This is a genomic window from Nonomuraea sp. NPDC049714 (genome assembly GCF_044465295.1).
GTDB lineage: Bacteria > Actinomycetota > Actinomycetes > Streptosporangiales > Streptosporangiaceae > Nonomuraea.
Genome location: NZ_JBITLM010000018.1, coordinates 10,450 through 68,120, shown reverse-complemented (window position 1 = coordinate 68,120; position 57,671 = coordinate 10,450). Strand labels below are relative to the sequence as shown.

At 71.8% G+C, this 57,671-nt stretch carries 43 protein-coding genes and 2 pseudogenes (1 of these 45 running past the window's edge); 25 read left to right on the top strand and 20 right to left on the bottom strand.

All coding sequences use genetic code 11. The features are described 5' to 3' along the window. A protein-coding gene (locus ACIBQX_RS45470) for an MMPL family transporter (RefSeq protein ID WP_397016080.1) crosses the window boundary here: on the top strand, window positions 1-1,588 show its 3' portion. It extends 656 nt beyond the left edge of the window; the window shows 1,588 of its 2,244 coding nt (coding positions 657-2,244); its start codon lies off the left edge, out of view; the stop codon is at window positions 1,586-1,588. Here the strand turns inward: ACIBQX_RS45470 and ACIBQX_RS45465 are convergent. From ACIBQX_RS45465 to ACIBQX_RS45450, 4 genes are all read right to left on the bottom strand, one after another. Then, window positions 1,558-3,855: a polyprenyl synthetase family protein gene (locus tag ACIBQX_RS45465; RefSeq protein WP_397016078.1), complete on the bottom strand. Its 2,298-nt coding sequence runs from the start codon at window positions 3,853-3,855 to the stop codon at window positions 1,558-1,560. The genes ACIBQX_RS45470 and ACIBQX_RS45465 overlap by 31 nt on opposite strands. 179 nt (window positions 3,856-4,034) lie before the next feature. Beyond that, a complete protein-coding gene (locus ACIBQX_RS45460) occupies window positions 4,035-4,328 on the bottom strand; it encodes a hypothetical protein (RefSeq protein ID WP_397016076.1) in 294 nt (97 codons plus the stop codon). 53 nt (window positions 4,329-4,381) lie between these two features. Continuing rightward, window positions 4,382-4,639 (bottom strand): hypothetical protein, encoded by a 258-nt coding sequence (locus tag ACIBQX_RS45455; protein ID WP_397016075.1) that lies wholly within the window; start codon window positions 4,637-4,639, stop codon window positions 4,382-4,384. Between the two features lie 32 nt (window positions 4,640-4,671). After that, complete coding sequence (locus tag ACIBQX_RS45450; RefSeq protein WP_397016073.1) at window positions 4,672-5,004, bottom strand: DUF6355 family natural product biosynthesis protein; 333 nt, start codon at window positions 5,002-5,004, stop codon at window positions 4,672-4,674. Window positions 5,005-5,192: 188 nt separating this feature from the next. Here ACIBQX_RS45450 and ACIBQX_RS45445 point away from each other — a divergent pair, with 188 nt between their 5' ends. Next, window positions 5,193-8,840 carry a hypothetical protein gene (locus ACIBQX_RS45445; protein ID WP_397016071.1) on the top strand — a complete coding sequence of 1,216 codons (3,648 nt, stop codon included), beginning with the start codon at window positions 5,193-5,195 and terminating at the stop codon, window positions 8,838-8,840. Window positions 8,841-8,871: 31 nt separating this feature from the next. On the opposite strand, the gene ACIBQX_RS45440 is transcribed toward ACIBQX_RS45445, so the two are convergent. Continuing rightward, window positions 8,872-11,106 carry an Orn/Lys/Arg decarboxylase N-terminal domain-containing protein gene (locus ACIBQX_RS45440; protein ID WP_397016069.1) on the bottom strand — a complete coding sequence of 745 codons (2,235 nt, stop codon included), beginning with the start codon at window positions 11,104-11,106 and terminating at the stop codon, window positions 8,872-8,874. A gap of 62 nt (window positions 11,107-11,168) precedes the next feature. Then, window positions 11,169-12,257, bottom strand: a complete 1,089-nt coding sequence (locus ACIBQX_RS45435) for a LacI family DNA-binding transcriptional regulator (protein WP_397016067.1) — start codon at window positions 12,255-12,257, stop codon at window positions 11,169-11,171. Between the two features lie 192 nt (window positions 12,258-12,449). Between ACIBQX_RS45435 and ACIBQX_RS45430 the strand changes: the two genes are divergently transcribed. From ACIBQX_RS45430 to ACIBQX_RS45405, 6 genes are all read left to right on the top strand, one after another. Beyond that, the gene (locus ACIBQX_RS45430) at window positions 12,450-13,334 is read left to right on the top strand and encodes a carbohydrate ABC transporter permease (RefSeq protein ID WP_397016065.1); all 885 of its coding nucleotides are present in this window, start codon (window positions 12,450-12,452) and stop codon (window positions 13,332-13,334) included. Between the two features lie 3 nt (window positions 13,335-13,337). Beyond that, window positions 13,338-14,207, top strand: a complete 870-nt coding sequence (locus ACIBQX_RS45425) for a carbohydrate ABC transporter permease (protein WP_397016063.1) — start codon at window positions 13,338-13,340, stop codon at window positions 14,205-14,207. Window positions 14,208-14,239: 32 nt separating this feature from the next. Beyond that, window positions 14,240-15,601: an ABC transporter substrate-binding protein gene (locus ACIBQX_RS45420; protein ID WP_397016061.1), complete on the top strand. Its 1,362-nt coding sequence runs from the start codon at window positions 14,240-14,242 to the stop codon at window positions 15,599-15,601. A 57-nt stretch (window positions 15,602-15,658) separates the two neighbouring features. Then, window positions 15,659-17,707, top strand: a complete 2,049-nt coding sequence (locus ACIBQX_RS45415) for a beta-galactosidase (RefSeq protein ID WP_397016059.1) — start codon at window positions 15,659-15,661, stop codon at window positions 17,705-17,707. A 60-nt stretch (window positions 17,708-17,767) separates the two neighbouring features. Further along, the gene (locus ACIBQX_RS45410) at window positions 17,768-18,319 is read left to right on the top strand and encodes a hypothetical protein (RefSeq protein WP_397016057.1); all 552 of its coding nucleotides are present in this window, start codon (window positions 17,768-17,770) and stop codon (window positions 18,317-18,319) included. Between the two features lie 277 nt (window positions 18,320-18,596). Continuing rightward, a complete protein-coding gene (locus ACIBQX_RS45405) occupies window positions 18,597-20,312 on the top strand; it encodes a DEAD/DEAH box helicase (RefSeq protein WP_397016055.1) in 1,716 nt (571 codons plus the stop codon). A gap of 16 nt (window positions 20,313-20,328) precedes the next feature. Here ACIBQX_RS45405 and ACIBQX_RS45400 read toward each other — a convergent pair whose 3' ends face one another. The 7 genes and pseudogenes from ACIBQX_RS45400 to ACIBQX_RS45370 all read right to left on the bottom strand — a co-directional run bounded on the left by ACIBQX_RS45400 (window position 20,329) and on the right by ACIBQX_RS45370 (window position 28,273). Then, window positions 20,329-21,519, bottom strand: coding sequence for an alpha/beta hydrolase (locus tag ACIBQX_RS45400; RefSeq protein ID WP_397016053.1), 1,191 nt, complete (start codon window positions 21,517-21,519; stop codon window positions 20,329-20,331). 48 nt (window positions 21,520-21,567) lie between these two features. Continuing rightward, window positions 21,568-23,001, bottom strand: a complete 1,434-nt coding sequence (locus ACIBQX_RS45395; protein WP_397016051.1) for a S41 family peptidase — start codon at window positions 22,999-23,001, stop codon at window positions 21,568-21,570. Further along, window positions 22,998-24,059, bottom strand: coding sequence for an ABC transporter permease (locus ACIBQX_RS45390; RefSeq protein ID WP_397016049.1), 1,062 nt, complete (start codon window positions 24,057-24,059; stop codon window positions 22,998-23,000). Before ACIBQX_RS45390 ends, ACIBQX_RS45395 begins: the two co-directional genes overlap by 4 nt. Next, window positions 24,059-24,340, bottom strand: a complete 282-nt coding sequence (locus tag ACIBQX_RS45385) for a hypothetical protein (protein ID WP_397016047.1) — start codon at window positions 24,338-24,340, stop codon at window positions 24,059-24,061. The genes ACIBQX_RS45390 and ACIBQX_RS45385 overlap by 1 nt, the downstream gene beginning before the upstream one ends. Window positions 24,341-24,450: 110 nt before the next feature. After that, a pseudogene (locus tag ACIBQX_RS45380) lies at window positions 24,451-24,942 on the bottom strand (ATP-binding cassette domain-containing protein); the annotation flags it as partial. Further along, window positions 24,939-25,331 (bottom strand): GntR family transcriptional regulator, encoded by a 393-nt coding sequence (locus ACIBQX_RS45375; RefSeq protein WP_397016045.1) that lies wholly within the window; start codon window positions 25,329-25,331, stop codon window positions 24,939-24,941. The gene ACIBQX_RS45375 and the pseudogene ACIBQX_RS45380, both read right to left, overlap by 4 nt. A gap of 428 nt (window positions 25,332-25,759) precedes the next feature. Further along, window positions 25,760-28,273 (bottom strand): beta-glucosidase, encoded by a 2,514-nt coding sequence (locus tag ACIBQX_RS45370; protein ID WP_397016043.1) that lies wholly within the window; start codon window positions 28,271-28,273, stop codon window positions 25,760-25,762. A gap of 222 nt (window positions 28,274-28,495) precedes the next feature. Here ACIBQX_RS45370 and ACIBQX_RS45365 point away from each other — a divergent pair, with 222 nt between their 5' ends. The 8 genes from ACIBQX_RS45365 to ACIBQX_RS45330 all read left to right on the top strand — a co-directional run bounded on the left by ACIBQX_RS45365 (window position 28,496) and on the right by ACIBQX_RS45330 (window position 38,189). Then, window positions 28,496-30,136, top strand: a complete 1,641-nt coding sequence (locus ACIBQX_RS45365; protein ID WP_397016041.1) for an ABC transporter substrate-binding protein — start codon at window positions 28,496-28,498, stop codon at window positions 30,134-30,136. Beyond that, window positions 30,133-31,134 (top strand): ABC transporter permease, encoded by a 1,002-nt coding sequence (locus ACIBQX_RS45360; protein WP_397016039.1) that lies wholly within the window; start codon window positions 30,133-30,135, stop codon window positions 31,132-31,134. The genes ACIBQX_RS45365 and ACIBQX_RS45360 overlap by 4 nt, the downstream gene beginning before the upstream one ends. Then, window positions 31,131-31,991 carry an ABC transporter permease gene (locus ACIBQX_RS45355; RefSeq protein WP_397016037.1) on the top strand — a complete coding sequence of 287 codons (861 nt, stop codon included), beginning with the start codon at window positions 31,131-31,133 and terminating at the stop codon, window positions 31,989-31,991. Before ACIBQX_RS45360 ends, ACIBQX_RS45355 begins: the two co-directional genes overlap by 4 nt. Continuing rightward, entirely contained in the window at window positions 31,988-33,022 is a 1,035-nt protein-coding gene (locus ACIBQX_RS45350) for an ABC transporter ATP-binding protein (protein WP_397016035.1), read from the top strand. Before ACIBQX_RS45355 ends, ACIBQX_RS45350 begins: the two co-directional genes overlap by 4 nt. Continuing rightward, window positions 33,019-34,095 (top strand): ABC transporter ATP-binding protein, encoded by a 1,077-nt coding sequence (locus tag ACIBQX_RS45345; protein WP_397016033.1) that lies wholly within the window; start codon window positions 33,019-33,021, stop codon window positions 34,093-34,095. The genes ACIBQX_RS45350 and ACIBQX_RS45345 overlap by 4 nt, the downstream gene beginning before the upstream one ends. Continuing rightward, entirely contained in the window at window positions 34,092-35,126 is a 1,035-nt protein-coding gene (locus ACIBQX_RS45340; protein ID WP_397016031.1) for a LacI family DNA-binding transcriptional regulator, read from the top strand. Before ACIBQX_RS45345 ends, ACIBQX_RS45340 begins: the two co-directional genes overlap by 4 nt. An 83-nt stretch (window positions 35,127-35,209) precedes the next feature. Next, complete coding sequence (locus tag ACIBQX_RS45335) at window positions 35,210-36,751, top strand: FAD-dependent oxidoreductase (RefSeq protein WP_397016029.1); 1,542 nt, start codon at window positions 35,210-35,212, stop codon at window positions 36,749-36,751. Window positions 36,752-36,758: 7 nt separating this feature from the next. Beyond that, window positions 36,759-38,189: a family 16 glycosylhydrolase gene (locus tag ACIBQX_RS45330; RefSeq protein WP_397016027.1), complete on the top strand. Its 1,431-nt coding sequence runs from the start codon at window positions 36,759-36,761 to the stop codon at window positions 38,187-38,189. Between the two features lie 75 nt (window positions 38,190-38,264). Here the strand turns inward: ACIBQX_RS45330 and ACIBQX_RS45325 are convergent, their stop codons facing one another. The 4 genes from ACIBQX_RS45325 to ACIBQX_RS45310 form a co-directional block, all read right to left on the bottom strand. Continuing rightward, complete coding sequence (locus tag ACIBQX_RS45325; protein ID WP_397016025.1) at window positions 38,265-39,548, bottom strand: sensor histidine kinase; 1,284 nt, start codon at window positions 39,546-39,548, stop codon at window positions 38,265-38,267. Between the two features lie 124 nt (window positions 39,549-39,672). After that, window positions 39,673-40,350 (bottom strand): response regulator, encoded by a 678-nt coding sequence (locus ACIBQX_RS45320; protein WP_397016023.1) that lies wholly within the window; start codon window positions 40,348-40,350, stop codon window positions 39,673-39,675. Between the two features lie 81 nt (window positions 40,351-40,431). Then, window positions 40,432-40,926 (bottom strand): hypothetical protein, encoded by a 495-nt coding sequence (locus ACIBQX_RS45315; RefSeq protein ID WP_397016021.1) that lies wholly within the window; start codon window positions 40,924-40,926, stop codon window positions 40,432-40,434. A gap of 123 nt (window positions 40,927-41,049) precedes the next feature. Then, window positions 41,050-42,555, bottom strand: a complete 1,506-nt coding sequence (locus tag ACIBQX_RS45310; protein ID WP_397016019.1) for a hypothetical protein — start codon at window positions 42,553-42,555, stop codon at window positions 41,050-41,052. A gap of 153 nt (window positions 42,556-42,708) precedes the next feature. Here ACIBQX_RS45310 and ACIBQX_RS45305 point away from each other — a divergent pair, with 153 nt between their 5' ends. From ACIBQX_RS45305 to ACIBQX_RS45295, 3 genes are all read left to right on the top strand, one after another. Then, the gene (locus ACIBQX_RS45305; protein WP_397016017.1) at window positions 42,709-43,050 is read left to right on the top strand and encodes a winged helix-turn-helix transcriptional regulator; all 342 of its coding nucleotides are present in this window, start codon (window positions 42,709-42,711) and stop codon (window positions 43,048-43,050) included. Window positions 43,051-43,097: 47 nt separating this feature from the next. Next, window positions 43,098-43,727, top strand: a complete 630-nt coding sequence (locus ACIBQX_RS45300; RefSeq protein WP_397016015.1) for an NADPH-dependent F420 reductase — start codon at window positions 43,098-43,100, stop codon at window positions 43,725-43,727. A gap of 388 nt (window positions 43,728-44,115) precedes the next feature. After that, window positions 44,116-44,748 carry a hypothetical protein gene (locus tag ACIBQX_RS45295; RefSeq protein WP_397016013.1) on the top strand — a complete coding sequence of 211 codons (633 nt, stop codon included), beginning with the start codon at window positions 44,116-44,118 and terminating at the stop codon, window positions 44,746-44,748. On the opposite strand, the gene ACIBQX_RS45290 is transcribed toward ACIBQX_RS45295, so the two are convergent. The 3 genes from ACIBQX_RS45290 to ACIBQX_RS45280 all read right to left on the bottom strand — a co-directional run bounded on the left by ACIBQX_RS45290 (window position 44,733) and on the right by ACIBQX_RS45280 (window position 52,235). Then, a complete protein-coding gene (locus ACIBQX_RS45290; protein WP_397016011.1) occupies window positions 44,733-50,234 on the bottom strand; it encodes a carboxyl transferase domain-containing protein in 5,502 nt (1,833 codons plus the stop codon). The genes ACIBQX_RS45295 and ACIBQX_RS45290 overlap by 16 nt on opposite strands. A 360-nt stretch (window positions 50,235-50,594) precedes the next feature. Next, window positions 50,595-51,626, bottom strand: coding sequence for a hypothetical protein (locus ACIBQX_RS45285; protein WP_397016009.1), 1,032 nt, complete (start codon window positions 51,624-51,626; stop codon window positions 50,595-50,597). A gap of 90 nt (window positions 51,627-51,716) precedes the next feature. Beyond that, entirely contained in the window at window positions 51,717-52,235 is a 519-nt protein-coding gene (locus ACIBQX_RS45280; RefSeq protein WP_397016008.1) for a TetR/AcrR family transcriptional regulator, read from the bottom strand. Between ACIBQX_RS45280 and ACIBQX_RS45275 the strand changes: the two genes are divergently transcribed. The 6 genes and pseudogenes from ACIBQX_RS45275 to ACIBQX_RS45250 all read left to right on the top strand — a co-directional run. Then, a complete protein-coding gene (locus tag ACIBQX_RS45275; RefSeq protein WP_397016007.1) occupies window positions 52,234-52,497 on the top strand; it encodes a hypothetical protein in 264 nt (87 codons plus the stop codon). The two genes, ACIBQX_RS45280 and ACIBQX_RS45275, sit on opposite strands and share 2 nt — an antisense overlap. Window positions 52,498-52,690: 193 nt before the next feature. Beyond that, window positions 52,691-52,780: a K(+)-transporting ATPase subunit F gene (locus tag ACIBQX_RS45270; RefSeq protein WP_397016005.1), complete on the top strand. Its 90-nt coding sequence runs from the start codon at window positions 52,691-52,693 to the stop codon at window positions 52,778-52,780. After that, window positions 52,780-54,441, top strand: a complete 1,662-nt coding sequence (gene kdpA, locus ACIBQX_RS45265) for a potassium-transporting ATPase subunit KdpA (protein WP_397016003.1) — start codon at window positions 52,780-52,782, stop codon at window positions 54,439-54,441. The genes ACIBQX_RS45270 and kdpA overlap by 1 nt, the downstream gene beginning before the upstream one ends. A 2-nt stretch (window positions 54,442-54,443) precedes the next feature. Further along, window positions 54,444-56,639, top strand: a complete 2,196-nt coding sequence (kdpB, locus tag ACIBQX_RS45260; protein WP_397016001.1) for a potassium-transporting ATPase subunit KdpB — start codon at window positions 54,444-54,446, stop codon at window positions 56,637-56,639. Then, a complete protein-coding gene (locus tag ACIBQX_RS45255; RefSeq protein ID WP_397015999.1) occupies window positions 56,640-57,464 on the top strand; it encodes a potassium-transporting ATPase subunit C in 825 nt (274 codons plus the stop codon). A gap of 1 nt (window position 57,465) precedes the next feature. Then, window positions 57,466-57,597, top strand: a pseudogene (locus ACIBQX_RS45250) (hypothetical protein); the annotation flags it as partial. Window positions 57,598-57,671: the final 74 nt, after the last annotated feature.

Here is a 57,671-nt window from a genome sequence, read left to right as displayed (position 1 = left end):
ATCGGCCGGGGCCGCCCTGGCCGTCATGGGCGTGGCCGGGACGGTCACCGTGACCACCCTCGGCGTGCTGGCGCTGGGGAGCCTGCTCGGCACGCCGGCCGACACGTTCATGCTGGCCGTGGCGGCCACCGTCGGGCTGGCGCTGGGCCTGGACTACGCCCTGCTGACCCTCTTCCGCTACCGCCACTCCCGGACCGCCGGGCATGCCCCGCACCAGGCCGCCGCCATCGCCGTGAGCACGGCCGGACGGACCGCGAGCTGGTGCGCCGTGGGCGTCGCGCTGACGGCGGCGACGTTGCTGGTGGTGCGCACCCCCATGATCCGCGCCATGGGCGCGGCGGCGAGCCTGTCGGCCGTGGTCGCCGCGGCGGCGGCCGTCACGCTGCTCCCGGCCGTCCTCGTCGCCGCCGACCGCTGGCTCCTCCGCCGGGGCCCCCACCTGCGCGCCGAAGCCAGGCCCTCCCGCTTGCGCGCGGAAGCCCGGCGATCACGTCCGCGCCCCTGGGCCCGGCGCCGGGGGCAGGCCGGGGGGTGGGGCCGGTGGGCGCGGCACCTCATGCGGCATCCCATCGCCTACACGCTGGCCTGCGCAGGGGCGCTGCTCGTCGCCGCCGCGCCGGTGACCGAGCTACGGCTGGGCTTCGACCTGGACCGCGCCTCGATCGCCGAGACCGACTTCGGCCGGGGCCTGGCGTACATGGAGGCCGACCAGATCTCCTCGGCCCTGGGCGTGGTGCTGCCCCACCCGGCGGGCGCGCCGCCCGCCGACACCACCGACCTGGTCGCCGCCCTCGAAGGGGACGCCAGGGTGGCCTTCACGACCTCGGTCGACAACGGCAGGGACCTGACCATCGTCGTCGTCATCATCCGTACGCACATCGACGAGCCCGCCACCACGGCGCTGGCCAGGCAGATCACCCGGGAGCTCGTCCCGGCGGCGCTGCCCCCCGGCCAGGACGCCTTCGTGACCGGACCGAACGTGATCTTCTCCGACCTCATGGAGGAGACCACCACCCAGCTCGGCACGGTGGTCCTGCTGGTGCTGGGCTGCTCGCTGATCTTCCTCCTGGTGACCTTCCGCAGCATCCTGCTGCCGATCAAGGCCGTGCTGATGAACGTGCTGGCCGTCACCGCCGCGTTCGGCCTGCTGACCCTGGCCACCCGCCACCTGCCGCACCTGGTCGGCAGCCAGGTCAACACGCTGATCCCGCTGCTGGCGTTCACCCTGGTCTTCGGCCTGTCGATCGACTACGAGATCTTCCTCATCCACCGCATCGGCGAGCACTACCACGCCATCGGGGACAACACCGCCGCCGTCGTCCACGGCCTGCGGCACACCGCTCGCCCCATCACCATGGCCGCCGCCGTCATGGTCGTCACGTTCGCCGCGTTGCTCACCGCGCACCGCTACCACCTGGTGCAGCTCGGCCTCGCCGTCGCCATCGCGATCACCCTGGACGCGACGGTCATCAGGCTCGCGCTCGTCCCGGCGCTGATGCGCCTGCTCGGCGCCCGCAACTGGTGGCTTCCCAAGCCGCTGGCCCGCCTGCTGCGGGGTCATTCGTCCAGATGGCGCTGGGCGGCGTAAAGGCCGAGGGCACGGACCATGACCGTGTGCCGGTTGACGGGCAGGAGCTCCTGCAGGGGCCGCCATGCCCGGTCGATGGCCTGGCGGGCGTCCGCCAGCGAGGCCGCGGTGGCGCCGCAGTCCTCCAGGGCGCCGACGACCTCCCGCGCGGCGGCCGGGGCGGCGTTTCCCGCGCGGACGACGTCCCAGACCTCCCGCAGCCGGGCTCGCGGCAGGAGCGGGACGGCGTGCGCCAGGGGGTAGGTGACCTTGCCCTCGCGGATGTCCTCGCCGGGCAGTTTGGCGACGCGGGAGCCGGGATCTCCGGGACGGGCCAGCAGGGCGCGCAGGTCGGCGACGTCGTCACTGATCTGGTACGCCAGCCCCACGGTCTCGTAGTAGGCGCTGATCGCGGCCAGCAGCTCGCCGTTGGCGCCGGCGAGTATCGCCCCGAACTCGCCGATTCCGCGCACCACGCCGCCGGTCTTGAGCCGGTGCGTGGTGCGCACCCGCTCCAGCACGGCGGCGGCGTCGCCCGAGACCACGGCGGCCTCCATGGCCTCGTGGTGGCCGAGGATGTCGAGCGCCTGGCCGGCGTGATTGCGGCGCATGCCGTCCAGATACGCCTGGTAGAGGCGTAGCCGCCGCTCCGGGTCGTCGGGCAGCAGGTGTCGTACGACCTGGTCGAAGACGAGGTAGGCGTGCGTGCCGGTGTTGATGGCGGTGGCCTGGCCGAACACCTGGTGGACGGCGGGCCGTCCCCGGCGCGTCGGCGCGTTGTCCTCGACGTCGTCGACGATGAGGCTGGCCGTGTGCAGCAGCTCGGCCAGCGCCGTCAGCGCCCGGTACGGGCGGCTGCTGACGCCCTGTATCTCCATCGCGGCGATCGCGGCGTAGCTGCGCCAGCCCCTGCCCATGGCGTCGGCCAGGTGCCGGACCGGCGCCACCAGCGAACGGTGCAACGGCTCCGCGACGAGGTCGACCGGCCAGCGGGTGCCGGGGGCGAGTCCGGCGAGCACGGTGATGGCCTCAGGCTCGGGGGCGTCGGGATAGAGGCGTACGACCTCGGCGTGGGTGATCGCGCGCAAGCCCTCCAGATGGCCCTCGAAGTCGAGGATCCGGTTGACCGGCAGCACCTCCAACAGGCCGTCGCCGTGAACCGGCCGGTCGTGCAGCTCTCCCTCGGCGGTGGCGGCGGCCGCCAGCAGGGCACCCGGCCCGATGACCGTGGGCCGCTCCTGCTCGGCGAAGCGAGCGGCCACCCGCAGGGACAGACCCGCTTCGGGTGCGTCGACGCGCCAGACCGTGGGGTAGGAGGCGAGCGTGACGATGGACGTCCAGGACTCGCCGGGGTCGAGCCGGGCCGGGGCTTCCTGGCGGGTGCCGTCCGGTGCGACCAGCACCACGGACGCGGGCCGCCTGGCCGTCCTTCCGCCCGCGACGTCGACGGAGCCGGACTGGCAGGCCACCACGTCCCAGCCGTTGTCCAGGTGCAGCGCGATCCAGGTTCGTTCGCGGTCGACCGGTGGCCGGCCGCCGTCCTGCGGCAGCTCGGCGGCGCCGAAGGCCCGCTGGTAGAGCGCCAGGCCGCTCATCCGGACCGGCGGGTGACCCGGCCTGCTCCAGGTGGCGTCGGCCGCCAGGCGGGGCACGAGGAAGGCGCGGCGCGACTCGTCGACGCCGAGCGGCGCCCCCTGGTACAGCGACTCCCGCACGGCGGGTTTCAGCGCCCGCAGCCGTAGCTCCCAGGTCTCGTCGTCGCCGCGCAGCACGACGTGGTAGGCGCCCTCGGCGGGCGCGGACAGCTCCGCGACGCCGCCGAAGTCGAGGCACAGCCGATCGGCCGCCAAGGCGACAGGTCCGGGCAGCAGCCGGTCGGGACCGATCGGCCTCCCGCTCGCGCACGCCTCCCGCACCGCCTCACCGACCGACGGGTCCCACCCTCTGGAGGTGTCGAGACAGATCAGCTCCACCGCGCCGGTGTCGCGCCACGTCTGCTCCCGGTACGTCGAGCTCTCCGGCACGCTGTACGTCCAGCCGCAGCCATGGGAGACCAGCCGGCCGCCGTCCGGCCTGGTGGTGCGGTGGGCGACGAACTCGATCATCAGCTGACGCTCCACCCCACCCCCGTCGCACAGCCCGGCGACGAACCGCCACGCGTCATGACCGCAGTCCAGCCGCGGCAGATCGTACGCCCCCCGACCGTCCTGATCTGGCAGGTCGTCCATGCGTGCGTCGGGGGACGCGTCCGGCCGGCTTTCATGCTTGACGGTCGGCTCAAGCGCCACGCGCCACTCCCTCTCGTCCATGACGATCCGCGATCGGGTGATCGCCGACTGTCATGATGGTGGATGGGAGGCGCTACGGCCACCCGGACATTTCGCCGGGTGGGTGGGGCCACTACCTGAGGCAGTCCTGCCTGTTGCGCCGGGGTCCGGATCGAAGGACCCGGGCCCCAGGACGCGCGTTACTTCACGTACATCCTCGCGTATCCGAGGGGAGCGTAGTACTCACACCAGAATTGTGAGATTTGCCCCTTCGCCCGCATATAAAGCCCCATTTCACGGCACTTGTTGCAGGCCACCGATCGCGTGCCCGCGAACCTGTCGCCGGGCACCGAGCCGGCTCCCGGTGGGTTCCCGCCGCAGTAGTCGGCCAGCACGGCGGGCGACGCCGACGCCTGGGCGGGGGTGGCGGCGATGCCGGACAGGCCGATGAGGCCTGCCGTCAGGAGGCCGGTCAAGATGTACTTCCTGCTCATGACTTCTCATCCTCGCTTCCTCGATGAAGTCGGCGACCGGGAGCTCGCCGCCGCTACCGTCCCGCCCGATCGCAGGCTTCCGAGGCCACCCCCGATGGGATCCCCGTGTCCATGAGACCGTCCCAGCAGAGGAACCAGCCTCCGGCCTGAGAGCTGTCGCCGGCGATGCAGGCATCCCTCCGCAGGCCGTTCATGCCGTATCCCGCGCCTTCGAGATAGGCGACGCACTCGGAGTAGCCGGCCTGCGCCGGAGGGGCGAGGGCGAATCCGGCCACCGAGGCCATCACCGTCGCCGCGATCACCGTTCCCATGGCCCGTATCATTCGATTCCGTCCTTTCGTGCTCACCCGGCCGAGCACAGCCGGCCGGTGTAGGTCGCGTCCCAGACCGAGGGGTATGTCCCGAGCCGGGTCACGCCGGGTTTCACGCACATGTCGTAGTTGCCGTCGTCCCCGCCCCAGCCGAGTTCGACGTTGATGACGATGTCCGTCCGAGGGGGTGCGTCGCAGTGCCCGTAAAGAGCATTGAGGTTTCCGTCTACGTGGAAGCCGCACTTGAACTGTGCCTTCGGCTCCGGGTCGGCCGCCGCCGACGCTGGTAGTGCGCTCAATGTCAGGGCGGCGGCTGAAAGGACCGCGATCGCCGAGCTGGAAATGACGGACCTGCCGATGCGCATGATTCCTCCTGCTGATGGCGTGCTCGGCAGCCTGTCTATCTCACGTTCGCTTGTTCGCTGTCGGAGAGCGGCAGTGAACAAACAGATGGCGAACATACGTTCGCCGGGGCAAAATAGTGATACCGGCAACTATGGGGGTGCGGGCAGTGTCAAGACGGGAGTTACCACTGCCTCCCGGTGATGACCCGTTGACCAGGTTCGCCGCGGACCTCCGGGAGTTGCGGCGGGGCGCGGGCAGCCCGACCTATCGGGAAATGGTGAAACGGGCCCACTACTCCCTGGCGACGCTGTCAGGGGCGGCGAGCGGGCAGAAGCTGCCCAGCCTCGCGGTCACCCTGGCGTACGTGAAGGTGTGCGGCGGTGACATCGAGGAGTGGGAGAAGCGCTGGCACGCCGTCGCGGCCGAGCTCGCCGCCGGCGGTGACCCCGAACCGGACGGGCGGGCGCCGTACGTCGGCCTGTCGGCGTTCCGGCAGGAGGACGCCGACCTGTTCTTCGGCCGCGAACGCCTGGCCGACGAGCTGGTCGAACGGCTGGCGGCCGACCGGCTCGTCGCGGTCTTCGGCGCCTCGGGCGCGGGCAAGTCCTCGCTGCTGCGGGCCGGACTGCTCGCGCGCTGGCCGTACCCGGCCCTGATCTTCACGCCGGGCGCGCATCCGCTGGAGGAGTGCGGTGTCCAGCTCGCCCGCCTGACCGGCATGCCGCCGGGGCGGGTCCGGGCCGAGCTGGCCGCCGACCCGCGCTCGCTGCACCTGTTCGCGCGCCAGGTGGCCGGGGACGCGCCGGGCGGCCTGCTGGTCGTGGTGGACCAGTTCGAGGAGGTCTTCGCGCTGTGCCGCGACGACGCCGAGCGCAGCCGGTTCGCCGAGGCGCTGGTCACGGCGGCGCGGGCGGAGAACTCCCGGTGCCACGTCGTGCTGGGCGTCCGCTCCGACTTCTACGCCCACTGCGCCGGGCACCCGCAGCTGCGCGACGAGCTGACCGACCGGCTCGTGGTCGGCCCGATGACCACCGACGAGCTGCGGCGCGCCATCGGCGCACCCGCCGCGCGCGCCGGCTGCGCGGTCGAGCAGGCGCTGCTGGTCGAGCTGGTGGCCCACGCCGGCGGCCGGGCTGGCGTCCTGCCGCTGCTGTCGCACGCGCTGCTGGAGACGTGGCGGCGCAGACGCGGCAACACCCTCACGCTGACCGGCTTCCAGGCGGCGGGCGGGATCGACGGCGCGCTCGCGCACACCGCCGAACGGGTCCACGCCGACCTCGGGCCGGCGCGGCAGCGGCTGGCCAGGGACCTGTTCCAGCGGCTCACCGCGCTCGGTGAGGGCACCGAGGACACCAAGCGCCGCATCTCCCGCGCCGAGCTGGACACCGCCGACCCCGACACCGAGGTGGTGCTCGAACGCCTCGCCGCGCGACGGCTGATCACCGTCGACGGCGACACCGTACAGCTCACTCATGAGGCGTTGATCCGCTCCTGGCCCCGCCTGCACGGGTGGCTGACCGAGGACCGCGAGGCGTTGCGCACCCACCGCCGGCTCACCGAGGCCGCGCAGGCGTGGCAGGAGCTGGAGCGGGACGACAGCGCTCTCTACCGGGGCGTCCGGCTGGTGATGGCGCGCGAGCTGACCGGCAGGCTGAGCAGTCTGGAACGGGAGTTCCTGGCCGCCAGTGAGGCCGCCGAGGCCGCCGAGGAGGAGGCGGCGCGGCGCGGCACCCGGCGCCTGCGCCGGTTGGTCGCGCTGCTGAGCGTGCTGCTGGCGCTGGCCGTCGCCGCGAGCGCCGTCGCGGTGCACGCCGAGCGCCAGGCGACCCGGGCGCGCAACACCGCCACCTCGCAGCGCGTCGCCGAACGCGCGACAGCGTTACGGGTCACCGACCCCGCCCTCGCCGCCCGGCTCAGCCTGGCCGCTTACCGGCTGTCCGGCAACGAGGTGGCCCGGGGCGGTCTGCTCAGCGCGTTCGGCACGCCGTACGCCACCCGCCTGGCTGGCCACCGCGACGACGTGGTCGCCGCGGCGCTCAGCCGCGACGGACGGCTGCTCGCCACGGCGAGCGCGGACGGCACGGTCGCGCTGACCGGCGTCGCCGACCCGCACCACCCGCGTGCGCTGGGGACGGTGACGGCGGACGCCCGCTCGGCGGCGCTGAGCCCGGACGGCCGCACGCTGGCGGCCGGCGCAGACGGAGACGGCGCGGATGGCTCGGATGGTGCGGATGGCTCAGATGGTGCGGTGCTGCTGTGGGACGTCGCCGACCCCGCCCATCCCGTACGGCTGCCGCGCCGCGCCGGGCACACGGGCGTGGTCGACGCGGTCGCCTTCAGCCCCGACGGCCGCACGCTGGCAAGCGCGGGCGCGGACCACACGATCCGGCTCTGGGACCTGGACGGTGAGGGGTCCATCCTGCTCACCGGGCACACCGGCGGAGTGAGGTCGGTGGCGTTCAGCGCGGACGGGCGCTCCCTGGTGTCCGCGAGCGCCGACGGCACGGCCAGGCTGTGGGACCTCACGAGCCGGACGTCGAAGGTGCTGGCCGGGCACACCGGCGCGGTGAACGCGGCGGTGTTCGGCAGGTCGGTGCTCGCCACCGCGGGGGAGGACCGTACCGTCCGGCTCTGGGATCTGGAGGGTGACCGGTTGTCGGTGGGGGAGGGCCACACCGACGCCGTGCGCGCGCTGACGTTCATGGGTGGCGCGCTCGTCTCCGGCGGCGCCGACGCGTCGGTGCGGGTGTGGGACGTGGACGACGCGCAAGAGCTCCACGAGCTGGCCGCGTTCGCCGGGCACACCGGCACGGTCAACGCCGCCGTGTCCGCCGGGCGCACGCTGGCCACGGCCGGCGCCGACCACACGACCCGGTTGTGGGACGTGCCGGGCGACACGCTCATCGGCCATCGCAGCTCCATCTACGGGGCGGAGTTCAGCCCGGACGGCCGATCACTGGCGACGTCCGGCTACGACCGCGACATCCGGCTGTGGAACCTGGCGGATCACACCTCGACGGTCCTGGACGGGCACGCCGGCCCGGTCAACGCGGTGGCCTTCAGCGCCGACGGCGCCACGCTGGCCAGCGCGAGCGCGGACGGGACGGCCCGGCTGTGGAACGTCAGGGACCGCACCTCGACCGTCCTCGCCGAGCACGGTGACACGGTCGAGTCGGTGGCGTTCAACGGCGACACCCTGGCCACCGCGAGCGCCGACCGGACCGCCGTCCTGTGGGACGTGCCGACCCGCACCAGGCTGGTCACGCTGCGCGGGCACACCGGGCCGATCAATGACGTGGCGCTGACCGGCCGCGTCGTCGCCACGGCGAGCGCCGACCACACCGTGCGGCTGTGGGACGCGAGCGGTCGGCCGCTCGCGGTCGCCGCCGGTCACACCGACGCGGTGAAGTCCGTGGCCTTCAGCCCTGACGGCCGCCTGCTGGCCAGCGCGGGCTCCGACCGCAGCGTCGTCCTGTGGGACGTCTCCGAACCGGCCGAACCCGCCCGCGTCGCGGTGTTCGACGGCTACACCGACGCGGTGAAGTCGGTCGCGTTCAGCCCGGACGGCCGTACGCTCGCCACCGCGAGCTCGGACAAGACCGCCGTGCTGTGGGACGTGGCCGGCCGGAGCAGGCTGGCGACGCTGACCGGCCACGGCAAGCCGGTCGACGCCGTCGCCTACGCCCCTGACGGTCACACGCTGGCCACGGCGGGGGAGGACTGGACGGCCAAGCTGTGGGAGACGGGCCCGGAGCGGGTGGCGGCCCGGATCTGCGCGCTCGCCGGGCCGCCGGTCAGCGACGAGGAGTGGTCACAGTACTTCCCCGGGACGCCCGCCGAGCCGGCGTGCCGCTAGCCGCCCGGCGCGGTCAGAGTGCCGATGCTCCTCAGCGTTCGACCTCGACGTGGTAGCCGCCGTCGGCGTCGCGGTGGGCGCCGTGGATGTCGGTGGCCAGGTCGGGGAAGGTCCGGTCGAAGTCCTCCAGGCCGTGCAGGTACGTCATCAGCGGGCCGTCGGCGGGGCCCGTCGCCTCCCCCGGCATGAGCATCGGGATCCCCGGCGGGGTGACGACGACGGTGGCGGCGGAGATGCGGCCGGGCAGGTCGGCGAGCGGGACGCGTTCGGTGCGGGAGCGGATCAGGGCCTGGTAGGTGTCGGCGGGGGTGTGGACGGGCTCGGGCAGGGTGGTGAAGATCTCGTCGAGGAGCGCGCCCAGACCCAGGGCGTGGAGCTTGTCGTGCACGTCGGTGCAGAAGCGGCGCAGCGTGGTGGCCGGCGGGCCGAAGCCCGGCAGCACCTCGGCCAGGGGCAGGTCGTCGTCGTAGGCGCGCTTGAAGTCGGTGAGCGCGTCGATCAGCGTTCCCCACTTGCCCTTGGTGATGCCCATGGAGAACAGCACCAGCAGCGTGTGGTCGCCGGTCTTCTCCACGGCGATGCCGCGCCGCCGCAGGTAGGCGGCGACGATGCGGGCGGGGATGCCCCACTCCAGCGTGCCTTCGGTGGCGTCGGCGCCGGGGCAGGTGATCGTCACCTTGATCGGGTCGAGCAGGCAGTAGCCGTCGGCCAGACCATGGAAGCCGTGCCAGGCGGCGCCGGGCTCCAGGGTCCAGCAGGCCGGGTCGGTGCTCAGCAGCGCCGGGTCGGCGTCGGCGAAGGGGATGGGCAGGCCGGTGGCGGGGTCCGGGACGTGCGTGGGCTGCCAGACGCCGAAGTACCAGTCGGGCCGCCGGTCGTCCTCCCGGATGCGGGCGGCCAGCCTGACCATGGCCTGGCGGAACCGTACGGCCTCGATGACCGCCTCGCCCGTCAGGTGGGGCCCGGACGGGCCGTCCATCATCCCGGCCGCCACGTCCAGCGAGGCGATCATCGGGTAGAGGGGCGAGGTGGAGCAGTGCATCAGGTAGGTCTCGTTGAGCCGCTCGTAGTCCACCGGAGCGCGCTCGGCCGACCGGACGTGCAGCATCGCCGCCTGCGACAACGCCGCCAGGAGCTTGTGCGTGGACTGGGTGGCGAACACGGTGGGGCGCTCCGGCCCCGGCAGCGTCCGCTCGTCCACGGCCATGCCGTAGCGGCGGGCGTAGAGCGGGTTGAAGCGGGCGTAGGCGAACCACGCCTCGTCGAAGTGCACCCGGGGGACGCTCTCGCTGAGCAGCTCGGCGACGCGTACGGCGTCGTAGCAGAGCCCGTCGTAGGTGGAGTTGGTGATCACGGCGTAGGTCGGCGCGGTCTCCGCCAGGGGGTGGCCGGACAGGCGGGCGCGCAGGGTGTCGGCCCGCAGCGCGGCTGGTGGGATGGGGCCCGCCAGGCCGAGGCCGTTGCGCTCGGGCACCAGGTAGACGGGGCGTGCGCCGCTGATGGTCACCGCGTGCTGGAGCGACTTGTGGCAGTTGCGGTCCACCAGGGCGGTCTCGTCGCGGGCGATGGCGTGGTGGCCGACGATGCGGTTGGCGGTGGCGTTGCCGTTCATCACGAAGAAGGTGCGGTCGGCGCCGAAGACGCGGGCGGCGTTGCGTTCGGCGTCGCCGATGGGGCCGGTGTGGTCCAGCGGCGAGCCGAGCTCGGGGACGGAGATGGACAGGTCGGTGCGGAGCAGGCGCTCGCCGTAGAAGTCGAAGAACGCCCGCCCGACCGGCGACTTGAGGAACGCGACGCCGCCGGCGTGCGCGGGGGTGTGCCAGGAGTACTGGTGGTGGTCCTGCAGCTTGCGCAGCGCGCGGAAGAACGGCGGGAGGATGCGCTCGGAGTATTCCTCGGTGGCGTGCTCGATGCGGCCGGCGATGAAGTCAGGGGTGTCCTCCAGGGGGAACACATAGCCCTGGATGACTTCGTACACCCACAGGGGGAGCTCCTGCTCGGTGGTCATGAGGAAGACCGGCAGGCTGCGGAAGCGGTGGGTGACCGCGCTCAGCACCTGCTCGGCGCCGGGCGCGTCCCAGTCGGCCAGCATCCCGGCCAGCGAGGCGTCGGAGCCGATCACGGCGAGCGCGTCCTGCGTGCGGTGCGTCCAGCGCAGCTGGACGCCGAGGTCGTCCAGGGCCGCGGCGACGCGGCGGAGCTGCTCGGCGAGTGCCGTGTCGGCGTCGGGGCGTTCCGTGACCGCGGCGAGGACCGTTCGTTCCATGCGAGCTCCATGACATGGGGGGATGTCTGCCCACACTTTACTCTGAGTTGTATGTTCGTCGCTCAGCGTGGTGGGGCGGTGCTGGCGCGGACGACCAGGCGGGTGGGGACCAGGTCGGTGCCGGGGCCGTTGGATCCGCCTTCGCGGATCTGCCGCAGGGCGCCCTGGACGCAGCGGCGGCCGACCTCGGCGAAGTCCTGGTGGACGGTCGTCAGCGGGGGGACGAAGCAGGCGGCGTCGGGGATGTCGTCGAAGCCGACGACGCTGATCTCGGCCGGCACCGCGCGCCCCCGCTCGTGGAAGGCGCGGAGCAGGCCGAGGGCCATCTGGTCGTTGGAGGCGAACACCGCGGTGCAGTCCGTCCGGTCGGCGAGGGTCAGCCCGGCGGTGTAGCCCGACTCGGCGGACCAGTCGCCGTGCAGCGGCGGCGGCACCGTCCGTCCGTCCTGCTCCAGCTCCAGCCGCCAGGCCTGGGCGCGGCGCTGGCTCGCGAAGGAGGTGCGCGGGCCGGTGACGTGCCAGACGGTGCGGTGCCCCAGGTCGAGCAGGTGACGGACGGCGAGGCGGGTGCCCTCGGCCTGGTCGGTGTCGACGACGCTGTAGCGGTCCCCGGCGTCGGAGTCCACGACGACGACGTGGACGCCGGGCGGCAGAGTCACCGTGCCGGCGTCCAGAAGGTGGACCTCCATGATGACGATGACGGCGTCGACGGCCAGCTCGCCCATCCGGGTGAAGGCACCCAGGACGTTGTCCTGGGTGGGGACGTCGATGGGGATCAGGGTGATCGCGTAGCCCTCGGAGGCGGCGTGGGTGGCGATGGCCTCCACGGTGCGGCTGTTGCCGGTCGAGGCCAGGCTGAAGAGGATCACGCCGATCGTGTTGAACTGGCCGTACCGCAGGGCCCGCGCGGCGCTGTTGGGCCGGTAGCCCAGCTCACGCATGGCGGCGAGCACCTGCTCGCGGGTCGTGCCGATGACGCCGGCGTGCCCGTTGGCGACTCTGGAGACCGTCTGGGAGGAGACGCCGGCGAGCTTGGCCACGTCGGCCATGGAGACCCGCTGCTTGCGGCGCCCGCCCGGAATGCCCGAGCCGCCCCGTTGCGCGCCGCCGATCGACGCCGGAGCCTGCTGAGCCGGGCGGTCCAGATCCATGGTGGTGTCGCTCCTGTCTGCTTTGTTCCCCGTCGTCGCGAATCCTGCGCTGAGCCGTGATCGGCTGTCAACGTGACGGGCGGCTCTTGACCTCGGGGTGCACCGGCTGCCACCATCCGCAGCAGAAGTTTACGTAAACATCCAGCAACTGATGTTTACGTTAACATTTTTGTCGCGGAGAGGGGTGGCCCAGTGGTCTCGCGACGTCATGGGCATGGGCGGTCCTGGCTCGGCTGGCGGTTCGTCGGGCCGTTCATGGTGGTGTTCGCGCTCGTCTTCCTGGCGCCGATCGCCTACTCGATCTACCTGAGCCTCTTCCGCACCCGCCTGATCGGCGGGACGGCCTTCGTCGGCGCCGAGAACTACCTGAAGGCGCTGCAGGACCCGCAGTTCTGGGCGGCGTTCGGGCGGGTGGCGGTCTTCCTCGCCGTCCAGGTGCCGATCATGCTGTTCCTCGCACTGCTGGTCGCGCTCGCGATCGACAGCGGGCGGCTGTACGGGGCGGCGTTCTTCCGGATCGCGGTCTTCCTGCCCTATGCGGTGCCCGCCGTCGTCGCCACGCTGATGTGGGGCTTCATGTACGGCACGCAGTTCGGTCTCATCGGCAACGTCAACGAGGCCTTCGGCCTGTCACTGCCCGATCCGCTGTCGGCCGACCTCGTCCTCGCCTCCATCGGCAACATCGTGACCTGGGAGTTCGTGGGCTACAACATGCTGATCATCTACTCGGCGCTCCGGGTGGTGAACCCCTCGCTGTACGAGGCCGCGGAGATCGACGGCGCCGGCCAGGCGCGGATCATCTGGGCGATCAAGCTCCCGGCGTTGCGCGGCGCGCTGGTCATCGCGACGATCTTCTCGATCATCGGCAGCTTCCAGCTGTTCAACGAGCCGAACGTCCTCAAGACCCTGGCGCCGAACGCGATCACCACCTACTTCACGCCGAACCTGTACGCCTACTCCCTGTCCTTCGAGGGCCAGCAGTACAACTACTCCGCGACCGTCGCCATCGTCATGGGCGTCATCACCATGATCATCGCCTACGTGGTCCAGCTTCGCGGCATGCGGAAGGGGAGCTGAACGATGGCCGCCCGCCCTCTGGTGATCAAGCGCCGCCGGCGCAGCTCGCTGCTGACCCTCCTGACCACGCTCATGCTGGTCTACACCCTGCTGCCCCTGGCCTGGCTGGTGATCAACGCCACCAAGACGCAGGAAGGGCTGCTGGGCTCCTTCGGCCTGTGGTTCGCCGGCGACTTCGCCCTGTTCGACAACATCGCCCAGACCTTCGCCTACGCCGACGGCGCCTTCACCCGCTGGCTGCTGAACACGCTGCTGTACGTGGTCGTGGGCGCGGGCGGCGCGACCCTGCTGGCCACGCTCGGCGGTTACGGGCTGGCGAAGTTCGACTTCCCCGGCAAGAAGGCGGTGTTCGCCACCGTGATCGGCGCCGTGGCGGTGCCCGGCACCGCGCTGGCCGTCCCCACCTTCCTGATGTTCGCCGGCATGGGCCTGACCAACACCCCGTGGGCGATCATCATCCCCTCGCTGGTCTCCCCGTTCGGCCTCTACCTGATGTGGACCTACTCCGCCGACGCCGTCCCGAGGGAGATCCTGGAGTCGGCGCGGGTGGACGGGGCCGGCGAGTTCCGCACCTTCTTCCGGATCAGCCTGCCGCTGCTGGCGCCCGGCTTCGTCACGGTCCTGCTGTTCAACGTGGTCGCCACCTGGAACAACTTCTTCCTGCCGCTGATCATGCTGAAGGACCCCGACTGGTATCCGCTCACCCTCGGCCTCTACAGCTGGAACGAGCAGGCGGCCAGCGCGGGCGGCGACGCCGTCTTCAACCTCGTGATCACCGGATCACTGCTCACGATCATCCCGCTGATCGCGGCGTTCCTGCTGCTCCAGCGGTACTGGCAGTCGGGCCTGGCCGCCGGAAGCGTCAAGGAATAACCCACCGTGAAGATCAGAAAGGCCGTGTCCCCATGGCGATAACCCGTCGTCGCGCCCTCCTGCTGGGCGCCGCCGCCCTGTCCGTATCGCTCGTGGCCGCCGGGTGCGGCTCACCCGCCGGCCCCGAGCCCGCCGGCGAATCGGCCGCGCCCACGTCGGCGGCCGTCTCCGACGCCGACCTGCAGAAGGCCCTGGACGCCGGCGGCAGCATCACCGTCTGGGCCTGGGAGCCGACCCTCAAGCAGGTGGCCGCCGACTTCCAGGCGAAGTACCCCAAGGTGAAGGTGAACCTGGTCAACGCCGGCACCGGCAACGACCAGTACACCGCCCTGCAGAACGCGATCAAGGCGGGCTCCGGCGTCCCGGACGTCGCCCAGGTGGAGTACTACGCCCTGCCGCAGTTCGCCCTGGCCAAGTCCGTCACCGACCTGACCGCCTTCGGCGCCGGGAAGCTGGAGGGCACCTTCACCCCAGGCCCGTGGAACTCCGTCCACGCCGGCCAGGCCATCTACGGGCTGCCCATGGACTCCGGGCCGATGGCGCTGTTCTACAACAAGGAGGTCTTCGACGAGTACGACCTCAAGGTCCCGGCCACCTGGGACGAGTACATCGCCGCCGCCGAGAAGCTGCACGAGGCGAACCCGAAGGCGTACATCACCAACGACATCGGCGACGCCGGCTTCGCCACCAGCATGATCTGGCAGGCGGGCGGCAAGCCCTACACGGTCGACGGCACCACCGTCAGCGTGAACTTCACCGACCCGGGCACCCAGAAGTTCGCCGCCACCTGGCAGAAGCTCATCGACGGCAAGCTGCTGGCGCCCGTCGGGAGCTGGAGCGACGCCTGGTACAAGGGCCTCGGCGACGGCACCATCGCGACCCTGGTCATCGGCGCCTGGATGCCCGCCAACCTCGAATCCGGCGTCAAGGCGGGCGCCGGCAAGTGGCGGGTCGCCCCCATGCCGCAGTGGGAGGCCGGCGGCAAGGCGACCGCCGAGAACGGCGGCAGCTCCCTGGCGATCCCCGAGGCCGCCCAGAACAAGAACCTCGCCTACGCCTTCCTCAAGTACGCCAACGTCGACGAAGGGGTGCGGACCCGGATCGACGCCGGAGCCTTCCCCGCCACGACCGCACAGCTCCAGGACTCCGCGTTCCTGGACAAGGAGTTTCCCTACTTCGACGGCCAGAAGGCCAACCAGGTGCTCGCCGAGTCCGCCACCCAGGTCGTCGGCGGCTGGTCGTACCTGCCCTTCCAGGTGTACGCCAACAGCGTCTTCAACGACACCGTCGGCAAGGCCTACACCTCCACCTCCACCCCGCTGCAGGACGGACTGAAGGCCTGGCAGGACGTCTCCGTCAAGTACGGCCAGGAGCAGGGCTTCACCATCAAGTAGCGGTCCGGACGCCCCCGCCCTCGGGGAGGGCGGGGGCGACTTCTGAGAGCAGGAATCATGGCGGAAGCTGAGAACGGTCGCCGGTGGCTGCGCTGGCCGTCCGAGCCGGAGCGGGCGCGGCTGGCGTTCGGCGCCGACTACAACCCCGAGCAGTGGCCCCGCGAGGTGTGGGACGACGACGTGCGCGCGATGCGGGCGGCCGGGGTCAACATCGTCGCGCTGGCGATCTTCTCCTGGGCGCGGATCCAGCCGCGCGAGGACGTCTGGGACTTCGACTGGCTCGACGAGGCGATGGACCTCCTGCACGCCCACGGCGTCGCGGTCAACCTGGCCACCGCGACGGCCTCGCCACCGCCCTGGCTGACGACGAAGCACCCGGAGATCCTGCCCGTCGACGCGGACGGCCACACGGTGTGGCCCGGCGCGCGGCAGCACTGGCGGCCCACCTCGCCGGTCTTCCGCGCGCACGCGCTGCGCCTGACCCGGGCGCTGGCGGAGCGCTATGGCAGCCACCCGGCCCTCGCCGCCTGGCACGTCTCCAACGAGCTCGGCTGTCACAACGTCTACGACTACTCCGACGACGCGGCCGCCGCCTTCCGGGAGTGGCTGCGCTCGCGCTACGGCACCGTGGCGGAGCTGAACCGCGCCTGGGCGACGACGTTCTGGTCCCAGCGGTACGGCGACTGGGCGCAGATCCTGCCGCCGCGCCTGGCGGCGTCCTACCCCAACCCGACCCAGCAACTGGACTTCAAACGGTTCTCCTCCGACACGCTCAAGGACCATCTGCGCGCCGAAAGCGACATTCTGCGCGAGCTCACCCCCGGCATCCCCATCACCACCAACTTCATGGTCATGGGCGAGACCAAGGGCATGAACTACGCCGACTGGGCCGGCGAGGTCGACTTCGTCTCCAACGACCACTACCTGCTGACCGGCCCCCAGGCCCAGGACGAGCTGTCGTTCTCGGCCAACCTCACCGGCTCGCTCGCCGGTGGCCGGCCGTGGTACCTGATGGAGCACTCGACCAGCGCTGTCAACTGGCAGCCGATCAACCTGGCCAAGAAGCCCGGCGGCCTGGCCCGGGACTCCCTCACGCACGTCGCGTACGGCGCGGACGCGGTCTGTTTCTTCCAGTGGCGGCAGTCGGCGGGCGGCGCCGAGAAGTACCACTCGGCGATGGTCCCGCACGCGGGCGAGGACAGCGACGTGTTCCGATCGGTCACCGAGCTGGGCGCGACCCTGGCGGCCCTCGCGCCGATCGCCGGCACGGTCCGGCGGCGTGCCGCCGCCGCGATCGTGTTCGACTGGGAGTCGTGGTGGGCCGGCGAGCTCGACTCCCACCCCTCCTCCCGGCTGCGCTACCGGCAGGAGGCCCTCGACTGGTACTCCGCCTTCCTGGCCGCCGGCGTCCGCGCCGACGTGATCGGCGTGGCCGACGATCTCACCGGCTACGACCTGCTGGTGGCGCCGATCCTGCACGTCGTGCCCGGCGAGCTGGCACGACGGCTGGAGGAGTACGTGGCCTCCGGCGGACATCTCGTCACCACCTACTTCTCCGGAATCGTCGACGAGAACGACCACGTGTGGCTCGGCGGCTACCCCGGAGCCCTGCGCGACCTGCTCGGCATCCGCATCGAGGAGTTCGGGCCCCTTCTGGACGGCGACACCGTCGACCTGGACATCGGCGTCACCGGCACCCTCTGGACCGACCGGATCGACCTCACCGACCCGGCGACCGAGGCCCTGGCCGTCTACAAGACGGGGGACCACGCGGGCCGCCCCGCCATCACCCTGCGCCGCACCCCCGCGGGCTCGGCGTCGTACGTCTCCACCCGGCTCGGCCCGGACGGCCTGGCCGCCGTCCTCCCTGATCTCCTGAACGTCAGCGGGGTCGTCTCGGAGCTGCCGGCCGAGGTCCGTGGCCTGGTCGACCTGGCCGTCCGCACCGACGGGACGGACGACTACTGGTTCCTGACCAACCGCGGCGACCACGACGCCGACCTCGCCGCCGTCGCCGGCGACCCCCTCCCCGGCCCTTCCCTGGCCCAGCACACGACCTTGGCCCCCGGCCAGGTCCGCGTCCTCCGGCGCCGCCCCGCCGGGTGAGGTCGCCCCCGGGGCGAGCGCGGGCGTCCTGTGGGCCGCTCGCGTTCTAGACTGTCCGGTATGCGGCGATTGACCAGTACGGTGGTCGTGGTGGCGGGGGATGACGCCGGAGACGTGGTCGCGGGCCTGGACGGGCTGCACAACGTACGGGCGATCCCGCGCGGCGAGCGCGACCCGGCCGAGGTGATGGCGGCCGTGGGCCGGTCGGCGGCGACGTACACGGTGCACGACGCCGACCCGCTGGCCGGCGTGGCCACGGCGTGGACGCGCTTCTTCGACGGCACCGGCGTCGTCGGCGGCCTGGAGGTGGCCATCGAGGCCGCGCTGGGCGAGCTGCGCGCCGACCGGCTGGTGCTGCCCGACTACTACCTGGTGCTCGATCCCGACGGCATGACGGAGACCTGGCGGCACTGGTGGCTCGGCGTGCTGGCGGGGGCCGCGCCCGTCCGGGTCGTGCCGGTGCACGCCTCCGCGGCCGCCGTCACGGAGGTGCTGGGACGGCTGGCGGCGGGCCGCTGGTGGCCCGCCGACCTGGAGGTGTGGCTGCGCGGCCTGCCCAAGGTGGTGCCTGACCGCGCGGGTCTGCCGAGCGGCGGCGTCGTGGTGGGCTGAGCGCTCGCGTCGCGGCGGGTCGTCCGTTCGTGAGATCGTTGTAGTTCGCCGGAATGGGTCCGGCGATTCGGGCTCGCACCCAGCGCAGGGCGACGCCACCGTCGCGGGCTGGGGCGAGACGTTCCCCGGCTCTGTGCAAGGGTAGAGCTGCGGTGCGCACGGTGGGACGGCGACGACCGCCGTGCCGGGTGAGTTCGCACGTTGACGCTCCCCGCACCGGGCCGTACGGGGAGTCCTTCCCAGAAGTAGACCGGTAGCAGGGAGTATGGACGTAGGTATGGGAGTTCCTGATGAGTCGGCGATGGCGATGAACGCGACCGGCGGTGAGCTCAGCTTCGCCGATCTGGGGCTCCGTGCCGAGATCCTGGACGTGCTGTCCGGGCTGGGGTACGAAGAGCCCACCCCGATCCAGAGAGAGACGATCCCCCCGCTGATCGAGGGGCACGACCTGCTCGGGCAGGCGGCGACGGGCACCGGCAAGACGGCGGCGTTCGCGCTGCCCGTGCTGCAGCGCATGCTCCACGCCGGCGGCGACGGCGGGCCCACGACGCTGGTGCTCGTGCCCACGCGCGAGCTGGCCATCCAGGTGTCGGAGGCGTTCCACCGGTACGGCCGCATCATGGGCGCCCGCGTCCTGCCGATCTACGGCGGAGCCCCCATCGGCCGGCAGCTGCAGGCGCTCAAGCGCGGGGTGGACGTCGTGGTGGCGACACCGGGCCGGGCCCTCGATCACATCGGCCGGGGGACGCTGGACCTGGAGGGCCTGCGCACCGTCGTGCTGGACGAGGCGGACGAGATGCTCGACATGGGCTTCGCCGACGACATCGAGGCCATCCTCGCGGCGACCCCCGAGGAGCGGCAGACCGTGCTGTTCTCCGCGACGCTGCCGCCCCGCATCGACGGGATCGCCCGCCGTCACCTGCGCGATCCGGTACGGATCGAGATGGGGCGCACGGCGGCGGAGCGCGAGTCGACGCCGCTGGTGGAGCAGAGCGCGTACCTGGTCGCCAGGGCGCACAAGCCCGCGGCGCTCGGCCGCCTCCTCGACATCGAGGCGCCGACGGCGGCGATCATCTTCTGCCGCACCCGAGACGAGGTCGACCAGCTCACCGAGGCGATGAACGGGCGCGGCTACCGTGCCGAGGCGCTGCACGGCGGGATGGAGCAGGAGCAGCGCGACCGGGTGATGTCGCGGCTGCGCGGCGGCACCGCCGACCTGCTCATCGCGACCGACGTGGCGGCGCGCGGCCTGGACATCGAGCAGCTCACCCACGTCGTCAACTACAACGTCCCGTCCGCGCCCGAGGCGTACGTGCACCGCATCGGCAGGGTGGGCCGCGCCGGCCGCGAAGGGGTCGCCCTGACCCTGGTGGAGCCGCGCGAGCACCGCATGCTCAAGGCGATCGAGCGGGTGACCAAGCAGCGGATCCAGGTGGAGAGGCTGCCGAGCGTCGCCGACCTGCACGCGCGCCGGATGGAGCTGACCAGGGCCGCGCTGGAGGAATGCCTCCTCCAGGACGACCTGGAGCCCTTCCACGTCGTGGTGGAGTCGCTCGCCGACGAGTTCGACCTCATGGAGGTGGCGCTCGCCGCGGTCAAGCTGGCGCACGAGGCCAGCGGGGCCGCGCTCGACGAGCAGGAGATCCCCGAGGTGGCGCCGCGCTCCGTGGACCAGCGGCGCGGGCAGCGGGAGGGCAGCCCGGACCGCGAGCGGTACGGCCGCGGCCCGGCGAGCGGCATGGCGCGCCTGTTCTTCAGCGTGGGGCGCAGCGCCGGAATCCGGCCGCAGGACCTGGTCGGCGCGATCGCCGGCGAGTCGAGCCTGAGCGGGCGCGACATCGGCGCGATCGAGATCGCCGACCGGTTCTCGCTGGTGGAGGTGCCGCAGGAGGCGGCCGACGAGGTGATCGACGCCCTCCGGCGAGCCACGATCAAGGGCAGGCGGCCGACCGTCCGCCGCGAGCGCGACACGCGCGGCAGGCGGCCACGCTGACCAGGTCGACGATGCGCTAGGCGCAGGTCCCGCTGCCCGGGGTGCACACCTTGACCTCCGGGTGGCGTGGCCACGGCCGCCGGGATCCGTCGCGCAGGTGCAGATCCAGGAAGGCCCGGACGTACGCGCGGGTGATCTCGGCGGAGCGGGCCGCGGACAGGCCGCCGGGGGCGGGGACACCGAGTGAGCCCGCCAGCACCGGAACGTCGGTGAAGGACTGGTGGTTCGCGCCTTCCACCGTGAGCCACCGCTTCCATCCGGTCAGCAGTTTCCAGTCACGATCCCACGAATTGTCCCGGCCGCCGGGAACGTGCTCCGGCGAGCCCACGAACAGGAACGGCCGCGACAACCCGCTCTTCGGGATCCGGGCGTACGTGGTGCCGTCCAGGTCGATCCCGGCGCGTACCCGCGTGTCCCTCAGCATGGCCGCCACGGAACCGGCCCCGCCGATCGACTGGCCCGCCATCGCGATCCGGGACCGGTCGATCAGGCCAGAGCCGTCCCACGCCGGGCGCGACCCGGTCAGCCGGTCGAGGGCGAAGGACACGTCGGCGGCGCGGCCCTGGACCACCCTCGTGCCGAAGCCCGGATCCGTGTCGCTGTCGCACGCGACACAGGTGGCGATCCGCCCATCGGGGAAGGTCGTGGCGTAACTCTCGTGCGCATGGTCGATCCCGGCCACCACGTACCCATGGCTGGCCAGGTCCTCGGCCAGGGAGGTGAGCGTGCTCACGGGCATGGTGAACCCGGGCGAGAGCACCACGAGGGGCAGGCCGCCCTTGCGCCCTGCCGGTTCCACGTCGCTGGAGGCGTTCGTGCGGGTTCTGCTCAGCATGTCGTACGGCGCGCCGGTCACCCTCTTGCCCCGCAGGGTGAGCTCGGACTCCTTTGCCGTCATGTACGGGGCCCGCCGGCCCGCACCGGTCCGTGCCGGGTACCAGAGGGTGACCATGAGCTCCCTGGCCTTCGCCTCGGGCACCCACGGGTCGGGGCGGGAGGCGTCCTTCAGGTACAGGGCGGTGGTGCCGACCGGAAGGGCGCCGGTGGGCGCGGGCAGGGCCGGGGCACCGGTGGACGCCGCAGGGGAGGGGGAGGTCACGGCGACGGACCTGGGCGGGGCGGGCGCGGAGCAGGCGGTCACGACGAGGACGGCCAGTCCGGCGGTGACCGCCGGGCCGACCCGCAGGGGTCCGATGGCATGGCTCATGAAGGAGTCCGTTCTCTCGGGGGACGACTCGGCCGGGCCGGTTCCGCGTCACCCGGCCAGCAAGGTCAGGGCCTTGGCCAGCGCGGGGTCACGCCCGGCGGCGGCGTCCCCGGGGGTCAGGGGCACATGGTGGTCGGGGGCCACGCCGACCCGGTCGATCACCTCGCGGCCGGGGCCGAGGTGGTGCTTCGACGGGAACCCCAGGATGGTGTTGTCGCTGAGGAGGTACGGTCGCGCCGGGCCCGAGACGGCGCCCGCGGTCCGCGTCCCGACCAGCCGGCCGAGACCGAGATCCTTGACGGCGGCGCCGAAGTGCTCACAGGCCGAGGCGCAGCCCCGGTCGGTCAGCACCACCAAGGGCAGGCCGAGCAGTGGGACGCTGTCGTCGGTCCGCATGGTCTCGCACGTGCCGTCCCCGGCGCACTGGTACGCGGTGACCTTGCCGTGCGCGAACCCGCTCAGCAGCCGGTTCGCCTCGTCGGGACTGCCACCGCCGTTGCCGCGCAGGTCCAGCACGACCCCGGTGAGCGTGCGGCCGGCGCCCATCCGGGAGACCGCCTTGAAGACCCGGTCCGCGGCGTCGGGGGCGAAGCCGCTGAGCCGTACATAGGCGATGTCGTCCCGCAGCGGCTTGGACGTCACCACCTGGAGGGCGGCCGGATCGGGCTGGTACAGGCCGGGCTTCAGCGTCACGGTCCGGCGGCGGCCGGTGTCCTGCCGCAGCAGGCGGAGCCGGACCGGACCGGCCTCGGGATAGCGCGGGTAGAGCGCGGCGACGGCGGCCGGCGTGACGGTCGTGCCGATGAACGGCGCCGACCCGTTGACGGACTCGATGATGTCGCCAGGACGCAGCCCGGCGCTTTCGGCCGGTCCGCCCAGGACGGTGGTGACGAACAGCGGGGGCAGGGCGGCCCCGGGGTTCACGGTCACCTGGGCGCCGAGGTTGGCCTTGAACCCCAGGCCGTACTGGTCGTCGTCGTAGCGGCCGGGCGGCGGTCGCACGCCCTGTGTCCAGCGGGCGTGGTTGTCGTCCAGGGCGGCCACGATGGCCCGCAGGGTGACGGCGGCCAGCTTCTGGCGGAGGTCGGCGTCCGCCGGCAGCCCAGCCGTGATCTTCCGGTAGGCCGCTTCGAAGGCGCCCCAGTCGGCTTTCCGGTCACCGGTCAACGCCGGCATGGTGGCCTCGGCCGGATCGAGCCCCTCGCGGTTGAGCTCCTGCGTGAAGGCGACGAATCCCGCGCTCAGCAGCGAGCGGGCATCGAGGGTGGCGCCGCTGTAGTAGTTGGCGAGGATGCAGAGGTAGGCCTGCTCGATGACGTCGATCGTGGTGGGCGTCTCGGGCGGCGGGTCGCCCTGGGGCTGCGCGCAGACGGGCGGCCCACCGGAGGCCGCGTTGCCGGGCCGGCTGCGCGGCGGCGTCTGGCCCGTGCAGGCGACCGCCAGGAGGAGGACGAGCCCGGCCGCGACGGCCCTGACCGTCATGACAGGCGCCTTCGGATCCACCAGAAGCAGAACCAGGTGAGGCCGAGCGTGAGCAGGGCGTAGATCCCGGTCTCCATCCACTGGAAGGGCCAGAAACGGTCGAAGGGCTGGTAGGTCGCCTCCTGCCGGTAGCCCAGCCGGTTGACCTCGGCGACACACCCGTCCGGGCCGCTCCGCTCCTGCTCCCGCATCGCCGATGCCGCGCAGGGGCCCGATGTCGTGGACACCTGGACGGTGGCGCCTTCGGCGTCGCCGCCGACCGGGCTGCCCGACGGATCGACGAGCCGGCTGGACAGCACCCACGCGCCCGTGTGACCGGGGATCGCCTGGTCGACAAGCACTTGCGGAGGTCCGCCGTCGCGCGGCATGCCGAAGGAGTCCATGTTCTCCGGGCTGAGCTCGAAGGTCCCGGTCACCGGCGGGAGCAGATGGGGCCGGACGAGCAGCGGCATGGCGATCTGAAGGACGGTGAAGGCGGCCAGGGTGACGGCCATGGCGGGCAGGGTGCGCCGGACGAGCATCCCCACGGTCACGCCGAGGACCAGGGCGAAGGCCGCGTACGCCATGGGGACGATGCCGCGTGCGGCGAAGACCAGGGGATCCATCAGGGTGAAGCCGGGAGCGGCGGCCTGGTCCAGAGGGGTGGCCCACCAGGTCACCGCGAGGCCGCACAGCCCGGCGGCGGCCATCGCGGCCAGGCCGGTGAACGCGAGTTTGACGGCCAGCCATCGGGTGCGGGTGATGCTCTGGTTCCACACCAGCAGGTGGGTGCCGCCCTCCAGCTCACGGGCGATCAGCGGCGCCCCCCAGAAGAGGCCGACGAGGCCGGGCAGGACCAGCACGACGACGGTGACGGCCAGGAAGGGGGTCTGGAACTCGTCGAAGAACCGGTCGAAGAAGCGCGCGCAGCCGTCACTCGGGGCGCAGCCGGCGATCCCGGCGGCGTAGTCGGCGGCCAGGCCCGGGCCGGTCAGGGCCAGGACGGCGGCGACCACGAGGAGCGCGGCGGCTGTCATGCCGGCGGCGGCGCGGAACTGGCGCCAGGTCAGCCAGACCATCACCGCACCTCCAGGACCGGTCGCCGGTCGGGGGCGGGTTTCTCCATGTAGGCCAGGACGAGGTCTTCCAGGCTGAGCCGGCTGACCGTCCAGGCCGGGTCGTGGATCGGGGCTTCGGTGCGGACGACGATGGTGCTCTGCCGGTCGGTGTGGCGGGCGGAGACGACATGCTGGTCGGCGGGGAGCCTGTCGGGGGCACGGCGAGCGCCGGTGAGCCGGTGATGGGTGGCGAGGAGCTCGTCGACCTCGCCGGCGACGCGGACGCGCGAGTCGACGAGCACGATCAGGTAGTCACACGTGCGTTCCAGGTCGGAGACCAGATGGGAGGAGAGCAGAACGCTGAGCTCGTGCTCGGCGACGGCCTCATCAGGTTCTGGAGGAACTCGCGGCGCGCCAGCGGGTCGAGCGAGGCGACCGGCTCGTCCAGGATCAGCAGTTCCGGCCGCTTGGCCAGGCCCAGGGCGAGGGCCAGCTGGGCGCGCTGCCCGCCTGACAGCTTTCCCGCCCGGCGGCCGAGATCGAGATCGAGCCGGTCGAGGCGCTCGCGGGCCAGCGCGTCGTCCCACCGGGGGTTGAGCCGGGCGCCTAATCGCAGATGGTCGGCGATGCTCAGCCCGGGGTAGGTGGGGGTGTCCTGGGCGACGAAGCCGACCTTGGACAGCTGTTCGGGGCCGCCCGCCGGATGGCCGCCGAGCACGGTGATGCTGCCCGACGTCGGCTGCAGCTGGCCGCCGGCGAGTTTCAGCAGGGTGGTCTTCCCGGCCCCGTTGGGGCCGACCAACCCGGCGACACGCCCGGCCGGGATGTCGATGGTGCAGTCTGTCAGCGCCCATCGCCTGCCGTACCTTCTGCTCAGTCCCTGGGCCTGTATGACGGTGGTCACGCTATGTCCTCCTGCGCGGCGGTCCGAAAGGTGGTCATGAACAGGGCCTCGATGCTCTCCTCGTCGAGTCCGGCCCGGCGGGCCTTGGCCAGCCAGCGCTGCAGGTCCCGCCGGAGCGGGCCGTGCGCGGCCAGGGAGGCGTCGGTCAGCGTCTTCGTCACGAACGTGCCGATCCCCGGCCGGGCGGCCGCCAGCCCTTCGTGCTCAAGCTCCCGATACGCCTTGAGCACCGTGTTGGGGTTGATCGCCAGCCGCGCCACCACGTCCTTGACCGTCGGAAGCTGATCGCCCTCACGCAGCAGACCCAGCCGCAACGCCTGCCGCACCTGCTGGACCAGCTGCAGGTACGGCGAGACACCGGACCGGCCGTCCAGGTGGAACTCGATCACGGGCACTCCATTTATCTAGGGTCCTAGCACTATAGACACCTAGAACGTAAAAAGGCCGTAAGACCACTGCGGTCTCCCGCTTGTCTCCTTGAGATGGCGGGGCTCCTCGCCTATCGGGAGTCGCCTACTCCGCCGGCAGGGCCTTCGCCCGCTCCTTCACCCAGGCGGTCAGCGCCGAGAACGCCGGTGGCCGGTACGCCTGCTGGGATTCCGTCCTGGCGAGCACGCGCTGCGGCCTGTGGCGCAGGTGCGGTGATCGTCATCCGCCGGGCGGGCCTACGTACAGGCTGTTCGGGGCGCCGCACGGCGGGCTGAGCGGCGTGGACGTCCCGTGTGATGGGGCGGCGGATGCCGGTCGGCCCGGATCCGCCGCACCCGTCCGGCCCGCCTTGGCCGTCGGCGCCGACCGGTCCGAGGGCTCTTCCGGCCTAGGGCACGCTGATCCGGGCGGTGAGTGTCAGGTCGGCGACGCTGGTGCCGGCGTGGACGGTGAAGTCGCCCGGCTCGGTCCGCCAGCCCTGGTCCCAGTGCTGGAACGATCGGCGTGTGAGGCGTACCGTGACCCGCTCGGCTCGCCCCGCGTCGGCGCGTACCACCGCGTATCCGGCCAGCCAGCGCTCGGGTCGGTCCACCGTGCTCGACTCGCGGGACAGGTACACCTGCACCACCTGCTTGCCCGCCCGGTCGCCGGTGTTGCGCACGGTCACGCTCACCTCGTCCGGGGTGGCGGCCAGGCCGGTCAGCTCCCAGCTCGTGTAGCCGAGCCCGTGCCCGAACGGGTAGGCGGGCTGGGTCCCGGCGCGCAGCCACGCGCGGTAGCCGATGTGGATGTCCTCGTCGTAGGCCACCACGCCGTCCACCGGTGCGGTGGCCAGCACCGGCACGTCGGCTTCCTTGGCAGGCCAGGTGGTGGGCAGCCGGCCGCCCGGCTCGACGGCGCCGAGGAGCACGTCGGCCAGAGCGGTGCCGAACTCCTGCCCGCCGAACCAGCCCAGCAGCACGGCGGCCACCTCGTCCCGCCACGGCATGAGCACGGGCGCGCCGGCGTTCACCACGACGACCGTGCGCGGGTTGACCGCGGCCACCGTCCGCACCAGCGCGTCCTGCGCCCCCGGAAGCGCCAGGGTGGCGCGGTCGGCCGCCTCGCGCTCGATCTCCGGGCTCGTGCCGACCACGATCACGGCCACCTCAGCCCGCCGCGCCGCCACCACGGCCGCCTCGATCGCCTCCGCCGGGTCGCCGTCCGTCGAGTTGGCCTGCTTCGCGTCGGTGGCCTGTGTGCCTGGGGAGAGATCCTCGCCCAGGGTGAGGGTCAGGCCGTTGCGCTGCGGTACGTCGTCCAGCCTGGCCACCAGTACGACCTCCTCACCGGCCGGCTCGACCGGGACCGAGGCGTGCGGTGGTGAGACCAGGCCGCCGCCGAAGTCCTCGCCCTCGTGCACCAGTTCCCGCTCCAGCACCCGAACCCCGTCCACGGTCAGCGTGGCACGCCCGGCCCCGGCGACGCCGAGCCGTACGATGCCTGGCTCCCGTACCCGGTAGCGGGTGCTGACCTCCACCGAGGCGGTGCCCGCCGGGCGGGAGCCGCCGAGCCTGGCGAGGTCGGCCGAGCGGCGGTTCTCGCTCAGCAGTTCGCGGCCGTCGGCGGCGAGGAAGCGGGCACGTACCCCAGGCTCACCGGAGACGGGGTCGGTCAGCAGGGCTATCGGCAGGGCCGCGATGCCCGCCTGCGTGACCGCGCCGAGCGTCCAGGTGATCTCGGCGTCAGGTAGTGCGGCGCGCAACCCGTCCAGCGGGGAGACGACGTACGGCGGGGTGACGGTGGCGCTGCCGCCGCCCTGGGTGCGGAACTGGAGGGCGTTGTGCCCGATCACCGCGACCGACCGGGGGCCGGGCGCGGCCCAGGGCAACTCGCCGTCATTTCGCACCAGCACCATCCCGTCAGCGGCCACCCGCCGCGCCAGCACGGCGCCATCCTCGGCCGAGCCCGCCGCCGAGCCCGCCGACGTGGCGGTGTCACTGGGGGAGGCCTCCGAAGCCGACGTGGCGGTGTCACCAGGGGAGGCCGTGTCCGGGGCGGGGGTGAAGCCGTCGAGGGCGCCCACGCGGGCGGCCAGGCGCAAGAGGCGCAGCACTTTCTCGTCCACCGCCGACTCCGGCACCCGCCCGTCGCGCACCGCCGTGACCAGCGCCTCCCCCCAGGGTCCGTCCGGTCCGGGCATGACGAGGTCCTGACGGGCCAGGGCGGCGGGCGCGGTCGTCCGCGCGGCCCACCAGTCGGACACCACCACCCCGTCGAACCCCCATTCGCCGCACAACGGCTCGGCCAGCAGCGGGTTCTCTGTCATGGTGGCGCCGTTGACCGCGTTGTACGCCGACATCACCGCCCAGGCCCGCGCCTCCACCACCGCCTTCTCGAAAGCGGCCAGGTACAGCTCGCGCAACGCCCGCTCGCTCACCGAGACGTTCGCCGTGAAGCGCTCGGTCTCGAAGTCGTTGCCCACGTAGTGCTTCGGGGTCGCCGCGACGCCCCCGCTCTGGACGCCGCGCACGTACGCCGCCGCCAGATCCGCCGTCAGCAGCGGATCCTCGGAGAACGCCTCGAAGTGCCGTCCGCCGAGCGGGCTGCGGTGCAGGTTGATCGTCGGCCCGAGCACCACGTGCGCGCCCTTGCGCCGCGCCTCGGCCGCCAGCACCGCCCCGTACGCGTGGGCGGTCGAGACGTCCCAGGTGGCGGCAAGCGCGGTGGCCGACGGCAGGTTCACCGCCGGGTCGCGCTCGTCCCAGGTCACGCCCCGTATTCCGGACGGGCCGTCGGACAGCACCATGGCCCGCAGCCCGATGTCGGGATCGGGGTGGGTGCTCCACTCGTCCGCGCCGGTCAGCAGGCGGACCTTGCGTTCCAGGGTGAGCTTGTTCAGGAGCAGGTCGATCCGGTGCACAAGGCCTCCCGCTGCTCATACGTATGAGCACATCTGCTGAATAGGTTGATCCGGGACGCTAGGCACAGAACATCGGCCCGTCAAGGGGGTGCGAAAAGTTCCGGTCATGCTCTTGACGTCTGGCCGTAACGTCCCTAGCGTCCCTGTTCATACGTAGAAGCACCAGCCCTTCCCTCATCTGGCTGGGGTGCTCATACGTATGCGCACCCCCTGGAGACATATATGCCTGGAAGAGGACTCCTGATCGCCCTCGTGTTGGTGCTCGCCACCGCGTGCTCCGCGGGCGGCCAGAGCCGGCCGGACGGCGGCGCCCGCGCGGACACGATCGTCTTCGGCAAGACCGACGGCGGCACGACGTACATCCGCAACTACAACGTCGTCGGCCCCGCGACGCAGAAGACCCCGAACGCCGAGATGATCTACGAGCCGCTGGCCCGCGTCGACTACAGCGACGGCGGCACGATCAAGCCGTGGCTGGCCGAGAGCCTGGAGTTCGACGAGAAGGGCACCCGGCTCACGATCAAGGTGCGCCGGGGCGTGACGTTCTCCGACGGCGCGCCGCTGACGGCCGACGACGTCGTGTTCTCCCTGAACCTGCCCCTGGACAAGCCCGACTTCAACCTGGGCGGCACCACGTACACGGCCGTGGAGAAGGTGGACGAGTCCACGGTCGCGGTCACGTTCGACAGCCCCGGGTTCAGCGAGATCAACCAGTTCGCCTCGTCGTCGCTGCCGATGGTGCCGAAGAAGATCTGGGCGAAGCAGGACCTCAACACCTGGACGAACCCGGAGCCGGTGGGCACCGGACCGTTCGTGCTGGAGTCGTTCGCGGCCCAGCAGATCACACTGCGCGCCCGCGACGACTACTGGGGCGGCACCTTCCCGATGAAGTACCTGAAGATCATCCCGACCAACCAGGACGCGGTGAAGGCCCAGCTGCTGCGCGGCGAGGTCGACTGGGCGATCCAGTCGTGGCCGGGCGCCCAGGAGGAGTACGTCGCCAAGGACCCGCAGGCCCACATCTACCAGATGTACGCCACCGGCGGCGCGTACTCGATGCTCTACAACGCCGCCCAGCCACCCTTCGACGACGTGCACGTACGCCGCGCGCTGGCGATGACGATCCCGCGCGGCGACATCGTCACCACGCTCAACCGCCCCGGCACCGAGGCGGGCCCCACCGGCCTGGTCGACCTGGTCTACAAGGACTGGCTCAAGCCGGAGTACCGGGGCAAGGTGCAGCAGGTGGACGCCGAGGGCGCCAAGCGCGAGCTGGCCGCCGGCGGCTGGACGGTCGCCGGCGGCAAGCTGGTCAAGGACGGCAAGTCGTACGCACCCACCATCTCCTTCAACCAGGACTTCGGCTGGGCCGCCTACGCCGACATCATGGCCAACAGCTGGGAGTCGGCGCTCGGCCTGCGGGTCAAGCCCGCCGGAGCCCCCGGCGCGAGCCTGTACGAGAGCCAGCAGCTCGGCGAGTTCGACCTGACGATCGTCGCCACCGGCGGCGCCGGGGTGAGCGGCGTCTACAGCATGCTGGCCGGCCGCGCCGCCAAGCCCATCGGCAAGAAGGCCGCCACCAACCCGGGCCGCTGGCGCGACGCGAGGACCGACGCCGTGCTCGCCAAGATGCTGGCCACCGCCGACGCCGGGCGGCTCAGGCAGTACGCCCAGGAGATGCAGTCGATCGTGGTGGACCAGGTGCCTTTCAGCCCGATCTACAACTCGTACTGGTTCGTGGCGGTCAACGCCAAGCGCTGGACCGGCTGGCCCACGCCGGAGAAGTTCGCCCACGTACCGTTCCCCGGCCTGGGCCCGGACTGCACGATGACGCTGATGAGCCTCAAGCGTGCGGCCCCATGACCGGCGGACGCTTCCTGGCCAAGCGGCTCGCCTTCTACGCCGCCGCCGTGTGGTCGGCGATCACCCTGAACTTCCTCATCCCGCGTCTCATGCCGGGTGACCCGTCGCTGGCCATCATCGAGGAGCTGGAGCGGGTCAGCGGCCAGTCGCTGCCGCCGCGCACACTGGAGTCCATCCAGCGCCTGTTCGGCGACCCGAGCGCCAACCTCGGCGCCCAGTACCTGGAGTATCTGGCCCAGCTCACCCGGCTCGACCTGGGCGTGTCCATCAGGAACTTCCCGACCCCGGTCAGCGACCTGGTCTGGCAGGGGCTGCCGTGGACGCTGCTGCTGGTCGGCAGCACCACCGTGCTGGCCTTCCTGATCGGCACCGGGCTCGGGGTGATCGCCGGGTGGCGGGCCGGCGGCCGGTTCGACTCGATCGTCAGCCCGCTGACCATGTTCGTGTCGTCGGTGCCGTACTTCTGGGTGGCGCTGCTGGGGCTGTGGGCGTTCGGCTTCGTGCTCGGGTGGTTCCCGCTGTCCGGCGGCTACGACCCGGATCTGCCGGTCGGGCTCAACGCGCCGTTCGTGCTGAGCGTCCTGCACTACGGCGCGCTGCCCGCCGCCACGATCGTGTTCTCGGCGTTCGGCGGCTGGCTGCTCGGCATGCGCAACATGACCGTCACCACGGTCCGCGAGGACTACGTGCTGCTCGCCCTGGCCAAGGGCCTGTCACCCCGAAGGGTCATGCTCCGTTACGCGGCCCGCAACGCCATGCTGCCGAACTTCACCGGCTTCGCCCTCGCGCTCGGCGGGGTCGTCGGCGGCGCACTGCTGACCGAGATCGTCTTCAGCTATCCCGGCATCGGCTACCTGCTGTACGTCTCGCTCCAACAGCGCGACTATCCGGTGATGCAGGGCGTCTTCTTCCTCCTCACGCTCACCGTGCTGCTGGCCAACCTGGCGGCGGACTCGGTGTACGCGCTGCTCGACCCGCGCATCAGGGAGCGCGCATGAAGGTACGCGTAGGTCTGGCGATCACCGGTTTCTTCGCGCTGGTCGCGATCTTCGGTGGCTGGTTCAGTGAGGCCGTGCTGGGCCTCGACCCCCGGGCCAACGACATCCAGGCCATCGCCCAGCCGCCGTCGGGCGCGCACCTGCTCGGCACCACCCAGTTCGGCCAGGACGTGCTGGCCCAGGTGATCGCGGGGGCGAGCGGCTCGATGTTCGTCGGGTTCCTGGCCGCCGCGATCGGCACGGTGCTGGCGGTGCTGGTCGGCGTGACCGCAGGCTACTTCGGCGGCGGCGTGGACGGCGGCCTGAACTTCCTGACGAACCTCTTCCTGGTCATGCCGGTGCTGCCGCTCATCTTCGTCGTGGCCGGCTATCTGCAGGGCACGGGTCTGTGGACCATCGCGCTGATCATCGGGCTGTTCGGCTGGGCGGGCGGCGCCCGTACCCTGCGAGCCCAGGCGATGAGCGTGGCGGGCCGCGACTTCGTGCGCGCCATGCGGCTGCTCGGCGAGAGCAACCGCCGGCTGATCTTCTTCGAGGTGCTGCCGCACCTGACCGGGCTGATCGCCTCGATGTTCCTGCACGCGCTGATCGGTGCGGTGCTGGCCGAGGCGGGGCTGGCCTTCCTCGGCATCTCCGACTCCGCGTCGATCAGCTGGGGCACGATGATCCAGTCGGCGCAGCAGCAGAGCGCGGTGCTGCGCGGGCTGTGGTGGTGGTTCGTGCCGCCGGGACTGTGCATCGCGCTCATCGGCACGGCTGCCGCGCTGGTCAATTTCGGCGTGGACGAGGTGGCCAACCCCAAGCTTCGGGTCACCGGAACGCGGCGGGTACGGACGGCGAGGAGCGAGGCAGCATGACGTCCCAGACACAGGAACAGGCGCCGGCGGCCGACGACGGGGTCGCGGACGGCGCCGTGCTGCGGGTGGACGGGCTCAGCGTCGAGTACGGCGGACAGGTGCGGGCCTGCGTGGACGTGTCGTTCACGCTGCGCCGCGGCGAGATCCTCGGCGTGGCGGGAGAGTCGGGATCGGGCAAGTCCACCCTGATCACCGCCCTGACCCGGCTCCAGCGCCCGCCCGCCGTGACCACCGCGGGACGCATCCTCTACTACGGCCGCGACGGCGGCTCGCCCGTCGACCTCGTGACGCTGGACGCCAGGCGGCTGCGGGCGCTGCGCTGGACGAGCGTGTCCGTCGTCCTGCAGAGCGCCATGGACGCCCTGAACCCGGTGATGCGGCTCGGCGCCCAGTTCGCCGACACGTTGCGCGCCCACGACCGGCGGATGAGCAAGAAGGAGGCCTGGCGGCGAGCCGCCGAGCTGCTCGCCATGGTCGGCATCTCGGCCGACCGGGCGCGCGGCTACCCCCACCAGCTGTCCGGCGGCATGCGGCAGCGGGCGGCCATCGCGCTCGCCCTGGCCTGCCGGCCCGACCTGGTGGTCATGGACGAGCCGACCACCGCCGTGGACGTGGTGATGCAGCGGCAGATCCTCGCCCAGGTGCTGCGCCTGCGCGCGGAGCTGGGGTTCGCCGTGGTGTTCGTCACCCACGACCTGTCGCTGCTGCTGGAGGTGGCCGACAGGATCGCCATCATGTACGCGGGTCGCATCGTGGAGATCGGCACCGCCCAGGCGCTCTACACCGACCCGAAGCATCCGTACACCAGAGGCCTGCGCGACTCGTTCCCGCCGCTGCACGCGCCGCTGCGGCCACTGACCGGCATCCCCGGCAGCCCGCCCGACCTGCGCCGGCCACCGCCCGGGTGCGCGTTCCACCCGCGCTGCCCGGAGAGGATCGACGGCTGCCGGCGGACCACGCCCGAGCTGCTTCCGGTCGGCGGGCACGAGGTCGCCTGCCTGCTCTACCCTGCTGGAGATGATCGAGGATGAGGGAGCCCGTGCTCGAGGCGCGTGACGTTGTCAAGCACTTCCCCGTGGGCGGAGGCGGCGTGGTGCGGGCCGTGGAGGACGCCACGCTGGCACTGCTGCCCGGCCGGATCGTGGCACTGGTGGGGGAGAGCGGCAGCGGCAAGACCACGCTGGCCCGCGTGCTCGCCCGCTTCTACCCGCCGACCAGCGGCGAGGTGCTGCTGCACGGGCGGAGCGGCGCCGGCCGCCGCGACTACCACGGCGACGTGCAGCTGATCTTCCAGGACCCGTTCGGGTCGCTCAACCCGCTGCACCGCGTCCGCTACAACCTCGAACGCGCCCTGCGCCTGCACCACGATCCGCGCGACCGGCGGGAGCTGGACCGGCAGGTCCTGGAGCTGCTCGAACGCGTCAGTCTCACTCCGGCCGCCGACTTCGTCGACAAGTTCCCCCACGAGCTGTCCGGCGGCCAGCGTCAGCGGGTCGTCATCGCCCGAGCCCTCGCCGTCCGGCCGAAGGTGCTGCTCGGCGACGAGCCCATCTCGATGCTGGACGTGTCGATCCGGCTCGACATGCTCAACCTGCTCGCCCGCCTGCGCGACGAGGACGGGCTGGCGCTGCTCTACATCACGCACGACATCGCCAGCGCCCGCTACCTCTCCGACGAGATCGTCGTCATGTACGCCGGGCGCATGATCGAGGGCGGGCCGAAGGAAGAGGTGATCGCCCGGCCCCGCCACCCGTACACCAAACTGCTCATCGAGTCCTCGCCCGACCCCGGCCGCGGCGAGGACGAACGGGCCGCGCTGTTCGCCGGCGCGGACGAGCTGGGCGAGCCGCCGAGCCTGGTGGACCCGCCCGCCGGGTGCCGATTCCACCCGCGCTGCCCGTTCGCGATGCCCGAGTGCGAGCAGAGCCCGCCACCGCGCACCGACCTGGGCGGCGGGCACTGGGCGCACTGCTGGCTGCACCAGAAGGGCCGGGCCGACGAGCTCGCGTCCACCACCACCCACGCGGCCGCACCGGCCGGGCCCCCAGCGCCGGCCGCGCCGGCCTTGCGGGCCGTCGACGCCGGGAAGGAGGAAGGGCCATGACGCCCAAGCGCCGGGGGCAGGCCCCGCGCCAGTCCGATGTGGCCAGGCTGGCCGGGGTGTCCCAGTCGGCCGTGTCCCGCGTGATCAGCGGGGACGTGGACGCCGCGCGCATCCCCGAGGAGACCCGCCAGCGGGTGCTGGCGGCGATCAAGGAGCTCGGGTACGTGCCCAACGCCTCCGCGCGCAATCTGCGCAACAAGCGCAACCAGCTGATCGGCGTGCACACCTTCGAGGCGGTCTTCCCGCACGCCCGCGACGACTTCTACTTCGAGTTCCTGCTCGGCATCGAGGAGCGGGCCGAGGAGACGGGGTTCGACCTGGTGCTGTTCACCTCGACCGGGGCGGGTGACGGGCGGCGCAGGGTCTACCGGGACGGCACCAACCGGCTCAACCTGGCCGACGGCAGCGTGCTCCTCGGCGTCGCCACCGACCGGGCGGAACTGGCCAGGCTGTGGGCCGATGGCTACCCGTTCGTCCACATCGGCCGCCGGGAGGTGCCGGGCGCGGAGATCCCCTGCGTGATCCCCGACTACCGCGGCGCGGCCATCGGCATCGTGGACAAGCTGGCCGGGCATGGTCACCGCCGCTTCGCCTACCTGCGCGAGCCGATGGAGCTGGAGCCGTACGCTGATCGGCGCGACGGCTACCGCGAGGCGGTGCGGCGGCTCGGCCTGATCGACAGGTCGCCCGGCTTCCGCGGCGAGAGCGGCCTGACCGACGACTGGATCGACGAGATCGTCCGGGGTGGCGAGACGGCCGTGGTCGCCGAGAGCGTCCGGATGGCCGAACACCTGCTGGGCGGGCTGACCGCGCGCGGCGTGCGGGTGCCCGAGGACATCTCCGTCGCCGTGCTCGAAGCCACCGGCTGGTGGGACTCACTGGAGATCCCGCGCATCGCCATCGGCCGCATCGCCGTGGACCGGGTCATCGACATGCTCGACGACCCCGACCGGTCGCCCGGAAGCCTGCTCGTACCCTGCCCGATCGTTCCCGGCAAGACCATCGCCGCCGCTCAGGAGCGACGGCCCTAACCCCTGACAGCAAGATCGTCCCGGGCCGCGCCGCGGCCCGGCGATGGCCCTTGCCCTCATGTACGAAAAGGAGCCCACGGGGAATGACGGAACTCCGAACTGACGTGCTCATCGTCGGCGGCGGCCTGGGAGGCGTCGCGGCCGCGCTCACCGCCGCGAAGCTCGGCCGGAGCGTGATCGTCACCGAGCACACCGACTGGCTCGGCGGCCAGCTGACCGCCCAGGCCGTCCCGCCGGACGAGCACACCTGGATCGAGCGGGAGTTCGCCCCACCGGGCTACGCCGACCTGCGGCGCCGGGTGCGCGACTACTACCGGCGCAACTACCCGGTGCGCCCCGGCGCGGGACCGCCGGTCGATCCGGGGCTCGGCATCGTCAGCAGGATGTGCCACGAGCCGCGCGTGGCCGTCGCCGTCATCGACGAGATGCTCGCGCCCTGGCGGGCGTCGGGCCTGATCACGGTGCTGCTCCGGCACACACCCATCGCGGCGTGGACGAGCGGTGACAAGGTGGACGCCGTCACGCTCCGCGATCTGGAGACGGGGCACGAGCTGACCGTGACGGCGCCGTACGTGATCGACGCCACCGAGCTGGGCGACCTGCTGGAGCTCGCGGACGTCGAGCACGTCGTCGGGGCGGAGGGGCGCGACACCACCGGCGAGCCGCACGCTCCCGCCACCGCCGACCCGCTCGACCAGCAGGCCATCTCGTGGTGCTTCGCGCTGGAGCACCGGCCGGGCGAGGAGCACGTGATCGACCGGCCCGCCGGCTACGAGCACTGGCGGGACACCGTCGCGCCGTTCTGGCCGGGGCCGCAGCTGTCGTGGACGGACATCGTGCCGATCACGCTGGAGCGGCGGGAGTGGCAGCTGTTCGGCGACGGGACCGGGCACTTCGATCTGTGGCGGTTCCGCCGCATCCTGGCCGCGGAGCAGTTCACCGGCCTGCCCGATCTCACCATCGTGAACTGGCCGCAGATCGACTACTGGGAGAGCCCGCTGCTCGGGGCCGACCCGGCCGAGGCCCTGGCGGGGAGCAGGGAGCTGTCGCTGTCGTTCCTCTACTGGATGCAGACCGAGGGCGGGTATCCGGGTCTGCGGTTGCGGCCCGACGTGACCGGTACCCGCGACGGGCTGGCCAAGACGCCCTACATCCGCGAATCGCGCCGCATCGCCGCCGAGTTCACCGTCCTGGAGCAGCACGTCGGCGTGCAGGCCAGACCGGACGGGGCGGGCAGCGAGATCTTCCCGGACACCGTGGGGCTCGGCCGCTACCGCATCGACCTGCATCCCAGCACCGCCGGGCGCACCTATGTCGACATCGAGGCGTACCCGTTCCAGATCCCGCTCGGCGCGCTCATCCCCGTGCGGGTGGACAACCTGCTGCCCGCCAACAAGAACATCGGCACCACGCACATCACCAACGGCTGCTACCGGCTGCACCCGGTCGAGTGGGCCATCGGTGAGGCCGTGGGCGCGCTGGCGGGCTTCTGCCTGGCCCGCGACCTGCCGCCGCGCAAGGTCCGCTCCGACGCCGCGCAGCTGTCGGACTATCAGCGCCTGCTGGGCGACACCCTGGGCATCGCGCTCGCCTGGCCGGATGAGATCCGTACCCATCGAGAGTAGGAGCCTCATGTCCCGATCAACCGCCATCGTCGCCACCCTGATCCTCGGCCTGCTGACCCTGATCCCCGTCCAGCCCGCCGCCGCCGCGAGCGCGTCGTTCATCGACCGCTTTGACGGCGCGCTCGACACCTCCCGCTGGTACGTCTCCGACGGCTGGAACAACGGCGCCCACCAGAACTGCCAGTTCAACAAGGACAACGTGCGGGTGGAGAGCGGGGCGCTCACCATCACCTTCGACGACAAGGCGTACGGCGACCGCTCCTACTCGTGCGCCGAGGTGCAGTCCCGTACCCGTCCGAGCTACGGCACGTTCGAGACCAGGATGAAGGCGGCCAAGGGCAGCGGCCTGAACTCCGCCTTCTTCTCCTACATCGGCCCGGTGCACGACCAGCCGTGGGATGAGATCGACTTCGAGGTGCTCGGCAAGGACACCACCAAGGTCGAGGTGAACTCCTGGGTCAACGGCACCTCCTCCGGCGGCTTCCCGGTCGCGCTGCCCGCCGACTCCGCCTCGGCCTACGTCGACCTCGCGTACGTGTGGGAGCCCGGACGGCTGCGCTTCTTCGTCAACGGCGAGCCGGTCAAGACCCTCACCGGCGCCCAGGTGCCGACTCACGACCAGATCCTGTTCGCGCAGATCTGGGGCAGCGACCCGCTGAGCGGCTGGATGGGGCCCTTCACCTATCCCGGCCACCCGGTCGAGGCGTCCTACGACTACATCGCGTACACCAAGCTCGGTGACCCGTGCCAGTTCGCCGGCTCGATCGCCTGCTCCGTCACCACCTCGTTCGTGGACGACTTCGACACCCTCGACACCTCCCGCTGGTACGTCTCCGACGGCTGGAACAACGGCGCCCACCAGAACTGCACCTGGGACCGCGACCAGGTCACCGCCTCCGGGGGCGTGCTCAACCTGTCGTTCGCCAAGACGCCGGCCGGTGACCGGCAGTACGCCTGCGCCGAGATCCAGACCCGTCAGCACCTGGGATATGGCACCTACGAGGCTCGGATGAAGGGCGTCGACGGGTCCGGCCTGATGTCGGCGATGTTCACCTACGTCACCGGGGAGGCCATCGACATCAAGGTCATGGGCCGGGATGCCGGCATGGTCAAGCTCCTGGCCTGGGACGATCGCACGCCGCTGGGCGAGAGGCTGGTGCCCGTGCCTGAGGGGTTCGTGGACGTGGGCATGGTCTGGTCAGCCGGCAGAGTGGACTTCTATGTCGGCGGCACGAGAGTTCATTCCATCGCGGACGCCGCGCGGCTGCCCAAGCTCGACACCAAGCTGTTCCTCAACGTGTGGGGGAGCGACACCCTGACCGAGCACATGGGGCCGTTCACCGATCCTGGCCAGACGCTCACCTTCCAGGTGGACCGGGTCGCCTACACGGCCCCCGGCACGCCCTGCCAGTTCACCGGCTCCATCGCCTGCGCCTGACCACGCGCGCGGCTCTCCTGCGGGGATTCCCGCCGCGACCGCAGGAGAGCCGTGACCGCTCGGGTGCGGTGATCGTCATCCGCAGGGCAGGCTCACGTACAGGGTGGTCGGGCCGCCGGGCGGGCTGTGCAAGGTGAACGTCCCGTCGTGCGCCTCGATGCGGCGGCGGATGCCGACCAGCCCGGATCCGCCGCACTCGTCCGCCCCGCCCCGGCCGTCGTCGGTGACCTGGACCTGGAGGCGGTCGGCGTGCCTGCGGACCTTGACGGCGGCGTGCCGGGCCTGGCTGTGCTTGGTGATGTTGGTCAGTGCCTCGGCCACCACGAAGTAGGCGGTGGCCTCGACGGACGCGGCGCCCCTGACCGGGATGTCGGTGTCGACCCGGCAGGGCACCGGGCAGTCCGTGGCCAGGCCGGTGAGCGCGTCGGCGAGGCTCCGGTCGGTCAGCACCGGCGGCAGGATGCTGCGAACGACCCCGCGCAGCTCACTCAGCGCCTGCTCGGTGGCGCCCTGCGCCCGATCGAGGATCTCCTCGGCGGTGGACGGATCGCGGGCCAGCGCGCGCCGCGCCGCCCCGACGAGCACGTTGACCGCCACCAGCCGATTCTGCGTCCCGTCATGCAGTGACCGCTCGATCCGCCGCAACTCGGTGGCATGCGCGTCGAGTGCGGCGGCGCGGGTCGCGGTCAGCTGCGCCACCCGCAGGGTCAGGTCGCTGTCAGCGGCGGGCGCGAGGAGCCGCCGTCCGGGCCACGCCTGCAGCCAGGCCATGACCGGGGCGAGGAGACACGTGAGGGCGATCCACACCGGGGCGAACAGGGCGACGCCGAGAGCGGTGGAGAGGTCCTGTACGGTCCAGAGCCCCAAGGCCCCGGTCGCGGCCTCCTCCGGCGGCAACAACCACCACCACGACCAGAACGTGGCGTCCTGTACGGCGTGCACGGGCAGCGTGAGGCCGAGCGCGCCGAGGAGCAGCCCGAGACTGGCGTGGGTCGCCACCCAGGCCAGCTCCCGCCGCACGGACCGGTCGGCGAGAGCGGCGCGCACCTCGTCCGGCACCGGGTCCGGGCTGATGAACTCCGGGCTTGTGCTCTCCGGGCTCCAGGACGAGAGCCGGGCGCGTTCCCGGTCGGCGATGGCGCGCACCGCCCGCAGGAAGGTGGGCACCAGCACCAACCCCACCCCTATCAGGCAGGCCACCGCCGTGACCAGCAACGACAGCAGCGCCACCATCGCCAGAATCCCGGTGCCGAACCCGCCGACCAGATGCTCCAGCGCGTCCACGGTGGTGCGGGCACGGGCCGACACGTTCCACCGAGCGGCCGGCCCCCGCCGGCCCCCGTCATCATGGGCCGACATACACGCCTCCACAACCAGACGGCCGGACACGGGCGTCGTAGATCACCGCCCGAGAGTACAGCAGGCCATATCGCGGTTTGCCTGACTTGTCAGGATCGTTGTCAACAGCGCCGTCGGCACGTCCTCACTGCGAGGTCTCCGGCTGGTTGAGCTCGGCGAGCGTGATGAGCCCGTCGTCGAGCGCACGGCCGACGAGCTCGCTCTTGGTACGGGCGGCCCGCCCCACGTTGGCGTACTTCACCCGTACGCGCGCGATGTAGGTGTCGACGGTCTTGACGGTGATGTTGAGCTTGGCGGCGACGAGATCCTTGGACGAGGACACGAACCACGCACGCAGCACCTCGGTCTCACGCTGGGAAAGGCGCGGCCAGCCGGGGGAGTCGTTGGCGACGAGCACTCCGGACAGCGACGGCGCGGTGTAGGGCTCGCCCCGCGCGGCCGCGCGGATGGCGGGCACCAGATGCTCGGGCCCCTCACGCTTGGTCAGGTACGCCAGCGCGCCGAGGTCGATGCATTTGATCACCGTCGCGTCCTCGGTGTGCTGGGAGTAGACGATCACGCGCCGGCCGCTGTCCACCAGCCTGCGCAACTCGCCGAAGTCCGGCCTGCGCGCCACCAGCTCCAGATCGAAGATCACCACATCGGCGGCGGCGCCCGGCCCGGTCCAGACGTCGGCGAGCCGCTCTCCCGCGTCGATGAGCTCGATCGGCGGGACCGCCTGCTCGCACCAGAACCGGACGCCCGCGGTGATGGCCGCGTGATCGTCGACGATCACCGCGGTGATCAGCTTGTCGGCTGTCATCGAGCCTCCTTCCGTACCGTAGCGTCACTGTTCACCATCTCGACCTGTACACCCGATGCCGCCGAGCACGGCCGCACCACCTCACCACTGCCCCTCGTCGGCCTCTACGGCGTGGGGACACTCGACGGCGTGGGCCTCGGCCACGGCGATGATGACGACCGGGCAGCCTCCGGGCGAAGCAGACCGGAATGCACCCCGGCATGCGGGCCGCTGCTCGCGGACAGTCCCAGCAGGCCGGGCGCGTCGAAGGCGCCCGGCACGGTCCCGAGTCTGGGTACGGCCCCTTGGCTCGGTACGGCCCCTTGGCCCGTGCTCAGCCACCACGCGTAGCCGCAGGTCCAGGCCGCCGCGACGCCGACCATTGACGCGGTGGCCGCCAGGTGCCAGGGCGGGGCACGGCACAGAGAAGGTCGGCACCGGAGGCGCCAGGCGCAGGGCGGCGGCGTACCGGCGGCCGAACCGTACCGGCAGGCGCGCCGGGAGCATCACCAGCAGTCGCGCCGGCAGCCCCACCGGCAGCCGGGCCTGGAGTCGCGGCAGGGGCCGCACCGGCAGCCGTGCCGCCTCCGCAGCCACCCCGTCACCTCATCCAGCCGCCCGTGATCTTGCTGTGAGGCAGCTTAACGACTCGCACCGGCCGGTCGTCGCGGCTCTGGCAAGAAAGGCGGTGAAGTCAGGCGAGGAGGAAGCGGCGGGCGGTCATTTCAGGCCGGCGAGAAAGGTCCTGGCCAGCTTCTCCACGGCCGGTCGCGCGGCCGAGGACTCGAAGACCGGCTCCTGGTAGTCGCCGGCGCCGACGATGCCGCCGCCGGCCGTCGTCCCCCTGAACGTGAAGTCGACCGTCCGGTCGCCGATCAGGACCTTGATCAGAACCTCCCGCATGGGCGCGTCGTCCGGCCGGTTCGGCCTGGTCGTGGTGGAGACCACGGCGAACGCCTTCTCGCCGAGCCCGGACAGCTCCTGGCGCGGCTCGTACTCGGTGTGGGTGACGTCGTCGCCGATGCCGCCCTTGGCGCGGTAGCGGTCGTACTTCTTGGCGTCCCGGTCGAACTGGAACTTCGATCCGAGCCCGTCGCTGCCCCAGTCGACCAGGTGCGCGCGCAGTTCGCCGCCCCGCGCGGTGAACTCCTGGCCGGGCTCGTGCTCGACCGGCTCGCGGATGGTCCAGGTGCAGGTGGTCTGCTGGATCCGGCCGTCCCTGCCGTCGACGGACGGCCCCTGCACGGCGGGGAAGAACGCCGACTGGATGTCCTTGACGGTGATCGTCGCGCACGGCCCGTCGAGCTTCACCTTGCCGGCGCTCTGGGCCATCTCCGCGGTGATGTGCTCGGCGACCTTGCCGGCCGCGGCCCGTACCTCGTCGCCGGAGGGATACTTGACGCCGGTCCGGTTGCTGCCGCCGTACACGATCTCGATCAGCCACGGCCCCTGCCGGACGAACACACTCGCCTTGAGCCCGCTGTGCCCGACCGAGCTCTGACTGTACGACGCGTCGCCGTACTTCAGCTCCCTGAGCTCGCCGAACGCCGAGCCGGAGGTCCTCCCGTCGATCCGCTTGCCGCCGCGCACGTTGATCCGCCGCTCATGCTGTTTCTTGTCGCTGTCGAACCGCTCCTTCGCGTGCGCGAGCGCGTTCTGCCTCTCGGTGCTCCGGGCTTCCACCGAGATGCTGAGACCGCGATGGCCGATGACGCCGCCGCCGACGTCCATCTTGTTGTTGTCCCACGAGCAGTTCGCCCGCTTCTCGCTCTCGGTGGCGGCCCCGGTGGCCGCTTGCTTGCCGCCGTACCTGCCATCGGTGACCAGGCTCTTGCGGAAGGCGTCCGGAACGGCGGCGCAGAGCTGGTCGCCGGTGATCGGCCGCAGCTTCACCGCCTTGGCGACAGGCGACCGCGACCCCGCCGAACCGCGCCGATCGTCGATGGGGCTCAGCGACAGCGCCGGTTCGTCACCGCCGGGGCGGAGCAGCAGCCAGCCCCCGGCCAGTGCGCCGATCAGGACGATGACGCCGACGACGGCGACGACGGCGATCAGCGGGCCCTTCCCGCCGCCGCCGCGCCTGCGCGGGGGAGGAGGCGGCCACTGCCCTCCGGGACCGTTCGGCGGTCCTCCGGGACCGTTCGGCGCCTGCGCCGGGATCCAACCATGTCCGTGCGGCTGCGGGCCGGGAGCCTGCCCGTGCGGTGGCGGGAATGGGTTGGACATTCAGTGACCTCTCAGAACGATTCGCCGGCGCGGCGAGGCATGCATGGCCCCTGTGCATGCACGCAGCCCGGTTGTGAGCCTACGGACAGCGGAAACAAGGGCGTGTCAGGCGAACACCTGACAAATCGCGCCCCGGCTGCGATGTTCGAGGCCATGAGTGAGTTCGATGTGTTCCTCGCTGACTGTCCCGCTCGCACCACTCTGGACCTGGTCGCGGACACCTGGTCGGTCGTGGTGGTCTTCGGGCTCGGGGACGGACCGCAACGCTACACCGAGTTGCGTGAGCGGATCGGCGGCATCAGCAAGAAGATGCTCACCCAGACACTGCGCAAGCTGGAGCGCGGCGACCTCGTGGCACGCCGGACCCTGGCCACCGCCCCGCCGGGTGTCGAGTACCGGCTCACCGAGCTGGGGGAGAGCCTGCTCGGGCCGGTCTCCGTGCTCGCCCGGTGGGCCGAGGAGCACGCGGACGAGCTCGGCGGAGACGACGCCTGACCCGTGGGGAACCGGGCGGTGCCCCACGCCTTCCTACCGTCGGCCTCATGAGAATCGGAATCTTCGGCGCCGGCGCGATGGCCGACGCGCTGGGCACCCGGTGGGCCGCCGCCGGCCACGAGCTGATGGTCACCGGAAGGACACCTGCCAAGGCGCGGGCACTGGCCGGCAAGTGGGGCGGCCGCGCGGGCCAGGCCGGCGAGGTGGCCGAGTTCGCCGACGTCGCCCTGATCGCCGTCCTCTACCAGGGAATGCCGGCCATGCTGGACACGATCGGCACCGCGCTCAGCGGCAAGCCGATCGTCGACTGCAACAACCCGGTCGAGGTCGAGCACTTCACCATGACCACGGCTCCCGGCACGTCGCTGGCCATGGAGATCGCGCGGGCGACCGGCGGGCACGTCGTCAAGGCGTTCAACCTCTGCCACGCGCTCGTCTGGCAGATGGAGCCGCCCCTGTTCGACGGGCGCCGGCTGGTCGTGCCCTACTGCGGCGACGACGCCGGCGCGCTGGAGGCGACCCGCCTGCTGATCGGCGACCTCGGCGCGGAGCCCCTGCCGGCCGGCGACCTCCGGCACGCCCTTCATCTCGAAGCGATGGCCGCGATCGTGATCTCCCTGCTGTTCGGCGGGCGCGATCCGTACACGATCTTCAATCTCGTCGACGCGGGCTCCTGACCGGGAGCACCGGCAACGGCGGCCCACAAACGGGCGGCTCGGCGAGCGTGCTCGCCGAGCTGACCTTCGTGTTCGACCTCCGCTCAGTGGCGACGGCTGCGTCTGCGGCGACGCGAGGTGCTGGTGTCCTCAGGATTCAGGTCATCGAACGGGTCCGGTGACCGAAGCGTCGCTGGGTACAGATAGCGCAGTACTGACATGGTGTTCCCTCCTCTGCTTCGTCCGCTCCACCCTCCCCCCGGCGACTTTCTCGGAATCCTCTCTTCGCAGGTTTCGGCCCGACCCTTGACCGCGTTTTCACCGGCCTGATTCGGGGGCTTACGAGGACGTCAGAGCAGTGCAAGCCAGGGGCAATCACCGCGCAAGGGGCCGCGCCTAGCGTCAAAGTGTGTTCCAACGACTGGCTCTGGGCGGCACCGCCCTCGCGGTGGCCGCGACGCTGACGCTCGCCCCCACCGTCTCCGCTTCCCCGATCTCCGCCGCCGCCGCTCCCGGCGAGGTGGCGAGCAGGTTGTTCCGCGCCTGGCTGGCCGGCGACCGCACGGCCGCCGCCAAGGTGGCCACCCCCGCCGCGGCCCGCGCGATCTTCACCTACGCCTACCGCGCGCCCGACCGCTTCGCCGGCTGCGCCGGCAACGTGTGCCGGTACGTCCACACCAGCGTGCGGGTGCCCGGCGGGCTCGACGGCATCGCGATGGTGGTGACCGGCTCGAAGGTCACCAAGGTCCACCTGTCGCGGCACCTCGCCAAGCCGTCCGCCGTGGCCGCGCACCTGCTCGCCGCCTGGAAGCGGGCGGACAGGTACGGCGCCCTGGAGGTCGGCGGCACGGGCGCGGTGCGGACGCTGTTCAAGGTCAGGTACGACCCGCGCGGCGTCACCCACCACTTCCAGGGCTGCGGCAAGGAACCCAAGGGCTACTCCTGTGCCTACTCCTACGACGGCGGCGCGATGTTCATGCACGTACGCGGCTCCAAGGCCGCCGGCTACGAGGTGCGCTCGATCAGCTACATCGCCGACTGACCGTCCCGGGCGAGGCCCTTCTCGACCGCCTCGATGATCCGGGGCCGGAGCTCGGCGCAGCTGATGATCGCGTCCACCGAGCCCACGTCGACCGCTCGCTGGATGCTGTGCACGCGGTCGAACTCGGTGGCCACCTCGGTGAGCTTCTCCGACCGTACGGACGACCGGAGCTCGGCCAGCTCGGCGGCTAGCGCGGCGCGCGTGGCGGCCGGCGCCTCCGCCAGCCGGGCGGCGAGCGCCAGCACGCGGGGGTCGTTGCCGGTCCGCTTGTCGACGTCGCGGGCGAAGACCACCGCGGCGGCCGGCGCGCCGCCGAGCACCGAGGCGAAGGAGCCCTCGACCGCGAGCACGGTCATGTTCGGGTTGAGCGCCTTGGAGAACACCACGAAGGCGCCGCCGTGGTAGCGCGAGATCACGCAGAACACGATGGGGCCCTTGAAGTTCACCACCGCGCGGCCGATCTCCGCGCCGTACTCCAGCTGCAGCTTGCGCATCGATTCGGGAGACCCGTCGAACCCTGACAAGTTGGCCAGCACGACCAGCGGACGATTGCCGCTGGCGGCGTTGATGGCGCGGGCGGCCTTCTTGGACGACTGCGGGAACAGGGTGCCCGCGGTGTAGGTGTCCGGCCCGTCGGTGGGCGGGAACCCGCGCCTCGGCACCGACCGGGACTCGATGCCGAGCAGGCACACCGGCTGCCCGCCGAGGTGGACGTCCTGGACCGCGGCGGTGTCCGCGTCGGCCATGCCCGCCCACCGCTCCAGCACCGGATGGTCCTGATCGGACAGCGCGCGCATGACCGTACGGATGTCGAACGGCTTCTTGCGGTCCGGGTTGGACTCCACGGAGAAGATCTCGCCCACCGTCGTGAAGTCGCTGTCCGGGACGGCGTGCGGGAACGCCGACACGTCCCGGTCCACCGGGTCGCTGGTGACCGTCTTACGCGGCCGGCTCTCGCCCGGCGCGACGTAGCTGTGCTCGTAGTGGGACATCAGGACGTCCAGCGCGCCGCGGATGTCCGGCGCCCAGTACTGCGCCTGGCCGTTCGGGCCCATGATCCGGTCGTAGCCGCCGATGCCGTGGTTGTCCTCGGCCGACACGCCGCCGGAGAAGTCGAGCGACTGCTTGCCGGTCAGCACCATCGCCGAGTCCGGCGTCATCACCAGGATGCCCTTGGTGTGCATGAGCATCGTGGCCTCGGCGTTCCAGTAGGGCTGGGCGCCGACGTTGATGCCCGCCACCACGATGTTGATCTCGCCGCCGTCCTGGGTGAAGGTCACGATCCGCCTCAGCGCGGCCGCCACCCAGTCCATGTTCTCGGTGCCGGACGACATCGAGATCCGGGCGCCCGCCGACAGCGCGAACCACTCCAGCGGCACCCGCATCCGCTCGGCCAGGTCGAGCGCGGCGATCACCCGCGCGCACTCGGGCTCGGACAGCGCGCCGAGCGCCTTCGTCGGGTCGCCCAGCAGCACGACGCGGGTCATGCCCTCCGGATGGCGCGGGGTCGGCGTGCTGATCACACCCGCGACGAGCGCGGCGGTGTTGCGCCCCTTGGGCCGGTTGACCGGCACCAGCGTCGACCGCTCGTCCAGGTCGTACTCGGTGAACGAGCCGAACGGCCCGGCGAGCATGCCGGTCAGCTCGTACGGGTAGTGGGTGCCCCGGCTGTGCGCGCGCAGCACTTCCTGGCGGTAGTCGTCCAGCGGCTCGATGGGCTCGGTCGGCGGCGGCACGACGGACAACTGCACGCCGGAGCCGACGTCGTAGCCGATCCGGACGGCGATGTCGACGAGCTCGCCGGTGGCGCTGTCGCGGCGCCTGCCGAGGAACAGCACCTCCTCCAGGCCCGCGCCCGCCGTGGCCGGCAGCACGCGCTTGGCCACGGTGTTCAGGTCGTCCGGCGAGAAGTCGGTCGGCGGCCACACGTAGATGACGATCCGGTTCGTGGCGGACGTCTTCGCGCCGGGCTGCCTGGCCCGGCGGATGGCGTCGAGGCAGGTGGTCAGGGTGTCCTCGGCGGCGGGCAGCGCGACGAGCCTGCCCTCGTCGTCACGCAACGGGGTCAGGTCGCGGACCTGGCCCAGGGCGACGAGCCGCTCGTCGGACGGGTTCTGCCGTGCCTGGGCCCGGAAGAGGTAGACCTCCTCGTCGGGCGAGGGCAGCCGGGTGAGGTCGAAGGCGCGCAACCGTTCCAGCTGCATCCGCTCGGCGATGCGCGGGTGCAGGCCGCGCAGCAGCCGTTCCTCCGCGAAGCCGTCCGGGGACGGGCGGAAGGTGAAGTGGTGGTGCATCACGGCGCCGCTGTTGCCCGCGACGGTCGTGGTGATGCGGCTGACCCGGTTCGACGGCTGCTGCGCGACCAGCACCTCGCGCAGGCGCGTGGCCATCTCGTCGGGGTCGCTCGGGCCGTCCGGCCAGGACAGGTAGACGTCGGCCACCAGCTCGCCGTCACGGGCGAACTCGTCGACCGCCTTGACCGCCTCGGGCAGCGCCTGGAAGTCGACCGCGGTGGTCACGACCCGGCCGTCGCCGGCCGCGGTGCGGTGGTCGGCGACGACGAACGTGCAGCCGACCATCTTGCTCGCCCGGATGTCGCGCAGCGCGCGGTTGCCGTAGTAGCGGCGGCTCAGCACCTCCAGCAGCGGCAGCGGGTCCACGCCTGCGCGGCCGATCCGCTGGCCGACCAGCCGGACGAGCGGCTCGGGGCTGGCGACCATCGCGGAGATCCGCTCGGCCCGGTCGGGCGCGTCGGGGTGCTCGTCGAGGTAGCGCAGGTGCTTGCGTACGGTCGTGTAGACCTTGGCGCGGGTGCGGCGCAGCACCGGCTGGGCGAACCAGGCGAACACGACACCGCGCGCCAGGTCCGCGACGGCCGGGAAGCGGACCTGGGTGGCGGCGACCAGGTGCTCCAGCGCCAGGCCGACGGTGAGGCGGTCCGCCTCGGCGGGCGGGGCCTCCGCCACCCACTGGCGCAGCAGGGTCGTCACCACGGCGACGTCGGCGGACGCGCGCCGCTGGGCCAGGAAGATCCGGAAGACGGCGTCCTCCAGCTCCGGCGTGCGGTCCAGGCCGTCGACGCCGTAATGGGACAGCACCTGCGTGAGCCGCTGCTGGAAGCCCTTCGACAGCCCGGACCGGTCCGGATCGAGGAACCGCAGGTAGGTGTGGAAGTACTCGCGCGGGCTGTGCACCGCGGAGTCGGACTTGGAGTCCTCGCCGACGGGCCTGTTACGGCTCAGCTCGCTCAGGTCGGCGAACAGGCGCAGCAGCTCGACCTCGCCGGCCAGCTCGTGCTCGCCCGCCGCGACGAGCTCGGCCCGCGCGGCCAGGTAGTTGGTGAGCAGGCGCTTCTCGTCCTGAGAGTCGATGTCGAAGCCCAGCAGGAGGCTGCGCAGATCCTGCAGGCCACGCGCCGCCCGCTCGGCCGCGGGCACGTCCGCCGGCTCGGCCGGCAGGTCCAGCTCGACCTCCTTCGCCGCGACCGCGGGACCGGCCGCCTCGTCACCGTCGGCCAGCGGCTCCAGGCGGAGCAGGCGGGCGCCCGCCTCCACCTGGCTGCCGACCGACACCGCGAGCTCCCGCACCCGGCCCCGGAACGGCGCGCGCAGCACCGTCTCCATCTTCATGCTCTCCACCACGAGCAGCGGCGCCCCGGCCTCGACCTCGTCGCCCGCCTGCAGCGGCGTGGCCACCACCAGCGCGGGCACGGGCGAGCGCACGATGCCGCCCTCGTCACGGCTGACCCGGTGGGTGACGCCGTCGACCTCGACCAGGTGGATCGGGCCGTGCGTGCTCGTGACGACCTTGAAGCGGACGCCGTTCACGGTGATCTGACCGGTGTGCTCGTCGAAACGCTCGATGTCGACGTCGACCGCGTGCTCCGGGCCGCCCGCCGAGACACCGGCGCGGAACCGGTGGCCGCCGGTGCGGGCGACCTGGACGCGGTAGCCCACGTCGCGGAGCTTGAGCTCCAGCGCGCGGCCGCTCTCGTGCTGCGACTGCGGACGGCCGCCGTGCGCGGTGGCCAGGAAACGCTGCCGCGTCACGGCCTCCTCGTCTTCGTACGCCTCGATGGCGGCGACGATCAGCGCGATCGCGGAGTGCTGGTGCGACACGAGGGCGCCCTGGGCGCGCACCCGGTCGATCCAGCCGGTGTCGGCGGACCCGTCGATCACCGCGGGTTCGTCGAGCAGCATGCGGACGAAGCCCTTGTTCGTCGCGCCGCCCTCGATGATGACGGTGGTCTGCGTCATCGCGCGGCGCAGCCGGGCCAGCGCCTCCGCGCGGTCACGGCCATGCGCGATGATCTTGGCGATCATCGAGTCGAAGTCCGCCGGGATCGTGTCACCCTCGCTGAACCCGGTGTCCACCCGGATGCCGGGGCCGCTGGGCAGCGCCAGCCGGGCGATCCGGCCGGGGGAGGGGGCGAAGTCCCGGTCGGGGTCCTCGCCGTTGAGCCGTGCCTCGACGGCGTGCCCCCACTCCTCGGGCGCGTCCCCTTCGAGCTTGCCGCCCGCCGCGACGTGCAGCTGTGCCTTCACCAGGTCGACGCCGGTGGTGATCTCGGTGATCGGGTGCTCGACCTGCAGGCGGGTGTTCACCTCAAGGAAGGCGAACAGCCGCTCACCGGGGTGGTAGAGGAACTCGACGGTGCCCGCGCCCTGGTAGCCGACCGCGAGCACGAGCCGCTCGGCCGCCGCCTTCAGCTCGGCGACCTGCCCGGCGTCGAGGACGGGGGAGGCGGACTCCTCGATGATCTTCTGGTTGCGCCGCTGCACCGAGCAGTCGCGTACGCCCAGCGCCCACGCGGTGCCCTGCCCGTCCGCGATGACCTGCACCTCGACGTGCCGGGCGCCCGTCACCAGGCGCTCCAGGAACACGACGCCGCTGCCGAACGCGCGCGCGGCCTCCTGCCGGGTCAGCTCGTACGCGTGGGTCAGCTCGTCGGCGTCGGAGACCATCCGGATGCCACGGCCACCGCCGCCGGCGGTCGCCTTCAGCATCAGTGGGTAGCCGATCCGGTCCGCCGCCACCTTCGCCGCCGCCAGCGTGTCCACCGGACCGCGGCTCCACGGCGCGACGGGCACGCCGACCTCTTCGGCGATCAGCTTCGAGCCGATCTTGTCGCCCAGCTTGCGCATCGCCTCGGCGCTCGGCCCGACGAACGTCACGCCGATCTCGGCGCACAGCTCGGCGAACGCCGGATCCTCCGCCACGAAGCCCCACCCGACCCAGGCCGCGTCCGCGCCCGTCTCGACCAGGGCCCTCCTGAGGACCGCGTGGTCCAGGTACGGGCGCTTCGCGGCGGGCCCCAGGTCGTAGGCGATGTCCGCCTCGCGCACGAACGTGGCCGTACGGTCGGAGTCCGTGTACAGAGCGACGGTCTCGATCTGTGTCCCCGTCTCCGCGGCTAGGTCACGGACGGCGTGGATGAGCCGCATGGCGGCTTCACCACGGTTGACGATGGCGACACGACTGAACACTGAGCGGGCCCTTCGAAGTCGGTGAACACGGCGGTCGTCCCGCCCCTGACCCGATCCATACTCTCGGGTGGCCCTGGCTCCCGAAATGGCGGGGGCTAAGCGTGTTTCGCCGCCGGAGTTGGGGGGATCGCACAAACGCCCCCGGATCCGAGGTGGTGCCTGCACCACCATCGGATCCACATGGCAGCACCATCGATCGTACCCGTGCCGCTGCACAGCGTGATCACATGATCAAACGACATGCGCTCACGTCGGCGGCGCTCTCCCTCTACCCGGACGCCGGCGGCTCGATCCCCGCGAGCGTCGCGTTCGCCAGATTTGCCGCGACCCGCTGCGCGGCCCGATCCGGCGCACGTCATGTCATATCTTGCGCCAGACCTTGAACAGGCGACGGGCCGAGCCGCCGATCGGGCCGACGGCCTCGTACAGGACATCCCGCGAGACCGGCTTCGCCTCGGCCACCGCAGCCACCGCGTCCTGCGCGCCGGTGATGGTGCTGGAGCAGACGCTCAGCAGGTAATCGGGGACCTGGAGCCGGGAGTCCGTGCAGCCGACCAGGGGCACGCCCATCGCCGCGACGACCGGGAAGACCGTGCCGGGGATCCCGATGGCCACCTCGGCCCGCGCCGAAGCCTGGACGGACGGCACCGAGCTGATCTCGTACCGCTCCCACAGCGAGCGGTCCTCACGAGGGTGCAGCCCCACCACGATGCGCTTGCCGGCCGCGGCGAGCGCCTCCGCCGCCTCCAGGAGCAATTCGGCGCCGGGCGCGGAACCACCCGTCTCGCTGGACTTGGTCACGCTGGTGAGGACCAGTACGGTGTCCGGCTCCGGGGCATGTCTGGGCAGGTCATCGGTCTGCGGCGTGCCCACCACCGTGATCGGGCGGCGGACGCCCAGATAGTCGTCGTACACCTTCGCCTCGGCAGGGGAGGAGGCGGTGACGGCTCTGAGCCTTCCCCGGAACTCGGCCGCGCGTGGCGCCTCGACCGGCAGCTGGTAGGCCAGCGAGCTCGCGACCAGCGGCAGGTCGCGCAGCCGGGCGGCGCAGTCGGCGGGCCAGTCGCCGGCTCCCGTGACGACCAGCAGGTCCGCCTCGGGCACGTCGCCGAGGGTGGCCACGGACACCTGGTCATCCGGCTTGATCCCTGACATGTCGGGGACGAGCTGGACGACGTCCCACCCCAGGCGCTTCGCCTCGGGGAGCAACGGCCGGACGTGGTAGGTGCCCCAGGGTTCGTTCGTCGCGACGAGCGCGCGGAAACGTGGCGTGGTGGCGGGTCGTTCCGCCGCGTGCGCCGCGCCGCCGGCGACGGCGAGGCCGGCTCCCGAGATCGCCCCGAGGAGAAGGGAACGCCGGGAAAGCGGGCCGGTCGTGTGGTGAGACTTCATGGGGATCGAACGTAGAGGTCGCGCGCTGCCCGGACGTGAACACGGTCTGTCCCCTCAGGGAAGGGCCGTCGCCAGGGCGGGCGGTGCCCGTTACGTCATGAGCCATCGCACGGCCATGTCACGCACGTCCGCGCGACTGCGCCCGCCGTGGTCGGCGGCCAGGAAGTGGTCGCCGATCATGAGCGAGAAGGCGAGCATGCTGCGGACCTCGACGTCGTCCTCGTCGGGACAGAAGGTGCTGAACAGCGCACGTAGGTAGTCCATCCGGCGGTTGTCGACACGTCGCAGGCGATCGGCGACCGCCGGATCGCGGCGTGCCCAGTCGCGGACCGCGAGATCGATCGGTAGCAGGGTGCTGGAGAAGGTCAGGGCGCCCGCCCGGCGCGCCTTGGCCCTGGCGTCCCCGCCTTCGGTCTCGACGCGCTCGATCACGTCGTCGGTGCTCATCCGTTCCCAGGTGCCGAGCATCTCCTCCAGCAGCGTGCGCCGGTCATCGAAGTGCCAGTAGAAGCCGCCCTTGGTGACGCCGAGCGCTTTGGCCAGCGGCTCGACCCGGACGGCGTCCGGGCCGCCCGTGGCGAGGGCCCGCAGTCCGGCTTCGATCCACATGTCGCGAGGCGTACGCGTCGGGGCCGCCATCGGTTTTCACCTGGACGGTTTCGACAAGCGCGTGCTACGAGCCGGCTTACGGCTGGCCGGTGTGCTGGCCGCGGGCACCGGGCTGAGCGTCGCGGCGCGCGGCACCAAGGCCATACCGGGTGGCGGCCCGGTGCCGCCGAGCGTCGACAACGTGCTGCGGTTCTACGCCGTCTGGTGGGCGGGGGCCCTTGCGGGACCAGGCGTAGGGATGGCGTCAATATTCACGCCATAGCCGTATGAAACCCGTCAAGAACGACTAAACCACTCATATTCCGGGATTTGGTGGGCTCACGGGCGCCCGTCGAGGGCGGCTCGAAACCCTCAGAACGGACTTAAGGAGTGGGGATGGCAGACGTCATCTTCGTCGCCCTGACGATCACGGTGTTCGTGGTCCTGGGGCTGGTCGTGAAGGCGGTGGAGCGACTGTGAGCGCCGCCAACGCCGCCGGTCTCGTCGTGGTCGCCGGCCTCGTGGGCCTCATGGTCGCGGCACTGCTGTTCCCGGAGCGGTTCTGATGTCCCCGGCGTTGGCCGGGATCATGTTCATCGCGTCCCTGCTGCTGGCCCTGGCCCTCTGCTACCGCCCGCTGGGCGACTACATGTACCGCGTCTACACCGGCACGAAGCACTCCCGCGTCGAGCGGGTCGTCTACCGGCTGCTCGGCGTACGACCGGACAGCGAGCAGCGCTGGGGCGTCTACGCGCGCGCTGTGCTGGCGTTCTCGGTGCTCTCGATCCTGTTCCTGTACGGCCTGCAGCGGCTGCAGAGTCACCTGTTCCTGTCCCTGGGCATGCCGCCGGTCGAGCCCGCGCCGGCCTGGAACACCGCCGTCAGCTTCGTCACCAACACCAACTGGCAGGCGTACGCGGGTGAGTCGACCATGGGCCACGTGGTGCAGACCGCGGGCCTGGCCGTACAGAACTTCGTCTCCGCGGCGGTCGGCATGGCGGTGGCCATGGCCCTGGTGCGCGGGTTCGCCCGCGCGAGGCGCGACACGCTGGGCAACTTCTGGGTGGACCTGGTCCGTGGCACACTGCGCATCCTGCTGCCGATCGCGTTCGTCGCGGCCGTGCTGCTGGTGGCGGGCGGTGCCATCCAGACGTTCGCCGGACACGGCACCTGGACGACGCTGACCGGCGGCGAGCAGACGTTCACCCCGGGCGCGGTGGCCAGCCAGGAGGCCATCAAGGACCTGGGCACCAACGGCGGCGGCATCTTCAACGCCAACTCCGCCCACCCGTTCGAGAACCCCACCGCCTGGACCAACTGGCTGACCGTCTTCCTGCTGACGGTGATCGCCTCCTGCCTGCCGCGCACGTTCGGCCGCATGGTGGGCGACAACCGCCAGGGCTACGCCATCGTGAGCGTGATGGCGATCATCGCCGTCATCAGCATCGGCGTGACGAACTGGGCCGAGCTGAGTGCGGGCGGCACCGTGCCGCAGGCCGTCGGCGCGGCGATGGAGGGCCGCGAGGCCCGCTTCGGCACCTCGAACTCGGCCCTGTTCGCCTCCGCCACCACCCTGACCTCCACCGGCGCGGTCAACTCCTTCCACGACTCCTACACGGCACTCGGCGGCGGCATGCTGATCTTCAACATGCTGCTCGGCGAGGTGGCGCCCGGCGGCGTCGGCGCGGGCCTGTACGGCATGCTCATCCTGGCCGTGATCACGGTGTTCGTGGCGGGCCTGATGGTCGGCCGCACGCCCGAATACCTGGGCAAGAAGATCGGTGCCCGCGAGATCAAGCTCGCCTCGATGTACTTCCTGGTCACGCCGGCGCTGGTGCTGGTGGGCACGGCGGTGGCGATGGCCACCGAGACGGGCCGCGCGGCGATGCTCAACGGCGGTCCGCACGGACTGTCGGAGATCCTGTACGCCTACACCAGCGCGTCCAACAACAACGGCTCCGCCTTCGCCGGCGTCAGCGTGAACACCACGTTCCACAACACCACGCTGGGCCTGTGCATGGCCTTCGGCCGGTTCCTGCCGATCGTGCTCGCCCTGGCGCTGGCCGGAGGGCTGGCCCAGCAGGCGCCCGTGCCGGCCGGCGTGGGCACGCTGCCCACCCACCGGCCGCAGTTCGTCGGCATGGTCGTCGGCGTGACGATCATCCTGGTCGCCCTCACCTTCCTCCCGGCGCTGGCGCTCGGACCGCTTGCAGAAGGACTTTCCTAGACATGTCAACGCACGTGCTCGAGACACCGAGCCAGGCGCCGGCCCCGAAGAACGACAAGGTCGGCGGCGGCCTGCTCGACCCCAAGCAGATGATCCGGTCACTGCCGGACGCGCTGCGCAAGCTCAACCCGGCCACCATGTGGCGCAACCCGGTCATGCTCATCGTCGAGATCGGCGCGGTGTTCACCACCGTGCTGGCCATCGGCGACCCCTCGTGGTTCGCCTGGGCCACCGTCGTGTGGCTGTGGCTGACCGTCGTCTTCGCCAACCTGGCCGAGGCCGTCGCCGAAGGCCGGGGCAAGGCCCAGGCCGCCACCCTGCGCGCGGCCAAGCACGACACCACCGCGCGCCGCCTCAGCAGCCGGACCTCCTCCGGCTGGGACCCCTCCGGCTGGGACCACTCCGGTTGGGACACAGTCGGCGCGCCCGAGCTCAGGCAGGGCGACTTCGTCATCGTCGAGGCGGGGGAGACCATCCCCGGCGACGGGGATGTGGTGGAGGGCATCGCCTCGGTGGACGAGTCGGCGATCACCGGCGAGTCCGCGCCGGTGATCCGCGAGTCCGGCGGCGACCGCTCGGCGGTGACCGGCGGCACGAAGGTGCTGTCCGACCGGATCGTCGTCCAGATCACGCAGAAGCCCGGCGAGAGCTTCGTCGACCGGATGATCGCCCTGGTGGAGGGCGCGAACCGGCAGAAGACGCCGAACGAGATCGCGCTCAACATCCTGCTGGCCGCGCTGACGATCATCTTCCTGATCGCCACCGCCACCATGCAGCCGATGGCCATCTACACCAAGTCCATCAATCCGGGCGTGGCCGACTCGCTCGCGCTCACCTCCGACGGCGTCACCGGCATCGTCCTGGTGTCGCTGATCGTCTGCCTGATCCCGACCACGATCGGCGCGCTGCTGTCGGCCATCGGCATCGCCGGCATGGACCGCCTCGTCCAGCGCAACGTCCTGGCCATGTCCGGCCGCGCGGTCGAGGCGGCCGGGGACGTGTCCACGCTGCTGCTGGACAAGACCGGCACCATCACGCTCGGCAACCGGCAGGCGGCGGAGTTCGTGCCCGTGGCCGGCGTCACCGAGCAAGAGCTGGCCGCGGCCGCCCAGCTGTCGAGCCTGGCCGACGAGACGCCCGAGGGCCGCTCGATCGTGGTGTTCGCCAAGCAGCGTTACGGCCTGCGCGAGCGGCGGCCGGGCGAGCTGGCCCACGCGGAATGGGTGCCGTTCACCGCCCAGACCCGCATGTCGGGGGTGAACCTGACGCCGGACCCGGACCCGGGCGTATTCGGTGCTGCACCGGACGGCGCCGGCCGTGAGGTGCGCAAGGGCGCCGCGACGGCGGTGCTGACCTGGGTACGCGAGCACGGCGGCCACCCGGCCGACGACGCCGGCCAGATCGTGGACGGCATCTCCGGCTCCGGCGGCACCCCGCTGGTCGTCGCCGAGAAGGGCAGGGTGCTCGGCGTCATCCACCTCAAGGACGTCGTCAAGGAAGGCATGCGCGAACGCTTCGACGAGATGCGCCGGATGGGCATTCGCACCGTCATGATCACCGGCGACAACCCGTTGACCGCCAAGGCCATCGCCGACGAGGCCGGCGTGGACGACTTCCTGGCCGAGGCCACCCCCGAGGACAAGCTCACGCTGATCAGGAAGGAGCAGGCGGGCGGCCGGCTGGTCGCGATGACCGGCGACGGCACCAACGACGCCCCCGCCCTGGCCCAGGCGGACGTGGGGGTGGCCATGAACACCGGCACCAGCGCCGCCAAGGAGGCCGGGAACATGGTCGACCTGGACTCCGACCCGACCAAGCTCATCGAGATCGTGGAGATCGGCAAGCAGCTGCTCATCACCCGGGGCGCGCTGACGACGTTCTCCATCGCGAACGACATCGCCAAGTATTTCGCGATCATCCCGGCCATGTTCGCGGCCGTCTACCCGGGCCTGGACACGCTGAACATCATGCGCCTGGCCAGCCCTCAGTCGGCGATCCTGGCGGCGGTCATCTTCAACGCCCTGGTCATCGTCGCGCTGATCCCCCTGGCCCTGCGCGGCGTGCGCTACCGGCCGTCCGGCGCCGCCAAGCTGCTGTCACGCAACCTGTACGTCTACGGCCTGGGCGGGATCATCGCCCCGTTCCTCGGCATCAAAGTCATCGATCTCATCATCCAGTTCCTTCCGGGGATGTCGTAAATGGACCGCATGCCAAGCTGGATCCGCCGGCATGTCGCCGCGCTGCGCGCGCTGCTCGTGCTCACGGTGGTCACCGGCGTCATCTACCCACTGGTCACCACCGGCGTCGCCCAGGCGCTGTTCAACGCCAACGCCAACGGCTCGATCGTGCACAAGGACGGCAAGGCGGTGGGCAGCGCGCTCATCGGCCAGTCCTTCACCGACGCCGACGGCGAGCCCGTACGCGGGTACTTCCAGTCCCGCCCGTCGGCCGCCGGCGACGGCTACGACCCGACCTCGACCAGCGCGAGCAACCTCGGGCCCGAGGACGTCGTGGACGGTCTGCCGGAGGGCCGGCAGTCGCTGCTCACCCAGGTCTGCGCCCGCTCCAAGGCGGTCGGCGAGCTGGAGGGCGTCAGCGGCGCCCGGCCGTACTGCGCCCCGGACGGGGTCGGCGCGGTGCTCAAGGTGTTCCCCGACCGCGTGGTCAGCGTCAACCAGGCCTGCCCCGCCACCCCGTTCATCGCCGCCCACCAGGGCAGGACGGTGGAGTGCGCCAAGCCGGGGGAGGACTACGCGGCGGGCGAGACCGTGCCCGTGCGCGGAGCCGTGACCGCCGTCCAGGTGCCCGCCGACGCGGTCACGGCGAGCGGCTCCGGCCTGGACCCGCACATCTCCGTCGCCTACGCCGAGCTGCAGGCGCCGCGGGTGGCCAGGGAGCGCGGCCTCGACCCGGCCAGGGTCGAGCGGCTCATCCAGGAGCACACCACCGGCCGGGCGCTCGGCTTCATGGGCGAGCCGGCGGTGCGCGTACTCGAACTCAATCTGGCCCTGGACAAGGCCTGACATGAGAGGGCGGCTACGGGTCTACCTGGGCGCGGCCCCCGGGGTCGGCAAGACCTACGCCATGCTCGGCGAGGGCCGCCGCGGCCGGGACCGCGGCCGGGACGTGGGGGGGGGGGGGGGGGGGGGGGGGGGGGGGCCGCCGGGCGGGGGGGGGGCCCCCCGGGGGGGGGGGGGGGGGGGGGGGCGGGGGGGGGGGGGGGCGCGGGG

Bases quoted from the DNA above. Each gene is read 5' to 3' on its own strand.
- ACIBQX_RS45460 (WP_397016076.1), bottom strand. From the start codon at position 4,328: ATGAGCAGGAAGTACATCTTGACCGGCCTCCTGACGGCAGGCCTCATC.
- ACIBQX_RS45455 (WP_397016075.1), bottom strand. From the start codon at position 4,639: ATGGGAACGGTGATCGCGGCGACGGTGATGGCCTCGGTGGCCGGATTC.
- ACIBQX_RS45450 (WP_397016073.1), bottom strand. From the start codon at position 5,004: ATGCGCATCGGCAGGTCCGTCATTTCCAGCTCGGCGATCGCGGTCCTT.
- ACIBQX_RS45440 (WP_397016069.1), bottom strand. From the start codon at position 11,106: ATGGAACGAACGGTCCTCGCCGCGGTCACGGAACGCCCCGACGCCGAC.
- ACIBQX_RS45435 (WP_397016067.1), bottom strand. From the start codon at position 12,257: ATGGATCTGGACCGCCCGGCTCAGCAGGCTCCGGCGTCGATCGGCGGC.
- ACIBQX_RS45425 (WP_397016063.1), top strand. From the start codon at position 13,338: ATGGCCGCCCGCCCTCTGGTGATCAAGCGCCGCCGGCGCAGCTCGCTG.
- ACIBQX_RS45420 (WP_397016061.1), top strand. From the start codon at position 14,240: ATGGCGATAACCCGTCGTCGCGCCCTCCTGCTGGGCGCCGCCGCCCTG.
- ACIBQX_RS45415 (WP_397016059.1), top strand. From the start codon at position 15,659: ATGGCGGAAGCTGAGAACGGTCGCCGGTGGCTGCGCTGGCCGTCCGAG.
- ACIBQX_RS45410 (WP_397016057.1), top strand. From the start codon at position 17,768: ATGCGGCGATTGACCAGTACGGTGGTCGTGGTGGCGGGGGATGACGCC.
- ACIBQX_RS45405 (WP_397016055.1), top strand. From the start codon at position 18,597: ATGGGAGTTCCTGATGAGTCGGCGATGGCGATGAACGCGACCGGCGGT.
- ACIBQX_RS45400 (WP_397016053.1), bottom strand. From the start codon at position 21,519: ATGAGCCATGCCATCGGACCCCTGCGGGTCGGCCCGGCGGTCACCGCC.
- ACIBQX_RS45395 (WP_397016051.1), bottom strand. From the start codon at position 23,001: ATGACGGTCAGGGCCGTCGCGGCCGGGCTCGTCCTCCTCCTGGCGGTC.
- ACIBQX_RS45390 (WP_397016049.1), bottom strand. From the start codon at position 24,059: ATGGTCTGGCTGACCTGGCGCCAGTTCCGCGCCGCCGCCGGCATGACA.
- ACIBQX_RS45365 (WP_397016041.1), top strand. From the start codon at position 28,496: ATGCCTGGAAGAGGACTCCTGATCGCCCTCGTGTTGGTGCTCGCCACC.
- ACIBQX_RS45360 (WP_397016039.1), top strand. From the start codon at position 30,133: ATGACCGGCGGACGCTTCCTGGCCAAGCGGCTCGCCTTCTACGCCGCC.
- ACIBQX_RS45355 (WP_397016037.1), top strand. From the start codon at position 31,131: ATGAAGGTACGCGTAGGTCTGGCGATCACCGGTTTCTTCGCGCTGGTC.
- ACIBQX_RS45350 (WP_397016035.1), top strand. From the start codon at position 31,988: ATGACGTCCCAGACACAGGAACAGGCGCCGGCGGCCGACGACGGGGTC.
- ACIBQX_RS45345 (WP_397016033.1), top strand. From the start codon at position 33,019: ATGAGGGAGCCCGTGCTCGAGGCGCGTGACGTTGTCAAGCACTTCCCC.
- ACIBQX_RS45340 (WP_397016031.1), top strand. From the start codon at position 34,092: ATGACGCCCAAGCGCCGGGGGCAGGCCCCGCGCCAGTCCGATGTGGCC.
- ACIBQX_RS45335 (WP_397016029.1), top strand. From the start codon at position 35,210: ATGACGGAACTCCGAACTGACGTGCTCATCGTCGGCGGCGGCCTGGGA.
- ACIBQX_RS45330 (WP_397016027.1), top strand. From the start codon at position 36,759: ATGTCCCGATCAACCGCCATCGTCGCCACCCTGATCCTCGGCCTGCTG.
- ACIBQX_RS45325 (WP_397016025.1), bottom strand. From the start codon at position 39,548: ATGTCGGCCCATGATGACGGGGGCCGGCGGGGGCCGGCCGCTCGGTGG.
- ACIBQX_RS45320 (WP_397016023.1), bottom strand. From the start codon at position 40,350: ATGACAGCCGACAAGCTGATCACCGCGGTGATCGTCGACGATCACGCG.
- ACIBQX_RS45310 (WP_397016019.1), bottom strand. From the start codon at position 42,555: ATGTCCAACCCATTCCCGCCACCGCACGGGCAGGCTCCCGGCCCGCAG.
- ACIBQX_RS45305 (WP_397016017.1), top strand. From the start codon at position 42,709: ATGAGTGAGTTCGATGTGTTCCTCGCTGACTGTCCCGCTCGCACCACT.
- ACIBQX_RS45300 (WP_397016015.1), top strand. From the start codon at position 43,098: ATGAGAATCGGAATCTTCGGCGCCGGCGCGATGGCCGACGCGCTGGGC.
- ACIBQX_RS45285 (WP_397016009.1), bottom strand. From the start codon at position 51,626: ATGAAGTCTCACCACACGACCGGCCCGCTTTCCCGGCGTTCCCTTCTC.
- ACIBQX_RS45275 (WP_397016007.1), top strand. From the start codon at position 52,234: ATGTCGCGAGGCGTACGCGTCGGGGCCGCCATCGGTTTTCACCTGGAC.
- ACIBQX_RS45280 (WP_397016008.1), bottom strand. From the start codon at position 52,235: ATGTGGATCGAAGCCGGACTGCGGGCCCTCGCCACGGGCGGCCCGGAC.
- kdpA (WP_397016003.1), top strand. From the start codon at position 52,780: ATGTCCCCGGCGTTGGCCGGGATCATGTTCATCGCGTCCCTGCTGCTG.
- kdpB (WP_397016001.1), top strand. From the start codon at position 54,444: ATGTCAACGCACGTGCTCGAGACACCGAGCCAGGCGCCGGCCCCGAAG.
- ACIBQX_RS45255 (WP_397015999.1), top strand. From the start codon at position 56,640: ATGGACCGCATGCCAAGCTGGATCCGCCGGCATGTCGCCGCGCTGCGC.